We start from the raw sequence: 50,005 nt of genomic DNA on the forward strand, positions 1-50,005 counted from the left end.
GAAGGGTCCTGGGAGAGTAGGACGTTGCCAAGCAAAGAACCACTGCCGATGATATTCGGTGGTGGTTTTTATTTGTTCAGGCACTAATTTGTGGAAGTTCGTTGAAACAAAATTATAGAAGTTTTTAGAGTAAACACCATTTTAAAGAGCATGGTGTTTTTGTTATATTCGATGCTTGTCCGCACAAGAGATACAGTTGTATGCATGAGACAGTACACCTGATATAACCAGGGACTTTTCCTTGACAGTCTAAATATCGCTTTGCTAAGATGGCAATAATAAATTTTTCAGAAAACGTATTTTCGGCATAAATACTGCCTGAGATCTTCGGGTTTTGGACCGTAAAGCTGAGCAAACATAAGGAGGAACACCTGCGTGTGGGAAGATAAGTTTGGTAAGGAAGGTTTAACCTTTGACGATGTATTGCTGGTGCCACGGAAATCCGAGACACTGCCAAAAGAAGTGGATGTATCTGTTCGTTTGAGCGACAGCGTAAAGCTGAATATTCCTTTGATCAGTGCGGGTATGGATACTGTTACTGAAGCAACATTGGCTATTGCCATTGCCCGTGAAGGTGGTATTGGTATCATCCACAAAAATATGTCTGTTGAGCAGCAGGCAGAAGAAGTGGACCGGGTTAAACGCTCGGAGAGTGGTGTTATTACCAATCCGTTCTCACTGACTGCTGAACACCTGGTATCCGATGCAGAAGAAGTTATGGCAAAATACCGGATCTCCGGTGTACCGATTGTTGAAGGTGATCAGAAGCTCGTTGGTATTTTGACAAACCGAGATTTGCGTTTTATCCATGACTACGGTATTAAAATCAGTGAAGTCATGACTCGCGAAAATCTGGTTACTGCTCCTGTAGGTACAACCCTGCAAGAAGCAGAAGGGATTCTCCAAAAGCACAAAATTGAGAAACTTCCATTAGTGGATGAGTCCAATACGCTGAAAGGCCTCATCACGATTAAAGATATTGAAAAAGCCATTCAATTCCCTAATGCAGCCAAAGATGCTCAGGGGCGCCTGCTGGTTGGTGCAGCAATTGGTATCTCCAAAGATACATTTGAACGTGCGGATGCACTCGTACAAGCTGGTGTAGACCTGATCACCGTTGACTCGGCTCATGGACACCACATCAACATCATTGAAGCGGTTCGTCAACTTCGGGAGCGTTTCCCGAATTTGACTATCATTGCAGGTAACGTTGCTACGGGTGATGCTACTCGCGATCTGATCGAGGCCGGCGCATCTGTTGTCAAAGTCGGTATTGGTCCAGGTTCCATTTGTACAACGCGCGTTATTGCGGGTATAGGTGTACCTCAAGTCACTGCTGTTTACGATTGTGCGACGGTAGCACGTGAATACGGAGTTCCGATCATCGCCGATGGCGGGATCAAATACTCAGGTGAAATTACTAAGGCACTGGCTGCAGGAGCACATGCAGTTATGCTGGGAAGCCTGTTTGCAGGTACCGCAGAAAGCCCGGGAGAAACTGAAATCTTCCAAGGACGAAGCTATAAAGTGTACCGCGGTATGGGTTCAATGGCTGCGATGAAACAAGGCAGTAAAGATCGTTACTTCCAGGACGATGACAAGAAGCTGGTTCCGGAAGGCATCGAGGGCCGTGTAGCTTACAAAGGTCCATTGTCTGATACCATTCACCAACTGATCGGTGGCCTGCGCTCGGGTATGGGATATTGCGGAACAAGCAACCTTGAGCAGCTTCGCAACGATACAGGCTTTATCCGTATTACAGGTGCGGGACTTCGCGAAAGTCATCCGCATGATGTACAAATTACTAAAGAAGCACCTAACTACTCGTTGTAATCCGAAGAGAGTTAATTATTCCCAGGACAGGCTTGGCGATTTTCGCCGGGTCTGTCTTTTTTTGCGGATACCCCTGTGATAGAATAGAAAAAGCGGTGACGATCCTTTAACGGATTAGGGCGTTGCGGCGGCTTTTTGACGTGAATCTATGAATATTGCTTTATATGGTATGTTGGGAACAAAAGGCTGCCCAGCGGTAAAGAAGCGCGGACGTCCTTTTACATAAGCATTCGCGTAATGCTAACTAAGTGACAATCGATAATGAATTTCTGGAGCAATGATATTGCTCTTTCGATACAGCGCATAAATGACACATCTCACAACATCTTCTACACCCGTTAGGGATCAAGAAAATCGCAGCTCTAGCTGCACTGGGGCATTAAGTTATGCTTCGGAACGAAGGGAGTATTCATCATTGAAAGCCAAACAAATGAATAAAAAGAAACGCCAAATGCTCAAAAAAAGCGTAGCCTCGGTTATGCTGGTAAATATGCTGTGCATGTCTGCAGTAATGCCAGTTATGGCTGCGGCGAATGATTCAGGTCAGGTACTGACAGCTGCGGCAACAACGACGAAGGCAGAGAAAGCAGTGCAAGTCCCTTCTGTCGATTCACTTGGACTTGAAGTTAGATCTGCGGTGCTGATGGAGGCTTCAACAGGCCAGATTTTGCTCAATGTGAATGCAGATAAAGCCATGCCGCCTGCCAGCATGACGAAGATGATGACCGAGTATATTGTCGCTGAGCAGGTGAAACAAGGAAAATTAAGCTGGGATGATGTAGTCACAGTCAAAAGAAATGCTGCAGAGAGCATAGGTTCACGTATTTTCCTGGCAGAAGGCGATCAGCATACAGTTAAAGAACTGTATATTGCGATGGCTGTAGGATCGGCAAACGATGCTACGGTAGCTTTGGCTGAACATGTGGCTGGGTCTGAGGAAGACTTTGTCAAAATGATGAATGAAGAGGCGAAACGGATGGGGATGAAGGATACATACTTCATAAACTCCTCAGGTCTGGATCGTGCTGATATGCCTGCGGACTTCCGTCCAGCCGAAGATAAAGAAACGGTCATGTCAGCATTGGACGCAGCGATTCTGTGCAGATACATCATTCAGGATCACCCGGACTACAAAGATTTTACAACTATACAATCTTACAAATTCCGTCCCAATGATAAAGATCCAATTATCAACTACAACTGGATGTTGGAAGCGAATAAAAATATAACCAATTTCAAAAGCTATGCCTATGAAGGTCTGGACGGGATGAAAACAGGCCATACCACGAATGCAGGAAATAACTTTACTGGTACAGCTGAGCGTGATGGCATGCGTTTGATCAGTGTGGTCATGGGTACCGATTCAGAGCCGGCACGTTTCAGAGAAACGAAGAAAGTTTTGGATTATGGTTATAACAACTTCGAAGTGAAGCAAGCGGTCGCTGGCAAAACCAAAGTGACTGGCTGGGAAACTGTCCCTCTGAAAAAAGGTAAAGAAACGAATGTGCCTGTCGTAACCGATAATGCGGTAAGCTTTGTTGTTCCCAAAGGCACTGAAAACCTGGATGTCACTTTCAAAGCCAACGTTACAGAAGCAGACAAGCTGGTTGCTCCAATTAAAGCAGGAACAAAAGTCGGAACGGTTACTTATACCTATAAGGCCGACGGCATGGAGCCTCAAGAGAAAACAGTAAACCTGATTACCGCAGAAGAGGCTGAAAAAGGCGGCTGGTTCCGTCTGTTCTTCCGTGCTGTCAAGGATTTCTTCGTTGATCTGTTTGATGGCATTAAAAACCTGTTCTAATCGTCTATAGTTTAGTATTTCGGCATAGAAATACAGTGTTTTGCTATTTGTATCGCTTACAACAGACAATATGCAATTAATTCCGACTGAATGCATTGTATATTTACAAATTTTCCGGTAAAATATCAAGTTAGAATTCTACGTATGAATCAGTTGAAAAGTCTAATGTTCTTCTACCCATTACAGCGGATTATTCGCTTTATATAAGGGAAGGAACGGCACATACATTACGGGGGGCATGGAATATGGAAACAGGAACATCACGCGTTAAAAGAGGTATGGCTGAAATGCAAAAAGGCGGCGTCATTATGGACGTCATGAATGCCGAGCAAGCTAAAATCGCTGAAGCAGCAGGTGCAACAGCTGTTATGGCTTTGGAACGTGTTCCTTCTGATATTCGTGCAGCAGGCGGAGTAGCTCGTATGGCTGATCCGACAATTGTTGAAGAAGTGATGAAAGTTGTATCGATTCCGGTAATGGCAAAAGCACGGATTGGTCATTATGTTGAAGCAAAAGTGCTTGAATCACTCGGTGTCGACTATTTGGATGAGAGTGAAGTACTGACTCCAGCGGATGAAGTATTCCATATCGATAAGCACGAATTCACTGTACCATTTGTATGTGGTGCCAAAGACTTGGGAGAAGCATTGCGCCGGATCGGTGAAGGAGCTTCCATGATTCGTACCAAAGGTGAACCGGGAACGGGAAATATCGTAGAAGCAGTACGTCACATGCGTTTTATCAACAGCCAGATTCGTAAAGTAACCAACATGTCTAAGGACGAGCTGTATGCAGAAGCTAAAAACCTTGGCGTTGCTTATGAGCTGCTCCTTGATGTACATGAAAATGGAAAACTGCCTGTCGTGAACTTTGCAGCTGGCGGAGTAGCCACTCCTGCAGATGCGGCCCTGATGATGCACTTGGGTGCAGATGGCGTATTTGTAGGCTCAGGGATCTTTAAATCGGACAGCCCTGAGAAATTTGCACGTGCTATCGTGGAAGCGACGACGCATTACACAGATTACAAACTGATTGCTGAAGTGTCCAAAAACATTGGAACACCGATGAAAGGTATCGAAATCTCCAAACTTACGGCTTCTGAACGTATGCAGGATCGTGGCTGGTAAGAGAAGGGGAATTGCAGATGAAGATTGGTGTTTTAGCACTTCAGGGTGCAGTTACCGAACATATTCGCAGTGTTGAACGGGCAGGAGCAGAGGGACTGGCTGTAAAACAGGTAGCACAGTTGGATGAGCTGGACGGCCTGATCCTTCCTGGCGGTGAGAGCACCACGATCGGCAAATTGATGCGTAAATATGGGTTCATGGAAGCCATTCGGGACTTCGCTGCAAAGGGGAAACCGGTGTTTGGTACCTGTGCGGGCCTGATTGTAATGGCAGAACGTATTACGGGACAGGAAGAGGCCCATTTGGAATTGATGGATATGACGGTATCCAGAAATGCATTTGGCCGCCAGAGAGAAAGTTTTGAAACGGATCTGCCTGTCAAAGGGATTGAGGAAACAGTAAGAGCGGTGTTTATCCGTGCGCCTTTGATCGAGAGTGTCGGGGAAAAGGTTGAAGTACTTTCCACTTACAAAGGTGAAATTGTTACTGCGCGTCAAGGACACTTGCTAGCCTGCTCTTATCATCCTGAATTGACCGATGATTATCGCCTGCATGCTTATTTCGTTGACATGGCCCAAACGTATAAGCAGTCGGCCCAGAACCAATAGTGTATGATATACAACCTATGATATCCCGGTGAAATTGGATCACTTCCTACTGCAGCCTGTAAGGCTGCATGGGGAGCTGTATCTGGTCGGATGCCTGATGTTGCCCGTATCTGCTTCCAAAGCGGGAATCGCAGCGTAGGGTGTCACCGGGGTTCTATAGGTTGTTTTTTTATTTTAGAATTTGATTAAGATTAAGTTATACGGGACTCCACAAAGACTGTGTGTAGGTTTAGGCTTATTTGTATGGTTTTTGTGTGGTTATTTAGGAGGAATATGTCATGCTAGATGTGAAGATATTGCGGAATGAATATGCACGTGTGGAAGAAGCGTTAACGAATCGGGGTAAGTCACTCGACCTCATTGCTGGATTTTCCGAGATGGATGCGAAGCGTCGGGAATTGCTGCAAGAGAGTGAAACGCTGAAGAATCGCCGGAATACGGTATCGGGTGAAGTGGCCAAGCTTAAAAAGAATCGTGAGAATGCAGACGAATTGATTGTTGAGATGCGTGAAGTATCCGATCGGATCAAAGCAATGGACGAAGAAGTCCGTGATTTGGAAGCAAAGATTAACGATTTAACTATGGCAATCCCTAACATCCCGAATGAGAGTGTACCTGTTGGTGCGTCTGAGGACGATAATGTGGAGATTCGCCGCTGGTCAGAACCCAAGTCATTTGCTTTTACTCCAAAAGCACACTGGGAAATCGCGCAGGATCTCGATATCCTTGATTTTGAAGCTGCTGCCAAAGTAACGGGTTCCCGTTTTACGTTCTATAAAGGGCTTGGTGCACGTCTGGAGCGTGCCCTGATTAACTTCATGATGGATCTGCACAGTGATCAGCATGGATACGAGGAGATTTTGCCTCCATACATCGTTAACCGTGACAGTCTTTTCGGAACAGGTCAATTGCCGAAGTTCGAAGAGGATCTATTCAAGCTGAAGGACACTGAATATTACCTGATTCCTACGGCAGAAGTTCCGGTAACGAACTACCATCGCGAAGAGATTCTGAATGCAGAAGATCTGCCTAAGCACTTTGTGGCATACAGCTCATGTTTCCGCTCCGAGGCCGGTTCGGCTGGACGTGATACACGCGGATTGATCCGTCAGCACCAATTCAACAAGGTTGAGCTGCTCAAACTGTCTTCCCCCGAGACTTCTTACGAGGAATTGGAGAAAATGACGCAAAATGCAGAGCGTGTGCTTCAGCTGCTGGAACTGCCGTACCGCGTTCTTACGCTGTGCACAGCAGATATGGGCTTTACTTCTGCCAAAACCTACGATCTTGAGGTATGGTTGCCAGAGAGCAATACATATCGTGAAATCTCTTCCTGCTCGAACTGTGAGGATTTCCAGGCACGCCGTGCCAACATTCGTTTCCGCAGAGAGCCAAAAGCTAAACCTGAGTTTGTTCATACGCTGAACGGATCTGGATTGGCAGTTGGACGCACAGTAGCTGCCATTTTGGAGAATTATCAACAGGAAGACGGAACGGTAGTTATTCCGGAAGCGCTGCGTCCATACATGGGCGGAATCAGTGTAATTGCACGTCGTTCTTAACATAAGAAGAGTACGGTTCTATCCTTAGAATAAAACAAATCAGCCCGTCATTCATTTGATGACGGGTTATTTTGTAGAAAGGCTTGCTTTTTACTCTGAGAATGTGGTATAATCTATTTCGTGGCAAGTTTATAAAACTTCATTTTCTGGAGAGGTACCGAAGCGGTCATAACGGGGCGGTCTTGAAAACCGTTAGGGTGCAAGCCCACGTGGGTTCGAATCCCACCCTCTCCGCCATACTACACTTATAACAAGGATTCGAGCGTTAAGCTCGGGTCCTTTTTTGCGTCTGCATTTTCTGACCTGCAGCGAGAGTACATACGATGAGAATGGATCAGTTATGATATCTATACTCAGCTATTTGAGCTCCTTCGAATGTATAAAAACATCTTTTTCGCCGCATTTTATAGGAGTGGAGGTGGTTAGATGAACCGCGAGTTAAACATAGATCAGACAGAGCTTGTAGGCGCGTGGCAGGAACGTTTGCCTGAAGTCCTGAATGTCGGGGATCAGGCTCAGGTGATGGCAGATGAAGCTGATCAGAAGGCAATTCGGATTCATATCGCGACTGCAGGGCACCAAATGTACTCATTCGATTTCAAATGTGCGTATGTGGACTCCCGTGAGGTCAGTGTACAGCTGATTGATGTGGAACGGGATGGACAAACGACAGATGAGCGTACAGAACCCATTCAGGAACTGGCTCAAGATTATACACGGCATATTCATGAATGTGCCCAGTCGTTGCAGTCCAAGACAAGACCATAGACCGAATTGAAGGAGTGAATCGGAGTGAGCAAAGGCAAAGCCGGGATTGACAAAAACTTGCAGAATGTTGTCGCTGATCTGGAACAGCCGGCCGTAAATAGCCATCATGCGCAGCAGATTCAGCAGGATACAAATGATCGTCGTCATCAGGATTCGCTGAATCATGACAAAACGGAAGATATGGATCCATCCCATTCCTAATACATGAAGAGGGGGTAACTGCATGAGCAAACCCAAAGCGATACCAGTACCTGAAGTTCAAGCTGCTGAACAACATCGGCGCCCGGAAAAGCATTCATCTGGACAGGAACCGTTGTCCGGATCCAAAAAAGTCAAAAATCAGAATCATGTGGATCATAACAACCCTCAAGGATAAGAGAATGAACAAGGTGTCACTTAAAGTTTGAGAAACATATACTTCTTCTTCTATACAAAACCCCCCTGTTACCTAACAGGGGGTTTTTGCGTATTCATACATAGGTAGAGACCAGTGGTTGAGGATATGTAAAGCTAACATAGGTCTTTGTAGCCATTTTAGAGTGGAAAGATCACAAATTTCCCAAATCGTGTTTCCGTTTCAGAATAAATGGTATATCATTGATGTTGAATTACTTTTTTGGGGTTATCACGAGAGGAGAGAAACAAATGACTAAACGTATGGGGGCGCTGCTTCTTACGTTGCTGTTAACCGTATCCTTGGCATTGACAGCATGTAGCAGCAAACAAGAACCAAAAGAGGCACTGAAGACGGCCGCAGCCAATGCTTCTAAACTGACTTCGTATGAGATGAGTTCCAATTTTACAATTAATGAATTGAGCTATAAACCTGCAGACGAGTCACAACAAGATCCAACAATGACACAGTTTATGAGCATGCTGAAGGATGCCCAATTTAACGTAACGGGCGTTTACCAAAGCGAGCCAATGCAAACAGAAATGACAGTTAGCCTTGAGCTCAAGGGTGATATGGGTATGACATTCACCATTCCTATGGTGATGACAGCAGAGAAGCTTTATGTGAAAGTACCGAGCATTCCGTTCTTCCCAATTCCGGAGACAGTGGTTGGCAAATTCCTGGAGCTTGATCTGAAAGAACTGGCTGAGCAAGAGGGTACCGAATGGAATCCTGACGCTATGGACGCAGCCAAAACACAAAAGCTGAGTAACGAAGTTATGGACGCTGTTCTGAGTGAATATGACCAGGATAAATTCTTCAAAAACGTAGATGTTAAGGATGCACAGCTTCCAGAAGGTGTAGATGCCAAACAGGTCGTGCAGTTCTCCGTTAACAATGACAACGTAAAAGAAGCAATTACTGTACTGGTGACTAAAGCAATGCCTAAAGTGCTGGATATCTTGTCCAAGGAAGAATATCGCGATATGCTGCAAATGGATCAAGCTGATATTGATCAAGCCAAAGAGGATCTGAATATCACTGAAGCAGATCAGGCTGAAATGTCGAAGGATCTGGATCAGTTGAAAGACATTTTGACAATCAACATGTTCAACATCGATTTCGCATTGGATAAGCAAGACTTCCCAGTGTATCAAAAGATTGCTGCTGATCTGCTGATCAAACCAGTGGATACCAAAGATGAAGTGAAGTTGGCCTTCACCGGTTCCAACACTTACACGAAAATCAATGAGAAGGCAGCTTTCAAAATCAATATCCCTACAGGTGAAAACGTGATAACTATGGAAAAGTTCGAGGAACTGATGAACACTTCCTACGGATACTAAGTTCACCGTTAACAATGAGTAAGAAAAAAGCCGCTTCGACATTAAGTCGGGCGGCTTTTTGTTGTTTTAACGTGTAAAGCTGTCATTGCAGTAATTCAGATAAGTCCTCAGCAAGGACAGCATAAATCCGGTGATCCTGATAGCTTCCGTTAATTTTCAAATATTTACGAGCGATTCCTTCCGCTTGAAAGCCGTTCTTCTCCAGCACACGCATGGAACCGGTGTTGGAGGGCAGGATGGCTGCCTGAACACGGTTCAGCTTCAGGGCACGGAAGGCATAGCCTACAGCCAGTTTAACAGCGGCAGTCATCCGTCCACCGCCTTGATAGTCAGGATGGATAAAGTAGCCCATATCGGCATAATTGGCAACACCGTATGAAACGTTGTTTAGACTAACTTGTCCAATCAGAATGTCATCCGTAATGGTGTAAATTCCAAATTGATAACCGCTTCCTTCTTCTGCCGCTTTTAATCTATCTTCAATCCGTCTTCTTTGAGCATTCAGCGTATAGTACTCATCATCCCGAAGAGGCTCTACAGCTTGATAGGGAATGCGGGTGACCAGAATCAAGTCAAGGTAGGCTTGTGTATCATCGATCGTGAGCAGCCGAAGGCTAATCCCGTTCGGGGTATCATATAGTGTCAAGGCCATCGTTATGCACGTCCTTTCAAGAGTGGGAATATAGATATTACTTTTTGCGTAAACGACGGAAAAATTGAGTCAGCATAGTGGAGCATTCAGGCTGGAGGACATCAGGGATCACTTCGGTACGATGGTTGAACCGGGGTTCCTGCAGCAGATTCATTAGGGTCCCGGCACATCCTGCCTTGGGATCGGCGGTGCCATATATGACGCGGGGCACTCGGGACTGCACGATTGCTCCTGCGCACATCGGACATGGCTCCAGTGTGACATACAGACTGCAGTCAAGCAGACGCCATGCTCCAATCGTTTCGCTCGCCTGGCGAATTGCGACCATCTCCGCATGAGCTGTGGAATCGAGAGTGGTTTCACGCAAATTATATCCTCGCCCGATGATCTGATTGTTTTGCACAATTACAGCTCCAATAGGTACCTCTCCGAGCGCCTCAGCCTTATAAGCCTCAGCAATCGCTTCCCGCATCCAAAATTCGTGCTGTGATTCCTCCGAAAGATGAGAGAGATCAAGCGTAGTTGAGTGTTCGTTCATTACAGTGAAGCTCCTTCCAAAGCATTTATTCAGCGAACAGATATTCGTTTGTTAACATGATGTGCGTAAGTCTGTGGATAACTGCCGAGTTGCTCACATAGTTATGAACATACTATCCACAAGCCTGTGGATTTGTGTATAATTTTAGTGATTAATCTCATTGTAGGCACGGAAAAGACAAAAAACAATGAAATTCGCGCTTTTCAGCCAAGCGGTAACTTTTGGACTAGGGGCATTTATCCTTTTCAAAACCCCACACAACCGTTATGATGGAGATAGGTTTTGCCATATATCGCCAGAGGGTACAAGCCGAGAGGTGAACAAAAAAAGTTGTCTATTAAAACGAAATTATCCATGATTATGTCGTGCTCGGTGCTTGTTATTCTGGTTCTGAATATCGCGCTGAGTTATTATACTACAGAGGAAAATCTTAGACAGGACAGCGAAACTAAAATGGTCCTCACGGCCAAACAGATTGCAATTTCTGTCGAACAAAATCAAAATAGTTTGGATTATGTAAAACGCCAGATTGGAAATAATCTATGGCTTGCTTCAGTCATGGCTGCAGAAGAATTGGACCCGGATATTAATAATATCACAAATGAAGAACTCGTACGCTTGAGCAAAAAAGTTGGGGTATCGCATATCTCTCTCATGGAGCAAACAGAGGATGATATCGTTGTAACCCGTTCTTCAGATCCACGGGAAGTCGGTTTATCCACAAAGAAGATGACGTATTGGTATCAGGCATTTAAGCAATTGTTCGAAAAACATCAAGTTACCATCACCGAGGGACAGAAATTGGACCATTTTTGGTCCGATGGCTTCGAGTACTCTACATCCAGTCCATCGGATATTGATATCTGGGGTTATTATCATGATGGGAAGAGGAACTACATAATCAATCCCTTCTATAATAATGCTGAAGTTGATGGCTATGTAAAGATCTCTGGTCCGGATGAGATTTTGACCAAGATTCGTGAAGTGAATCCTTCCATTTTGGAGATAACAGGTATCAATCCATTGACCTTTGGCAGTCCAAACATGAGCGACGATGGAAGGGATAGCAATTACAGCAAGTTGAATAATAGACCGATTCGTTTTGGTACTTACCAGTATGGTACAGCAGCTGAAGACCACCGTGCGGTGGTGAGGGCCATCCGTACCGGGCAGAACGTTTCTTTTGTCAGTGAGACGCATGATCAGAAGGTGTTAAAAAGTTTTATACCTATTTTTACTCCAAATGAAGCGTCCTATGTGATCAGTATTGTCATGGACTATAAACAAATATCCTCCATGGTATCCGAACAATTGGTCAGCCATGCATCCATATCACTGGTACTGCTGGAAATCGTCATCTTTGGCAGCTATTTGCTAGCAGGATACATCACACGTCCGATTCAGTCCATTCTGGGCAAGGTCAATGATGTGGCCGATGGACACTTCGACTTCCGTCTGAAAGTGAGAAGGAAGGATGAACTGGGTCAACTGGCCAATCGGATTAATGCCATGATTCGCAATCTGGGTCACTATACCAACCGGCTGAAACAGATGTATGAAGAGAACAGGGCTGTCAAAGAACATCTGGAATCCATCATTAATCAGACCGCAGATGCCATTCATATTACGGATCTTGATGGAAAGGTGCTGCGGGTAAACCGGGCGTTCGAGCAGTTATATGGCTGGCGGAGCCGTGAAGTTGAAAACCGCAAGCTGAAGATTATCCCGCCTGAAGCAGAAGAGGAAATGAAGGAACAGCATGCTCAGTTAGTCGAAGGGCTGTCCATCACCTCTAATGAAACCGTTTGGATGAAAAAAGATGGCACACGGGTTGAGGTTAGTGTCAGCACCGCACCCGTACGAGACGAATTGGGCGAAATTACAGCACTGATCAGCGTATCCAGGGACATCACAAGCCGCAACCGTATGGAAGAGCTGCTTCGCCGCTCAGAGAAGCTGACAACCGTAGGCCAACTGGCTGCAGGTGTTGCGCATGAGATCCGTAATCCGCTTACGACGCTGCGCGGCTTCCTACAGCTTCAGCAAGAGACGAACAAGCTTAATCATCGTCATCTCGATTTGATGTTGTCTGAGCTTGATCGCATCAATCTGATTGTAGGAGAGTTCCTGATTCTGGCCAAGCCGCAGGCTGTTCACTTCCAGGAACGGGATATTCGCTTCATTCTTGGCGATGTCATCTCCCTGCTGGATAGTCAGGCGCATCTGCATGGGGTGGAATTTGTATTAAGTGCGTCACCTGATTCAGCTATGGTACACTGTGAAGAGAATCAGCTGAAGCAGGTGTTTATCAATCTGCTCAAGAACGGTATGGAAGCCATGCCGGATGGAGGCAGCATTCGGATTCGGCTTCATCATGACAAGGAGCTGAACCGGGTACGGATTGAAATTAAGGATGAGGGCATTGGGATTCCGGAAGAGATGATGCCGAAGCTTGGCGAGCCGTTCTTTACCAACAAGGAGTCTGGGACAGGGCTTGGTTTAATGGTCAGTCAGCGCATCATTCAATCACATAAGGGCATGATGGATATTAAAAGCGTCATGAACAAGGGCACGACCGTTATCATTGACCTTCCTGCTTCCAAACAGCTTTCGGAGAGCGTGGAGGGAGAGAATCAGGCGGATCATGCTCCTAAAGACGAAGAGAACTAGATGAGGTGAGATTACCTTTTGCGTATTAATAAATTTATTAGTGAAACAGGTTATTGTTCCCGGCGTGAAGCGGACAAATTGGTGGAGAGCGGGAAAGTGACCATTAATGGTGCAACCGCTGAACTGGGCAGTCAGGCAGAAGAAGGCGATGATGTACGCATCAGTGGTCAGCCCATTAAGGAAAAAAGAAAACATGTATACATTGCACTGAATAAACCTGTCGGCATAACGAGCACAACCGAACGGCATATTCAGGGGAATATTGTTGACTTTGTAGGCCACAAGGAGCGCATTTTTCCGATCGGTCGACTGGATAAGGATTCGGAAGGACTTATTCTGATGACTAACGATGGGGATATCGTTAATCGGATCCTCAGAGCAGAGGGACGGCACGAGAAGGAATACATTGTTACAGTAGACCGTCCGGTCACGCCGAGTTTTCTGAAGGGTATGAGTACAGGTGTCAAAATTCTTGGTGAAATGACGCTGCCCTGCACCGTTACAAGGATCTCCGAGCGGGTATTCCGCATTATACTGACCGAAGGGAAAAACCGGCAGATTCGCAGGATGTGTAGTGCATTTGGTTATGAGGTGCGCAAACTGAAGCGTGTTCGTATCATGAATATTCATCTTGGTGAGCAGGCTTCAGGCAAATGGAGAGAACTGACAGCAGCAGAAAAATCGGAATTGGGTAGTCTGCTGGACTACACTTTGGAGTAAGATTTCATTTTCTTACAAAGCTCTACCTCCCTTGCTGAAGGGCAGGGAGAGCTTTTTTTATTTTAACAAACGGAGCATACAAAAAAAGTCGCTCTCCTCTAACCTAGAGAAGAACGACCTATGGAACCGTATAAGCTTCTAGTTTGCTTGATCGACTGCTTTGACAGCCTTATTGTTACTTTGGTACTTCCGGATGATCGAAACCTCTACACGGCGGTTCTGTGCCCGTCCGACATTGGTTTGGTTGCTGGCGATCGGGTGGTACTCTCCATAACCGCTAGGTGTGAATTTCGCAGGATCGAGTGCATCGTTCAATAACAGGATTTTAAGGAAGTTCAGCGCGCGATCTGCACTCAGATCCCAGTTATCCTTATATTGGCTGTTCGAAATGGGAATATTATCAGTGTGGCCAGATACAACCACCTCATATTCCGGGAATTCCTGCAGCATGTTGGATATGGCTTTCGCCAGTGAGCGTGATTCAGGCTTCACATCTGCCCGGCCTGAAGAGAACAGAGCATTATCACTGATGGTGATCTTCAGTTCAGACTGATTCAGCTTGGTGTTGAGTTGGTCGGAAAGCCCGTTTTTGCCAATATATTGATCCAGTTGTTTCTTGAGTTTTTCGAGATCTTCCTGCTCTTTTTGAGCCATCTGTGCATCGGTTATCTGAGACTTGTTTTTGGTGATCTCTTCAGGCACCTGTTTGTTTTTGCCCAGGTCTGTAGTGGCTTCCGTAGGGTTCATGGATGTATGATCCAGTACACCTGCGCCACCGTTCAGCGCACTGCTCAGTGCCGAAGCCATCTGCTCAAACTTGGCTGCATCGAGTGAACTCATGGAGAACAGGGTGATAAACAGGGCAAGCAGCAGTGTCATCAAGTCAGAATACGGGAGCAGCCAGCTCTCGTCTATATGTTCTTCATGCGGCTCATGTTTTTTAGCCTTTTTCACCTGATGATCCCTCCTTCTCTTCCAGCTGTCTACGTTCGGAAGGTGTCAGGAATACAGATAATTTTTGGTTGATGGCAATGGTGGATACACCGGATTGAATGGATAACAATCCTTCAACCATCATCAGCTTGATCTCCATCTCTTTCTTGGACATCCGCTTCAACTTGTTGGACATGGGATGCCACAACACGTAACCACTAAAAATACCAAGGAGTGTAGCGATAAACGCAGCCGCAATAGCGTGAGACAGTTTTTCCATATCACTAAGGTCAGCCAGGGCTGCAATCAGACCTACAACGGCCCCGAGAACCCCGAGTGTTGGTGCGTACATCCCCGCTTGTGCGAAGATTAATGCTCCACCACGGTGACGTTCCTCAGTGGCATGGATATCTTCCATCAAAACATCACTAACAAATTCCTGGTCGTTGCCGTCAATAATCATGCGCATACCGCTGCGAAGGAATTGATCATCAATCTCTTCGACTTTTGATTCAAGTGCCAGCAAACCTTCACGACGGGTAGTGGAAGCCCAATCCATAAATGTGCCGATCAGGGAAACACGGTCAATCAGTTGCTGTTTTTTGAACAATACCCCGAAAAGCTTGGGGATTTTCTTAACTTCAGACATTGGAAATGCCATGAAGATTGTTGCTGCTGTACCAACAAAGATAATAACGTAGGCTGCAGGGTTGTTAACCAGATTGATCAGGGGAGCACCCTTCAGGAACATCCCGAGTACAAGTGAAACCAGCCCCAAAACTAGTCCGATAATCGTTGAAATTTCCATCATACACCTCATCCATGAGATAAAATTGAATCCTTTCAAGCGGCTGTATTCGGGCTTCCGGACGAATGTTTGGCCGCAATCCGTTTAACCTTTGGCATTTTATAGAAATGCTGTAACAGTTAAAACGGTCATGTATAGTATTTATCGACCAGTAGGCCTTTTTTTTTAAGGGTTATTTTCAGGTATAATAAGAACAAATCAGCTCTTTAGGGGCCAAACAGGAGTGAAAAAGCCAATGGGCGTAAAGCATGGACGGGATTATGAAGGAATATTGACAGATTTGACACAGGCGATTGGCCGCATACCGGACCGGTATGTATTCTTTGAAATGGATGCGGAAGAGTGGGGCCGCCTGGGTGAAAATGAGCAGCTGGAGGTGGATGAGGCTCTGGCAGAGGATTTGTTCTATGCTCTGGGCACTCAGTCTGTCATTCCTGTAGGGAGTGGTGTGGTTATTCATGACAAGGAACAGCACCGCATTCATATTTTGATTGGAGAAGAAGAACTGACATTTGTACCGCTAATCTAGTGGGAAATCAAGGGCTGTTTTAGCGTGGAAACGGAGAGGGGAAACTCCTGGAAGCCTTACGGGTATTGGCTCTAACCCGGTTCGCAGTATTGGATTTTGAGTTGTGTACGTGGTAAGATGATAGTCATGAAACGGGCGGGCCGCAGAGCGGTTAACCTATGACGGTTGGGGTTACTGTGGTAGCACCAAGGTTTCGATGACATGAGGAACGGGGACAGATACTACCCTAGTGTCATCTTATGGGGAGGAAGATAACGTATGGTTTTTACGCAAGAGGAAGTCGAAGCTCATCTGGGAAGGCTGGAAGGCTGGGAACTGGAAGAGGGACGGTGGATTATCCGCAAGTTCGTATTTTCCAACTACATGAAGGGGATTGCATTCGTGGATGAGGTCGCCGCGATCTCGGAAGCATTCAATCATCATCCTTTTATTACAATTGATTATACAACGGTTACCCTTCGTCTCACGTCGTGGGATGAGGGTGGAATTACATCTGTAGATATTAAGGAAGCAGAGCAGTTTAACGAAACGTTTGAGAAAATGAGGACGACGTAACCGGAAGTCGGTTAATGTTGTGCTGCCAGAAATGAGTGAAGCGTACATGTCAGACTCGAATCAGAATAAGCCTCTTATCGCGGTTGTCGGCAGTCTCAATATGGACCTCGTGGTGAAAACCGATACGATTCCAGAGGAGGGAGAAACCGTAAGCGGGGAAGAACTTCACTACCTGGCAGGGGGTAAGGGAGCCAACCAGGCTGTGGCTGCTGCACGTCTGGGGGGACAGACGACCATGATTGGGGCGGTGGGCTCGGATGTTTTTGGTGAACGCCTGCTGCACAGTCTGACCGAGAGTGGGGCAGATGCCTCGCAGGTTCGCGTATTGGAAGATACGGTTACCGGTACAGCCTCCATCTGGCTCTCCCAGGGAGATAATCGGATTATCGTTATTCCTGGTGCGAATGGGCAGGTGGTGCCGGAGATGCTGGAAGAGGCGGATACGGTAAAAAGCCTGACTGCAGCCGCAGCGGTGCTGCTGCAGCTTGAGACCCCGCTGCCAGCGGTTACCCGCGCCGCCGAACTGGCGGCAGAAGGCAGCGCACTGGTGGTGCTCAACCCGGCTCCAGCAGTGCCGGGTCTGCCCCAGGAGCTCCTGCGGTGCGTCGACGTGGTCACGCCGAACCGCAGCGAGCTCGCCGTGCTCACCGGCCGGGATGATCTCCGGCCGGAAGACGTGGATGCGGCGGTCGCAGAGCTCGCCGCATCGCTCGGGGCCGCTGTCGTCACGACGCTCGGCCCCGAGGGGGCTGTGTACGCGGCGGCGCCAGGCGGCCGCGTACAGGCAGGGCGTGCCGGCGCGTGCCGTGCACCCGGCTACGCCGTAAGCGCCGTCGATACGACCGGCGCTGGCGATTGCTTCAACGGCGCGCTGGCGGTCGCCCTCGCGCGCGGAGAAACACTGGACGCGGCAGTAGGCTACGCCATGGGAGCGGCCGCGTTATCCGTGACGAAGCTCGGCGCCCAGTCCGGGATGCCGTCTGCACATGAAGTCGAGGCCTTTTTGGCAGAACACGCTGCCAAAGGCTGAACCCTATGACAAAGAGGCCCTTACTTTCCCGAAAGGGAAGGCAGGGGCCTCTTTGCTGTTTATCCAAATTATCATTATTTCTTCTCAGCCAGCCACATCGCAATATTGGCAATTTCCTCGTCCTTCAGTTTGTCCTTGAAGGATGGCATGCCGCCTTTACCTTTGATAATGGTAGAGTAGATCTTCTCCACATCATCCTTGCTGCCGATGTTTGCGAGAGCAGGTCCTACGCCACCTTGAAGCTGATCTCCGTGACACGTGATACAATTGGCTTTGACCAGTGCTTCGGCCTGTCCGGCATCCATTGCCACTTCGGGCATGGTTGGTTTCGCTTCTTCAGCCACTTCCTCTTTCCCTGGAAGCGTAAACATTAATACAATAGCCAATGCGCATGCTGCAAAAAATACCCCGCTCATGATCCATTTGTGCATCCGTTATGTCCCCTCCAGAATGAAAGATCATCTAAACTGAAACTGTCCATATCATTATAACGGAACCTGTTATGACATCATAGCATTTTGTGGTAATTTTTTGAACTAATCACATAACCGGATATAAAATCCGTCCATGGCGGGCCAAAATGCTAACGAGGTCCTTCATAAACCATGCAGTAAAAAGGCATTAAACCGCTCGGTGTCTGTCGTTCGTATGTGTCCTGAGTGACAAATCCCGCCTTGAGGTAAACCCGAATGGCCCGCGTATTCCAGGTGAGCACTTCAAGATCAATCTCATGGGTAGGGTTTCGCCGAATGGCTTCCTTCACGATAGCAGAGACGAAGGCAGTACCATGGCCTTGTCCACACTGTTCGGGATGCATGCCAAGCCCAATCCGCGTTACGCCTTCGAGCGGAAAGAATTGAGCGAATCCACAGAGCTGATCCTGCTCTCCGAGTACAACTGCATATTGCTCTTTTCGAAGCTGCTCATCGCCGAATTCAACCTCAAGCGCCTTCATCTGTTCCCAGGGCAGCCAGCTATAGATGTTATAAGGCGGATCATACTGCCAGCTGCAGATCAATTCTGCATGCTCTTCTTGCATCGGCACAACGTGAAACGTTACAGAAGCTTCATCCATACCACTGCACGCTCCTCTCATGGTGTGCAGGTCACCTGAATTCATTTCATAAAGGTTTTGCTGCATATGTCATTCCATATTTAATCCTGATGATTTCACTCTACAAAAGAGGAGGGCATTTGGCAAGTTTCCGTTCATTGAAAAAAATTGAAACAAAAGTTCCGGTAATTCCGTTTATATTATAGTAGGATGGGTAAAAACATCATAAGGGCATGGACGAACAAGCACAAAAAAACCGCCGGATACATTCCTGCGGAGAATGTACCGGGCGGTTGATTTATGCTTCGTTACAGTATGATGTTGCTCAGCTTGTCCCTAGTCGAGGGCCAGTGACTCATATGCGTCCGTGCTCATAATCCGTTTAGCGCCAACATAGCGGTTAGCCCAGTAGTTCTCACTCAAAGAACTGATGGTAACCCCTTTGGAAGACGAGGAGTGTGCAAACTTCCCTTCCCCCACGAAAATGCCTACGTGTGAAACCCCTTTACCCGATGTATTGAAGAATACCAGGTCGCCTGGTCTCATGTCCATGCGGGATACCGAGTCACCCATGTCGAATTGGGAGCTGGATTGGCGAGCCAAATCAATGCCCAGCTTTTCGAATACATACCGTGTGAATCCAGAGCAGTCAAAGCCGTTAAGCGTTGTTCCGCCGCTTTTGTATGTAGTTCCCATTGCTGAATCAATTACTTTATCCATTTTTGAATCTGCGAACGCGCTGCCTGCTCCAAGCGATAGTGCGAATGTTAAGCTAAGTACAGCTGCGGTTAATTTCTTTTTGAACAAGAGATATACCCCTTCCAACGCCTGCGAGGTTAGCTTAAGGATTCGGTTGAAGGTCCCCTATGATCCCTCTGTAGCAAGATCAATTCACCCATAACTGGTTCCCCCGCTTCCCAGGTGCCAGGAATTTGGCTATGCTAGTTGTGCACCTGCGAAATCAAGAAATGACGATTTAATTTTAAGTAGTTACAATTCATAAGGTAAAGATTACAAAGTTGTTACTAAAAACTCACTGCGATTATTGTAACAGAGGAGCAAGGCTTTGGCAACGTTTAACAGCAAAATTAGCAAAAAAAACCTCGACCTTTGACGGGGAAAGGTCGAGGTTTGCTTTTGTGAAGCGTTATCATTGACACGAGTTTACATGAAGATGGTAACAATTTTCAAATGGTTCATTACACTTTTTAACCTTTGGAAGACTTGGACTGCCACAGACGGAAATGAGCACATATTTTCCACAGGTCCAATAAACATCTGGCAAGCGGGTACGTCTGCTGCAGAATAAGCCCGATTAGTCCGGTTAAAAACCAGGAAGCGGATGTAAAGGTACCGAAGATGAGCAAATGGAGTCCTCCCAAAAGCACTGCAATGCCAATGACAGAAATGATATGACGCAGGGCAAGCAGCAGAGCCTGAAATGTACCTCGTGTCCCGCCCTGTCCATCAGGTGCGGAGACACCAAACTGCATATAAAGCAACGCATGATGTATGAACCACCCATAAATGATCCAACCCGCTACGTATGGAATGCCTGGCAGCAGCAGCTGCAGGGAGTGGAACCCATCCAGGAAGATGCCATACAGCTTGGGGACAAGCCAGTATGCAGGCAGCAGCAATAATAACGTTTTAATGAAGTGCAGCAGCATCATGGGTTTCCATAATACCTTGATCCCTCGTACAAATGGAATACGTTCCTCTGTGTGATTGAAGTGCTGCAACGAATAGATCAGCCCTGCCTGGATAAGGGGGGTGAGCAGCATGCGAAGCAGCAGCATGGCTCCCATTATCCAGAGATAGCGATGTACCTCGGGATGTGTAGACAGACTGAGCTGGCTTTCCATTTTGAATAGAATCGTACTGAGCTCTCCAGCGTCAGGGTCCGGATAACGCAGCAGCAAGGGAACGACAGCCGAATGTACCATCCTATAGATGAAATAACCCCATACCAGTTGATAGAGAAACAAGAGTGCCGCAATGAACATATGCTGACGGACGAGAAACCAACCCTCACGTATTTTTGCTTTCACTGTCTCCACCTCACCATGACAGACCTCCGAATATGGCTTCAATAATTTTGGTTGCACTCATGCTCCAGCGGAATTTGGTTGGTTCATCCAGCCCTGCCTTCAGAAAGTTGTTCATATGACGATTCTCCAACACAACGGTATATAAAGGGTCGATCATTGCCCAGGATACAGGTGAACTATAAGTTAACCGGTAGGTAATTCTCCCATTACTGCCATCCCACTCCTTGGCGACAATGTGTCCATCTTCAAAGACAATACGAACGGGGACCTTCTCGTAGTCGCTGCCTTTCTTCAATAATGTAACCGATGACTCGTACAACGTCTGACCGTCTTTCTCCACAGGCTTGATCTCGATGTTCTCCACAGTGAAGTCAGCCATGCCATCCCCATATACGTATTGATCAAAATACTCAGTCCAGGACGTACGGGTCACTTGTTCCACGACCTTTTGAAAATCGGCTGACGTGGGATGTTTGAACCGGTACTTTTTCACATAAGTCGATAGAATGCGTTCCATCGTTTTTGTCCCCACTTGTTGTTCGATGCCTAACAGGACGAGCTTGCCCCTAGTGTAGGCATTGGCTGCGTAATGATTCTGGGAATCAAACTTCCAGGATTCCTGTGTAAGTGAGGCGGGAGAAGTGATTAAACCAGATTGAACCGGAAGGTTCGGAATAAGTCCGTATTCCTGCTCCATCAGTTTGTCTTCTGCATAGGAGGTGAACCCTTCGTCCAACCAGGCTTCTTCAAATTCATTGCTGGCAACCATGCCGTAAAAGTACTGATGGCCAATCTCATGTACAACAGTGCGTTCCAGATCGTAGCCTGGTGTCGCTTCGTCGGCCCCGAAGGCCGTAACTAAGGTAGGGTACTCCATACCGCCTGCACCATTACTCGTTTTTGGGGGAACAACAATGGATAGCGTTGAGTACGGATACGGACCAAACCACTTGCTGTAATTGGAGAGTGCTGCCTTGGCCGCATAGAAGTAACGTTCCTTCAGATCCTGGTGTGCAGGGTCCAGATAAAGCTTGATTCGAACACCGGGAACGTTGGGAGCAGAGAAGGGCTCTTCAGCATAGACAAAATCGGGTGAGGCTGCCCAGGCAAAGTCGTGCACATCGTCAGCATAGAATTGATAGATCTTCTCGCCGTTCTTAACAACGGCTTGCTTCGTTGGAAATCCGGTCGCGGCCACTTTGTATGTTTCCGGTACCCGAATACGTACACTATAGATGCCAAAATCGGCATAAAACTCGGAGTTGCCATGATACTGGTGCAAATTCCAGCCCTCTACTGTACGTCCTCGCGTGCCTGCGGGCTCGTATACACTAAGTTTGGGAAACCACTGTCCTGCCATAACAAAATCTTCGGCTGTTCCCATGCGGGCAAAAATTTTGGGCAGCTTGACCTCAAATCGGGTGTGAAGTGTAATGCTCTCTCCGCCCTTGACAGGTTTGGGCAGCCTGACTTTAATGAGCGTTTTGTCTTTCATGTTTCCGTCATCCGGCTGTACATACTGCATTCGATGGAGGAGAGAGAGCCCGTCCTCCGTTTTCATCTCTGTAATGTTCATGGAGCCGTAGCCGTCCGTTGGCATCACATCACCGCGAAGTTTTCCGCCAGATTCTTTCATAAATGTCGTGTCGGAAGAAGAAAATGCGTTGGGGTACAGGTGAAAATAAAGTTCGCTGACTGTTTTCTTCCCCGGATGAGTCCAGGTAAGTGTCTGCGTTCCCTCCAGTACATTACCGTCCACCAGCTTCACATCCATGTGATATTCCACCACGCGGTTGCTGAATACCTCAGCAGTTGGTGTCTGTACGCTTTCTGGAGGTGCCGGAGTTTGGACTTTTCCTGGAGGCTTGCCCAATTCCGGGGCGAGCGTTGGCAAGTCGGATGTCGTAGAGCGAGTGTAGCCCAGAGCGATCCATATGCCTCCGGTAAACACACACAGGGCGAGGAATGCAGTGAGCCAGCTCTTGGCGCGTAGTGGAATCATCGTTAAATACCTCCCGTTGACAAGCATCTACAGCATGTATATGTTTGCAATGGGACGATTATTAGTTAAAATATTTGTATCAACCCTTGGAGGCTATAAATATGGATCAAAACGAGCAAAACGGCAAAAAACAGATTGCCTTGAATATCGTAAGTGCCAAAAGCAAACACAAAGGTTTCGGTGCAGGCTCCATTGATCTGAACAATCTGTCGCCGGTCATTATTGATAATGGCGAAGCGAAGATTGATATTGGTGCCATGCACGCCAAGAGCAAGGTGGAACGCGGTATCAAGTTTTCCACGAACCGGGAAGATGTACCTAACGGACGCCAGGTATGGCTCGTATGGGTAGCTGTGGATCGTACGGAGCAGGGTCAATTGTATGGCGGTGCAACGGCATGCGAGATGTGGATTGATACAGAGGCAAAACGCGGATGGAAACTGCTGGCTGACCATGTGAACCGGATGGATTATGCGATGAAGCGTCGTTTCATGCTGGATGAACTTGGTCCAGAAGACCGTGCTGCCCTCAAAAAGTTGCTGGTTACACACAACGAAGAGTGGTGGAATGCTTCTCCGGATGAATTGAAAGAAGCGCTCGCCTGATTACTGTGTTCATGCTGTTTCACCCAAAAAGAACATGAAAAGCCCCATAACCGAAAATATCGGTTTGGGGCTTTTGTTTTATAGGTGGGGAAAGAACTGAATGAGTCGTACACAACGGAATGTACGAGTGAGTTAGAGGTGACCCAACCCAATATTATAGTGACGCAACTAAGTCATTACGTATTTGCGTCATTCTACCCACCAGCGTTTGAAGTCCTTCCACCACGAATGCTTCTCTTCCTGTACTCCTTGTTGATTCTCTGCTTGACGGCTGCCATCGTCCTTCTCGGAATCTGTCCCATCTGTTGTGCCGCGGCAGGTTTCTGTTGGCTCTGTGCCATCAATGAATACTTCAAGCCGCTTCTCTTCACAGCCGTTGCCTGCCAATTTGCCGGATTCCGGGTCGATATACACGCTGACCACATGATCAGGGACAGGGAAAATCTTCGGCGGCACACTCGCAAGAGCCTGCTCTGTAAATTGGGCAAACATCGGTGCTGCACGGCGGCCATCCGAAGTGGAAATGGCTTTGCCCTGATCATAACCAACCCATACGGCAGTGGAGAGCTCGGGAGTGAAGCCGACCATCCAGGCATCGGTATTGGTCGTGCCTGTTTTGCCGGCAACCGGACGCTTAATGGTTGTAGCTACCCGATTCCCTGTACCACCATTCTCGAAAACACTTTCCATTAAACGTGTTAAAACATAAGCGGCAGCAGGTTCTACTACTTTTTCAGCCTTGGTTTGTGGTGCTTCGTAAATTACACGTCCTGCCGCATCTGTCACTTGCAGGATGGCAACAGGAGGTGTTCGTTGTCCGCCTGCAGCGATAACAGAAAAGGCTGAGGCCATTTCCAATGGACTCACGGGTGAGGTGCCCAGAGCGAGAGAGGGGACAGCACTCAGTTTGCTGGTAATGCCCAGGTTTTTAGCCATGTCCACGACCTGCTCAGGTCCGATCTGCATGATCGTGTTCACCGCATAGATGTTGTCCGAGGCGGCAATTGCCTGCCTTAAATCAATTTCCCCCAGATATTTGTCACCAAAATTGCCAGGTTTGTAGGTTTTACGGTCATTGTCATAGTGGAACAAAGTTGGTTCGCTATTGAAGATGGATGCACTGGTCAGCTGTTTGGATTCCAGCGCAGCCAGATACATAATTGGTTTAAATGCCGACCCTGGCTGACGTGTTGTCGCCAGTACATGGTTGATCTGATTGGTGCGATAATTTTTGCCGCCTACCATTGCCTTGATATATCCAGTGCGAGGGTCTATGGACACAATGGCCGTCTCCAGCTCGCCTTTAGGGTCCATGCCTTTGGCTACGGCGTCTTCAGCAGCCTTTTGCACACGCAGATCCAGTGTGGTGTATATATTTAGTCCCCCGTGGTCCAGCATCGCTTCGCTAATGCCCAGCTCCTTAACTGCCAGGCTGCGGATGTAGTCCCGGAAATAGGGAGCACTTTCTACCGTTTTTCGTTCACTTTCTGGCTTGAAGGAGAGCATTTGCTCATAGGCCTTGTCTGCTTCGGCTTTTGTTATTTTACCGATATCGACCATAGCGGCAAGTACAATCTTTTGCCGATCCTTCGCATTCTTCATATGGTTATATGGAGAGTAGTAGGTTGGACCCTTCGGAATGCCTGCAAGCATGGCGCTTTCCGCCAAATCCAGTTGTTTGGCTGATTTGCCAAAATACATGCGAGAAGCAGCTTCAATCCCGTAAGCACCATGACCATAATAAATTTCATTGAGGTACATTTGAAGAATTTCTTCCTTGCTGTATTTCATTTCAAGCTGTGCGGTGTACATCGCCTCTTTTGCCTTCCGAGTCCATGTCTTCTCATGGGAGAGATACAGATTACGCGCAAGCTGCTGTGTGAGGGTGCTGGCTCCTTGAGACATCTCCATATGTTCCAGGTTAACGAGCACAGCTCGTCCCATTCCTTGAATGTCGAAGCCATAATGGTTATAAAATTTGCGATCCTCGACAGCCAGTGTAGCGTTAATCAGGTCTGGTGAGATATCTGTCAGCAGCACGGGTACGGAATCTTTGCCGCCTGCAGAAAAGGTAGCAATGACCTCACCCTGGCTATCGAGCAGTCTTGAGTTGCGATCCGAATCGGCCAGGGGCAGGCTGGTAGCATATAGATAGACCAATCCTGCAACAGTGGCGATCATCACAAGAACAGCGAGCAGGGAGAGGCTTTTAATCCATTTGAATAAACGGAACCCGCGTTTGCGGGTCTTCTGGCGAGTTTGAGTCATGGAACGGGCCCCTTTCTCTCTTTTCTTTCCAGTATGGGATTTCATTGACAGGGATATTCAGTCTTCTGCTGAACAGTTTAAAATGTAGCATTGATGCAGTAAAAACCGTTTTGCAGTATAAACATCTATCGCGTATAATGCAAAAGGTAATGAAAAGGTACAGTTCGGCACAACATACAATAAGGCACGGAAGAACGAACAGCATCAATCGTCATTGATTTGTTGATTCAATCAAACGCTTCGCACGTTCTGGTCAAGTTTAATCTATATAATGAAGTGAAACGCGGATCTTTCCGCAGCCAGCAACCATAACGCTAAATGGCGCTGGACGCTGGAGTGCTTGGGTGAACCGGCGGGCACAAGTGCTATGCTGGGTACGGCTGATCATTAACTTTACGGAAAGAAGGTAGAGATCATGGAATTATGGTTCACGGAGAAACAGACCCCGGCATTCGGGATCACCGCGAAGATTAAGCAGACATATGTAAGCGAAAAGACGGACTTTCAAGATTTGGCCATGGTAGAAACCGAGGAATTCGGGAACATGTTGCTGCTCGACGGCATGGTAATGACTACGGTGAAAGACGAATTCGTTTATCATGAGATGGCTGCTCACCCTGCGCTGAACACTCACCCGAATCCGAAAAAAGTTTTGGTTGTAGGTGGCGGCGATGGCGGGGTCATTCGTGAAGTCATTAAGCATGCTGCAGTAGAAAAAGCAGTTCTGGTCGAAATCGACGGTAAAGTCATTGAATATTCCAAAAAATATTTGCCTGAAATTGCCGGCAAACTGGACGAGCCCAATGTTGAAGTGCTCGTCAATGACGGCTATATGCATATTATTGAACATAAAAATGAATACGATGTAATCATCGTGGATTCCACGGAGCCTGTAGGCCCGGCTGCTCCACTGTTTGAGCGTGGTTTTTACCAGGGTATCCATGAAGCGCTGAAAGAAGACGGCATCTTCGTTGCTCAAACTGATAACCCTTGGTTCAAGGCGGATTTGATTCAAAAGGTAAACAAGGATGTTAAAGAGATCTTCCCCATCGTACACGTATACGGCTGTAACATTCCAACTTACCCAAGTGGTCTGTGGACATTTACAATGGGCAGCAAAAAATATGATCCACTTGAAGTGGACGAGACCCAAATTCCAGAGATGGATACCAAATATTACTCACCACGTTTGCACAAGGCAGCCTTTGTACTTCCTAAATTCGTGGAAGACTTAACGAAATAAAGGGGAAATCATTCATGAAATTGGATCAAGCTTATTCTGGTAACGTATTTATTTGCAGTTCTGAGGATTATGAGAATTCCAAAGCGGTCATCTATGGGATGCCGATGGACTACACTGTCAGCTTCCGTCCGGGTTCTCGGTTCGGTCCTTCCCATATCCGTCAGGCATCGGTTGGACTAGAAGAGTACAGCCCATACCTCGATAAAAGCATTGTCGATATGACATACTTTGATGCAGGAGACTTGCTTCTGCCTTTCGGTAACGCAGGACGCAGCCTTGAAGTGATCAGTGAATATATCGGCAGCCTGCTGGCTGACGACAAATTCCCGATAGGTCTCGGTGGAGAGCATCTGGTTACTTGGCCGGTCATCCAACAAATGTACAAAAAATATCCGGACCTTATCCTGATTCATATTGATGCCCACGCGGACCTTCGTGAACATTATGAAGGCGAGCCATTGTCCCACTCGACGCCAGTGCGCAAAGCAGCCGAGCTGATGGGCGGCAAAAATATTTATCAGTTCGGAATCCGTTCCGGCTCCCGTGAGGAGTTCCAATATGGACGGGAGAACATTAACTTCTATCCATTTGAAGTGGCAGCTCCGATGAAAGAAGCCCTTCCAAAAATGGGCAACCGTCCGGTGTACGTAACCATCGACATCGACGTGCTTGATCCGTCCGCAGCACCGGGAACAGGTACAGCAGAAGCGGGTGGCATTACATCCAAAGAACTGCTGGAAGCCGTTCACATGATTGCAGCTTCTGATGTAAATGTAGTCGGCTGCGACCTGGTTGAAGTAGCGCCGATCTATGATCCAACACAACAAACACAGATTGTCGCTGCGAAGATGATCCGTGAAATGCTGCTTGGATTCGTGAAGTAACAGCCAAGTTGAAGTTGACTTCATTGGAACATCAGCCAGGGTGTTCTGGTTCAGCCATATACGGCAAAAAGAGCCTTTGTCATTGGTAGCAACAAAGACTCTAGGTTTAGAAGGCTGTGGATCGCCACGGCGCCCTTTAAACTTCATAGCTTAGTTCAAGCGAACCCCACCGTCATGCTCCTACCTATGAGGTGGGTTTTTGCTTGTTACGCAACTTTTTACGCAACCAGCGGTATAGCCTTTGTACACTCAGTGCTAGACTGAGAATGGCAGCAATCTACCGGATTACATCAAGCAACGCCACAAGTTTGACCTTCGACGTCACTCCCTTTTGGGAAGCTGCGCCGTGTCATGAAAACATCCACCATGATTTAAAGTCCATAAGAGCAATTATGGTACATTTGTTCCCATGACAATACCATTTGTTGTAGATTTGATGCAATTATGAGGGATAATTCTGTATAATATGGGAATAGAGGAAGGTGGATATTTATGAATGCGATTCGGGCTCATTTGAGTATGGTTCCCAAGTGGTTTAGTGTGGTACTTATGATATTTATAATCAATCTAATATTAATGATGACAGTATTCTTTAATTTATCTTTCATATTGGTTAATCTAGCGATCCTTTTCGCTGCATATAGTATTCGGGAATTTAAGTATAACAAACTGCATTTCGGATTTTGCCTGTTTTTAAGTATCAGTTTTGTTATTATTGCTATTGAGACATTTCCGGTTTAACTTAGATCACACAACGTTTAGTGAAGGACCACCCATACCTACTGATACCAATCGTAGGTACAGGTGGTTTTTTTATTGCAATAATGTCACTCGGGATAAACAGATTGTTACGTTAGAACTCGCATAATCGGGTAAAAACATAGAAGGAGGTGTCGCGATGACAACCAAGAGTACAACGACATGGAAACGGATTGGCGCACTGGCTTTATCGTTAACAATGGCTTGGGGACTGGGATCGGTACATATGCAGTCAGGTGCAAGTGCTGCATCTTCCCCGACATGCGGAAGTGGAGATCACGGATTGTCTGCTACATTGAACAAGGGCAGCGGTGTGGAAGATCAGCAACTGCAGTTTACTGACATTGATTTCCTTAACAACACAACTGGCCGGGCAGCCGGAGAGGGTTTCCTCATCGGCACCTCGAATGCAGGGTGTACATGGCAGTCCATCTATACCGGGCAATGGCAGTTCACACAGCTTGATTTTCCTAATAATGTGAACGGATTTGCTCTTGCGCAAATGAAAGATTCAGCCAAGACATACTTTATTCGCACAACCGATGGTGGATCACACTGGAAGCGGCTTGATACTCCTGGCATTCAGTTCAAGCGAATTGATTTTAAAAACAAAAATGAAGGCTACGGCTACACCTACAATGGAGCGTATCGGACACAGGACGGCGGATTGACCTGGACTAAAATCAACACTCCGGCGAATACGCGATCAGCAGCTTTCGCAACAGATAAACAAGGGTATGCCGTTGTAGTCGTGCCTGGCTCAGGCTATCACTTGCTCTGGACTTCGGATGGAGGCAAGAACTGGACAACCTCTCTCCGAATCGTTTCTGCTGCATGGAACGGGGCAGACCTATATGCAAACGGGAAACAGGTATGGGCTGTCTTATATGGTGATGCAGGTATGTCGCAACAATCCTATTCTCTCTATGCAAGCGGGAATGAAGGCAGAAACTGGCGGCAGGTGTTTGCCCAGTCGACAGCAGGTGGAGGCCCTGCACCTGGTGGAAATAGCTTGGGTAAAGGTAAAGGACCGGCTGATCCCGGTGGACATCCTGGGAATATGGCATTGATCGGAAACCAGACTGCATACCTTTCAGGCGGGTCTCCCGCAGCAGGCAAAGTGGGTATTGGGCGCTCTTACGACGCTGGTTCCACGTGGAAAAATGCAGACTTGGATGGAACGGGCTACAGTTCCCGAATCTCGTTTCCCTCCGTCAAAACCGGATGGCTTGTCGTTACAAGCAATGATTCCCCTGCGATTTATGAAACAACCAACGGAGGAAGCACGTGGAAACAAAAATTCTTATTGCCCGGAGAGTAGGGTGAAACGACACTTTATTTGAAATAACAATATGATAAATTCAGGCACAAAGAGGACCAATATTGGGTATTTATTGTCTATTGGCCTATGCAGCTAGAAACAAGCCCTTTCCTAGAACTATTTGTCAGGAAGGGCTTGTTTTCGTCTGAATAAAAACGGTTGAAACCTGTTCAAAAACAAGTTAATGTAAGCGATAACAACAGTTTTTGGGAGGTTGAAATGATGGTAGATGTTATTTTAAAAGCCAATTCAGAACAAGGATTAATAAACCGCAATATTTACGGACACTTCTCCGAGCACTTGGGGCGTTGCATTTACGAAGGGTTATGGGTGGGAAAGGACTCACCCATTCCAAATACGGAAGGGATCCGGAATGATGTCTTGACGGCGCTGCAAAAGCTTAATATTCCTGTGCTGCGCTGGCCTGGGGGATGTTTTGCCGATGAGTATCACTGGAAAGATGGCGTGGGCCCGCTGAGTGAACGTGCACGCATGATTAACACAAACTGGGGTGGTGTAGAAGAGAACAACCATTTTGGTACGCATGAATTTCTGAGATTATGTGAGCTGCTGGGAACCGAGCCTTACATCAGTGGCAATGTGGGCAGCGGTACGGTGCATGAAATGCAGCAGTGGGTTGAATACATTACGTTTGACGGAGAATCACCCATGGCAAATTGGCGGAAGGAAAATGGCAGGGAGCAGCCCTGGAAGCTGACTTATTTCGGTGTAGGAAATGAGAACTGGGGATGCGGCGGCAACATGCGTGCAGAATACTATGCGGATGAGTATCGCCGATATGCTACATACGTACGCAATTACTCCGATAATCAGATTTACAAAATCGCCTGTGGCCCCAACGAGGATAATTATCATTGGACCGAAGTATTGATGCGTGAAGCAGGGCAGCATATGAATGGATTGAGTCTTCATTATTATACATTGCCAACGGGTGTATGGCAGGACAAAGGGGAGTCTACAGGATTTGACGATCAAGCCTGGTTTCAGACCCTGAAGCGTACATTGCATATGGAAGAACTGATCGTGAAGCATTCCGAAATTATGGATAAATATGATCCGGATTGCAAAGTGGGACTCATTATTGATGAGTGGGGAACTTGGTATAACGTAGAACCGGGAACAAATCCAGGATTCCTGTACCAGCAAAATACGATGAGGGATGCGCTTGTGGCGGGCATTAACCTGAATCTGTTCAATCGCTACAATAAACGGGTGCAAATGGCCAACCTGGCACAGATCGTTAACGTTCTGCAGGCATTGGTGCTGACAGAAGGTGAGCGTATGCTTCTCACGCCAACGTACCATGTGTTTGATATGTATCAGGTTCATATGGACGCACAGCGATTGGAACTAAACTATGAGAGTCCTGGATACACTCTCGGGGAAGACACCATTCCCCAGCTTAGTTTGTCCGCTTCCCGCAGTAAGGATGGAGTTATCCATGTAACCGCATGCAATTTGAGTCACACGGATGAACTGGAAGTGGTATGCCAACTTGAAGCTGTGGAGTCATCTTCGGTGTCGGGACGAATTTTGCATCATGCCGATTTTGGTGCATTCAATACGTTTGAAGATCCGAGCCGGGTGGAGCCTGTTGAATGGAAGGGTGTTACCCTTGCTAATCAGGAGCTGCGCTTCGTTCTGCCGCCTGCATCCGTAGGGGTTATTGCCGTCCAAGGGTAATGCGATGAGTACATCCGGTTCAAGTCGTTTTGTGACAAGGCAAGAGCATTGCAAGGGATGTAGTGATCAGCATGCTGTAAACATCAGTGAATCCAAAATGGCTCGACTGGTGGAAATGGCCTCACGTTCACGTCCTGTGGTACCGGATGAGGAGTACGCGCAGCGGCTATCCTCGTGTGCAGACTGCCCGGCACTGCAATACGGCACCACGTGTCGCTACTGTGGCTGTTTGGTCCAAGTACGTGCCAAGCTGGTGGAATCTACTTGCCCGTTTCCGTATGAATCTCGATGGACCTGATCTTTCCGTATGATCTTATTATAATGTAGCGAAGCAGGGCTGCACTTTGAGGGTGCAGCTCTGCTTTTTTTGTGATGCAGAGCAAAAACTCTGAATTTGGATTTGAATTGAGCGAGTGAACTGGATATAGTTATACAGTAGAGTGTAGGATAGAGAGCTATCCGGTAATATTAGCGCGTATAGCGGTACTTGAATTCGGGAAGGGCTGTTCTCACCGGTCCTGCCCGATTTTGCGCCGCCTCGAATATATTGGAGGTTAACATTCATGTCGAACATGCGACCGGTTCAGATCCGGCTGCACAGCCGTTATGAAGGCGAAGATGTGCTGCAGGAAATGAAGGGTGAAGCCGTGTTAAAAGGATCTGTGCTCTACGTTCGTTACGAAGAGCCGCAGGCTGGACCGGAAGGCGGTATTACCCGAACAACATTGAAGCTTGGCGGACAAGCGCTCAAGATTATACGCCATGGTGAGGTGGAATCGGAGCAAACGTTTGAAATGAATCGCAAGCTCCCAGGTTTTTACCGATCACCTTACATGTCATTCACCCTGTCCACGCATACACATAAGCTGGACCTTTCCATACAGGGATTAAGCGCACGCGCAGCGTGGAGCTATGACTTTTACCGCTTTGAGGAAGAAGCCGGACATTTCGAGATTAGTTTGCACATACAGGAGGAACCAATTTCATGACACGTAATCCATTGGATACTATTAACGAACGGGTAAGTACCGCGATTGGCAATGCTGTTGTAGCTGCCGGTATCGTTTCACAAGAGGAACAACTGCCAGCTATTACACTTGAAGTGCCACGCGACAAATCGCACGGGGATCTGGCAACCAATGCAGCGATGCAGCTGACCAAGATTGCCAAACGCAATCCTCGTCAGATCGCAGAAGAGATTATTGCAAACCTGAACCTTGCAGAAGCCGGAATCGAGAAGGCAGAGATTGCCGGACCAGGGTTCATTAACTTCAAATTGGACAAGAGTTATCTCTATCCGGTGCTTGGACTTGTTCACGAACAGGGTGAGAACTACGGACGAATCAATGTCGGCGAAGGACGAAAGGTCGAGATGGAATTCGTCAGTGCGAACCCGACAGGCAGTCTTCACCTGGGACATGCCCGCGGAGCAGCTGTGGGTGATGCACTTTGTAACATCCTCGATTACGCCGGCTATGATGTAACGCGTGAATACTACATTAACGATGCTGGTAATCAGGTGTTTAATCTGGCACGTTCGATTGAAGCACGTTATTTGCAAGAACTGGGTCAGGATGCCGAGATGCCGGAAGATGGATACCATGGCGAAGATATCAAAGGGTTTGCGAAGCAGCTTGTTGCCGAAAAGGGAGACAGCTTGCTGTCGATGCATCCAGGTGACCGCGCCGCTTATTTCCGTGACTTTGGTCTGGAGAAAGAGCTGGACAAGATCAAACGCGATCTGAATCGCTTCCGTGTTGAATTCGACATCTGGTTCAGCGAGACGTCGTTGTATGACAATGGAGAAGTCCTTCGCGTTCTGGACGAATTGCGTGATCGTGACGAGATTTATGAGAAAGATGGCGCTACCTGGCTGAAAACCATGCAATATGGTGATGACAAGGAACGTGTATTGATCAAAAACGATGGTACGTACACCTATCTGACACCGGATATTGCGTATCACCGTGACAAGTATTCCCGTGGATATGACACAATGATTAACATTTGGGGAGCCGATCACCACGGATATATTCCGCGGATGAAAGCGGCAATGCAAGCACTGGGCAACGATCCATCCAAGCTGGTGGTACTGATTGCACAGATGGTGAGCTTGTTCCAGAACGGGGAAAAAGTGAAGATGTCGAAGCGTACCGGTAAGGCGGTAACGATGGAGGATCTGATGGATGAAGTAGGCATTGATGCGATCCGGTACTTCTTCACCATGCGCAGTATGGATTCCCATTTGGACTTTGATATGGACCTCGCAATTTCGACGTCTAATGAAAATCCGGTGTTTTATGTACAATATGCACATGCCCGTGTATGCAGTGTATACCGTCAAGCCGAAGAGCAGGGCATCGAGCTGCTGCCACTGGCGCAGATTGATCTGTCCAAGCTGACAACGGAACATGAATTCGATCTTCTTCGCAAAATGGGCGAGCTGCCTGAAGAGATTGCCGCAGCTGCTACCGGATATGCGCCTCACCGCATTATCCGTTATGTATATGAGTTGGCATCGCTGTTCCACAGCTATTACCGTGCTGAACGCGTCATTACAGAAGACGCGGGTCAGACCCAAGCGCGTCTGGCGCTGATTGGTGCAGTGCGCACCGTCATCGCGACAGCGCTCCGTCTGGTGGGCGTATCCGCACCGGACAAAATGTAACCCCGAGACCAAGCGGCGCACCTGCCGCTCGGCGAGTGGCAAAAAGTCTCCATGCATCACGCCTGCAATTGCAGCGTGGACATGGAGACTTTTTGCTGTGCCCGGTGGTCAATCCCGCCATTTCAGTGGCGGACCACCCGGGCACCAGGGCAGGCCAGCCTGCCATTGGCTGCAGCTGCCCGTTACCCGCCGCCCTCCTGCATCAGCCGGAGGGCGTCAATCTCTCCACCGCGTATTTTGCTCTTTGCGGTGGTGGACTTGCGTGCGCGCAGTGGTACGGTTGCACGCTTGACAAGCATCTTGATCTCGCCAGGCGAGAGACCCGGATGCTTCGCGAGCAGCAGCGCAATGGCGCCGCTCACATGGGACGTTGCCATGGATGTACCACTCATCTCATGGTGCTTGCCCTGCACCCAGGAAGAGACGATTTTGTCGCCGGGTGCATAGACATCGACGTATGCACCGCGATTACTAAAGGAAGCAATTCGCCGATTCTTGTCGGTGGCCCCTACGGAAATGGTCTGCGGATAACGTGCAGGATAATCAATGCTTCGCCGTTTGCCGTCGTTTCCTGACGAGGCCACAATGACAATACCGGCTTGATATGCCCGATTAACCACATCAAGGAGAGCCTTGCTGCGGGTCTTCATGCCGAAACTCATATTGATAATATCGACCCGGTTACGCACACACCAGTCGATCCCCAGTACAATATCGGATACGTAGGCTGAACCGTTATGGTCAAACGCCTTGACCGGATAGATCAGAGAGCGCGGAGCTACGCCAATCATGCCTTCCATGCTATTGGCTGCAGCGATCGTTCCCGCAATGTGGGTACCGTGGCCGTTGTCATCATGGGGAAGCATACTCCGGTTTAACAGATTGATCCCACGTGCCAGGGAGTATCGAAGGTCGGGATGTTGATAGTCGGCCCCTGTGTCAATCACACCAATTTTGACCCGGTGTCCTGTAGAGACGGACCACACTTTGGGGGCACGAATCTGTTTAACTCCCCATGGAACTCCTTGTACTGTGGCCGGTTTATTGTGAAGTGCCGTTGCATGAAGCGAGATCTGCACATCTTCCTCCACTGTAATCTCGTCGCTGTATTGTTTCAATTCCTCCGGACAATGTACTGGAGCAATAATGGAACGAGCCAGCCGTGAAGAGCGCACCATTCCAAGGTGGGTATACTCATTCCGCATCCGCGAGAGCTCAAGCAGACAGGCTTCATATTGTCCTGGTTTGGCGAACCGGATCAGGTACCGCCCTGCCTGTTCCGGTTCAGGACGCTGCATTCCTTCAACTAATTGATGCAAAAAACCAGTATAGTCCATTATGGGCTGCCCCCTTCGGGATGAACATGCTGAGGTATTCTATGAATGCATTCATCCCGCCGCATGGGGAACTTGCCCTTTTTTTACAAAAAGACGTTCTCTCCGTGTCAAAACGGGCGCAGGGACATATGATGAATGGAGGGCGAGAGGGCTCTTGCGGGGACCCTGGTAAGGAGCAATCCTTCAAGGGTATACAGTCAGAAGGCGGAGGGGACTCCGTCTTTTTCAATGTTCACTCACTTTTACAGAAAGGGGATCGTTGCCAATAGGAAGTGTAGTGTTCCGAATTTGTATCTCATGCCTACATAAAAACTTGCTTTTTACCGCTAAATAGGTTTTACTTAGGTTTGTTAATGGATATGTTATACGTAACGGTCCAGCTCGTAGGGATATAAAGTGAATTATGTGTGAGAGGAAGTGTCTGTCAGTGAGTACCTCGCTCAATTTGAAAATTGATAAAGAAAAGGTAAGAGAGATTCCTTTGGTTGACCTCGCCTTTATGGTGCTGAAAGCGGCCAATACGCCGTACTACTACCGTGATTTGATGAATGAGGTAGCAAAACAGCGCGGAATGACTGATGAAGAAATCAACGAGTTTATCGCCCAGCTATATACCGAGATCAATATCGATGGCCGTTTTGCCTGTGTCGGTACAAGTCTTTGGGGATTGAAACGCTGGTATCCAGTTGGTGGAACAGAAGATTCCATGACAGGTGCGAAGCGTCCGCGTATCATCAACGATGAAGATGATGATCTGGAAGATGAGGACTTTGGCGAAGAGGAAGACAGCTACAACAGCGACGAAGACTTCGACAATGCAGATGATGATCAAGATGACGATGACGACGACGACGATGACGACGACGATGATGACATCTTTGATGAAGATGACAGCGATGAAGAAGTTCTGGTTGAAGATGACGATTTGGAAGAAGAAGACCTCGATGAAGACGATGAAGATGAGTCCGAAGACGAGGATGAATTTGACGACGATTCCGATAAGTAACCGTCATTTTTGATGTCGATAATTTACCCGTTTCCCCCAGATAGTCAGCCTTGACAGCGCACGGGGGAACGGGTAAACTATTGCATGGGCTTATGAATGAGCGAGAATATATTTATGTTTTTTATAAAAAAGTGCCCCGTCCTGCGGGAGTACTTTTTTTTGTATTTTTAGAGGCAGAATATTGCAAAATGATTGATTTCCGCACGCTCCCGGCCAAACATCCGTGGCCCATTTTTTGTATATAAAAAAACGTCAGCAAGAGATGGCTTGATACTATTTTTGGGGACAGGCATGGATGAATGGCTTTCGGAAAATTTGCACCATTCTTAGCTGTAGAGCAAGTTTGTACACATGGTCTTCGCGCAAAAGAGCAGTTCGCAGATGCAGGGAATTTCTGCCATTGCTCTTTTTAACGATGATTACCTGGGAAACGGGTTACGATAACACCATATATCGCCTGAATTTCTGTATTTATATTAGGAGGGTAATAACAGTGACAAAGTATATTTTCGTGACGGGCGGAGTTGTGTCTTCCCTGGGTAAAGGGATCACCGCTGCCTCGTTGGGCAGACTGCTGAAGAACAGAGGTCTCAAGGTAACCATTCAAAAATTTGATCCATACATCAACATCGACCCGGGAACAATGAGTCCTTATCAACATGGTGAGGTTTTTGTAACCGATGATGGCGCGGAAACGGATTTGGACCTTGGTCACTACGAACGTTTTATCGATATCAACCTCTCCAAAAACAGCAACGTCACGACCGGTAAAGTGTATTCCTCCGTTATCAGCAAAGAGCGGCGCGGAGAGTATCTGGGCGGTACGGTACAAGTTATCCCGCACATTACGAACGAAATCAAGGAGCGCGTTTTCCGAGCTGGACGTGAAGCGGGTTCGGACGTTGTTATTACGGAGATTGGCGGAACAGTAGGCGATATCGAGAGCTTGCCTTTCCTGGAAGCTATTCGTCAAATCAAGAGTGATGTGGGCCGTGACAACGTAATGTACATCCATGTAACGCTGATCCCTTACATCAAGGCAGCTGGTGAAGTGAAAACAAAACCAACCCAGCACAGCGTGAAGGAATTGCGCAGCATCGGAATTCAGCCGAACGTTATTGTATGCCGTACAGAGTACGAGCTATCCAAAGACATGAAAGCCAAAATCGCTCTCTTCTGTGACATCGATGAGAACGCCGTAGTTGAATGTCGCGATGCGGATACATTGTATGAAGTACCTTTGAACCTGCGTGAAGAAGGTTTGGATGAAATCGTGGTAAATCACCTGAAACTGACCACTCCTGCACCGGACATGAGCGAGTGGGAAGGGCTGGTTGACCGCATCAGCAAATTGGAGCGTACGGTTGAGATTGCAATCGTAGGTAAATATGTAGCATTGCACGATGCTTATCTAAGTGTTGTTGAATCCCTGTCGCATGCAGGATTTGCATCCAATGCAGATGTGAAGATCCGTTGGATCCATTCTGAAGATATCACGGATGAGAATGTAGGCGATCTGCTGCACGGCGTTGGCGGTATCCTTGTTCCTGGTGGTTTCGGAGATCGTGGTATTGAAGGAAAAGTGTCGGCGATTCGTTATGCCCGTGAGAAGAACATTCCGTTCTTCGGTATTTGCCTGGGTATGCAGGTATCCGTAATCGAGTATGCACGTTCCATTGTGGGTCTGAATGGTGCGAACAGCTCCGAGATTAATCCGGCTACCGAATTCCCGGTAATCGATCTGCTTCCAGAACAAAAAGATATTGAGAATCTGGGCGGTACGATGCGTCTGGGTCTCTATCCTTGTAAGCTGCAGGAAGGTTCTTTGGCAATGGCTTGTTATGATGACGAGCTGGTGTATGAGAGACACCGTCACCGGTATGAGTTCAACAATGAGTACCGTGAAGCGATTGAAAAAGCAGGTCTGGTCATCTCCGGTACATCTCCGGATGGTCGTCTGGTTGAGATCGTGGAACTTCCGGGACATCCTTGGTTCCTGGCTGTACAATTCCATCCGGAATTTACTTCCCGTCCGAACCGTCCACAGCCATTGTTCCGTGAATTCGTAAAAGCTTCTTTGGAGAATGCGGAAAAATAATATAGAATTAACCCGATGATAAAGAGGGGTGTTTGCCGATAGCCTGGGATTACAGGCTGGTGCGGTGAGCATCCCTTTTTTGATTTTATAATAGGTTTCCCTCAAGCGGAGAGGAGATAAAATGTTTAGCTGTAATTTGTGTGTGGGGCAGGATTTTAATGGGAAGGGTAGAATACTTATCATGACGACTATGGGATAGTTATCCAGATTCGGAGACATACATGCTTTCCTAAATCCAGGAGGTTACAGAGTGGAAAATAAAAAAAGTGTTAATCGTTGATGACCAGAACGGGATTCGAATCCTCTTAATGGAAGTGTTCAGCAGTGAAGGATATAACACGTTCCAGGCGCCCAATGGCAAGATCGCACTGGAGATTGTGAACAACGATAAGCCTGATCTGGTGTTGCTTGATATGAAGATTCCTGGCATGGATGGCCTTGAAATTTTGAAACATATTAAGGAGATTGATCCCGATATCAAAGTCATCATGATGACAGCATATGGTGAGCTGGACATGATCAAGGAAGCGACTGATCTCGGTGCGCTAATGCATTTCACGAAACCTTTTGATATCGATGAAATGCGTGTGGCGGTCAACATGCAGCTTCGTAATGACACGGCCAATAGGTGCAGCTGAATCCTGTGAATGCAGGATTTTTTTGTCTGTATGAAACGGGTGTGTACTTCTTGGGGGTTATGGGTATTTCGGCCAATTAACGAGGGAATATTGAAAATGGGAGCGGCTTCATGCGCTATCTATGAAAACTGTGCTGCAAAGCACAGCATTTTTGCAAATGCTTGTTTAGTATTTGACATGGGATGTGGTATAATAAGCCCGTATGTGATTTCGGCTAAAAACCATAGACACAACCCAAACCCCTAGGAGGATTGAAACCATGCCATTAGTATCTATGACAGACATGTTGAACAAAGCGCTTGAAGGAAAATATGCAGTAGGTCAATACAACATCAATAACCTTGAGTGGACTCAAGCCATTCTGGGTGCTGCTGAAGAAGAAAAATCCCCAGTAATCCTGGGTGTATCCGAAGGTGCAGCACGTCACATGGGCGGCTTCTACACGGTAGTTAAAATGGTAGAAGGACTCATTCACGACATGAAAATTACCGTTCCGGTTGCTATTCACCTGGACCACGGTTCCAGCTTCGACAAGTGTAAAGAAGCGATCGATGCCGGATTTACATCCGTTATGATCGACGGTTCCCACCACCCAATCGACGAAAACATCGAAATGACTAAAAAAGTCGTTGAATATGCACACGCTAAAGGCGTTTCTGTTGAAGCCGAAGTAGGTACAGTTGGCGGACAAGAAGACGACGTAATCGGCGGCATCATGTACGCTGACCTCGAAGAGTGTGTTCGCATCGTGAAAGAAACAGGTATCGACACATTGGCACCAGCTCTTGGTTCCGTTCATGGTCCTTACCACGGCGAGCCTAACCTGGGCTTCAAAGAAATGGAAGAAGTTCGTGACGCGGTACAAGTTCCACTCGTATTGCACGGTGGTACAGGCATTCCTAAACACGACATCGACAAAGCCATTTCCCTGGGTACTTCCAAAATCAACGTAAACACAGAGAACCAAATTGCTTTCTCCAAAGTGGTTCGCGAAGTGCTTGCAGCTAAACCAGATGCTTACGATCCACGTACGTTCATCGTACCAGGCCGTGATGCAATCAAAGAAACCGTTAAAGGTAAAATCCGCGAGTTTGGTTCCAACAACAAAGCGTAATTTATCTTTACCAGTTCCATACTGTGAAGTGGAAAGAACACCGCCTAGCCGGTGTCTTTCCATTTTCACACCTTATTTCACGTAGGAAGCCATCAGCAGGTAATGCCGTTATTCGGCTGCAAAACACGTAGGGGGACATTAAGCTTTATGGAAAAATTGATGATTAGTGGCGGACGTCCGTTACAGGGGACTGTAACCATAAGCGGCGCCAAGAACAGCGCCATTGCGCTTATTCCTGCAGCATTGCTTGCCGAATCAGAGGTCGTGCTGGACAACCTGCCGCTTTTGAGTGATGTGGCGGTTTATGCGGAAATTTTGGAGGAACTCGGAGCTCGTGTAGTTTGGGAAGGCAGTCAGATGAGGATTGATCCTTCAGATATCAAATCCATACCCATGCCCAATGGACCAGTGAAGAAGCTGCGTGCTTCGTATTATATGATGGGAGCATTGCTTGGGCGGTTCAAAGAAGCAACAATTGGTTTACCTGGGGGCTGTAACTTTGAGCCTCGTCCGATTGATCAACACATCAAAGGTTTTGAAGCGCTTGGCGCAACAGTAACAAATGAACACGGCTCCATTCATTTGCATGCCAAAGAGCTGCGCGGAGCAAAGATTTACCTGGATGTAAGCAGTGTAGGTGCAACCATTAACATTATGCTGGCGGCAACTCGTGCCAAAGGCTCTACAATTATCGAAAACGCGGCTAAAGAGCCTGAGATTATAGATGTAGCAACACTTTTGAATTCAATGGGTGCCAGCATTAAAGGTGCAGGTACTGAAACCATCCGCATTGAAGGTGTGTCGGAGCTCAAGGGCTGCCGTCATTCCATCATTCCGGACCGCATACAGGCGGGTACGTATATGATTGCTGCAGCAGCAACGCGTGGTAATGTTCTGATTGACAACGTCATTCCGAAACACCTGGAGGCTTTGACGGCCAAACTGCTGGAGATGGGCGTGGGCATTGAAGAACTGGACGAAAGTATTCGTGTCATTGGACAACCTTTATACAGCCATGTGGATGTTAAAGCGCTCGTGTATCCTGGCTTTCCAACCGATTTGCAGTCTCCAATGACAAGTGTACTAACTCAAGCAACAGGTGTAAGTGTTCTGAGTGATTTTGTTTACAGTAACCGATTTAAGCACGTTCCAGAGCTGGTGCGTATGGGTGCCAAAATTCGCGTAGAAGGTCGTTCAGCCATTATCGAGGGCGGGGCACTGAATGCGGCCAAGGTAAAAGCATCTGATCTTCGTGCCGGTGCAGCGCTGGTCATCGCCGGTCTTACAGTTAGTGAAGGTGTGACTGAAGTGACAGGCGTCGAATTTATCGATCGTGGCTATGACCATCTTGTTACGAATCTGCGAATGCTTGGTGCAGATGTATGGCGTGAGACCGATTAATGAATTAGGCATATTCAGGATTGGTGACTTGCCGTTATTATTTTGACAGAACTGCATATCTTTACAACAATTGGGTAAACCTATTCTAATAGAGTTCTCAGCCTCTCCGGGATAAGATGAAATAGTTCTTTTTCCTTACCCGGAGGGTCTTTTTTTGGATCAAATATCATATGGCTGTAAGAACTGACATCATTCCTTTTCCCCAAACCCCGGTTTGTCTGTGCTCCTTGCCTGGTACCCGGATCGAAAGCCTCGTGAATTATGTATTCACTCACAAGCGGATAGCACTGTATGTTGGTCATCCCGCCCGGTAACTTACACTCAACGACAAGTATTTGCATTATAACGGTTACATTCCGTACAATGGACAGAAGAGAATGCAGCAGAGCAGAATTATGCTGTTCTCCATAGCCGGATCATCAAGCGAAACTATCCATTTCACGGACTTATTAATTGAATAGGTGGTTATTATATGGATCTACAAATTTCCGATTTGGAAGAAATGAAACTAACGGACCTCTACAAACTGGCCAAAAAATATCAGATTCCCTACTACGGCACACTGAAGAAGAAAGAATTGATCTTTGCCATACTTCGGGCTCAGGCTGAACAGAGTGGTTTGATGTTTATGCAGGGTGTGCTCGAAATTTTGCCCGAGGGTTACGGATTTCTTCGCCCGATTAACTACCTCCCTAGCACCGAGGACATTTATATTTCTGCCTCACAGATTCGTAAGTTTGACCTCAGGACAGGTGACCTGGTATCAGGCAAATGTAGAACACCGAAGGAAAACGAAAGATATTTCGGTTTATTGCAAGTCAATGCCGTGAATGGTGAGAACCCATCAGCGGCTGCGGAAAGACTTCATTTCCCGGCATTAACCCCATTGTATCCGCAGAAAAAACTGGTTCTCGAAACATCCCCCAACCATTTGTCCACACGCATTATGGATGTGCTGGCCCCTGTAGGATTGGGACAGCGCGGATTGATCGTAGCACCTCCCAAAGCAGGTAAGACGCTTCTCCTCAAAGAAATTGCCAACAGCATTTCAACCAACAACCCAGAAATTGAATTGTTTGTCCTGTTGATTGATGAACGTCCGGAGGAAGTGACGGATATGTCTCGTTCGGTTAAAGGGGAAGTTGTGGCTTCTACATTCGATGAGTTGCCTGAAAATCATATCAAGGTTGCGGAATTGGTGTTAGAGCGTGCTCTTCGTCTGGTTGAGGCCAAAAAGGATGTAGTTATTCTGCTGGACAGCATTACACGTCTTGCTCGCGCATACAACCTGGTTATCCCGCCATCCGGCCGAACACTTAGTGGTGGTATTGATCCTGCAGCATTCCACCGTCCAAAACGTTTCTTTGGATCTGCACGGAATGTGGAGGAAGGAGGAAGCCTGACTATTCTGGCGACAGCGTTAATCGATACGGGGTCACGTATGGATGATATTATCTATGAAGAGTTTAAGGGTACGGGCAATATGGAGCTTCATCTGGACCGCAAACTGGCAGAACGCCGTATTTTCCCGGCCATCGATATTCGTCGTTCCGGTACACGTCGGGAAGAAGTGCTGCTAAGCAAGGAAGAGCTGGATACGATCTGGGCCATTCGCAAAAATATGAATGACTCACATGACTTTGTGGAAGGCTTCCTGAAAAAACTGCGCAACAGCAAAACGAATGCAGAATTTTTGGCAGCATTTGATGCAGCGGGCAACAGCCCGACGAGTAATTCGGGGACCACGACAACTCGTCGTTCGCCAAGACAGACGGCCACCTCGGCAACAACAACATAAAATAGCATTATTTGATCAACTCTAATTTGGCAGTCATACTGCTGAATTCACCATAATACTCGTCGTTCGGTTTAACCCATTAGATGTGAGGAGAACATCATGTATTTAGTATACGCAGATGAAAAAGGCAATGTATTTGATCATCCATCGCTGTATGGGCTTGCCCGTAGTGGAGATATGATCGTTGAAATTATGGAGGATGAACTTATTCCTCTACCAGAAGGTGCAACACTTGTTGGATTACCAAGCACTCGTCCCATCGGGATGGATCCGGATACCGGCGAAATGATGCCTCTCCCGAGTGACACACAGGCCGTAGGAGCTTTGCTTCCGCAAGGCTTCACTCGGCTGTGTTTGCCGGGTTATGTGAAAACAGACAAAGAGTACAAGCTCCCATTGTTCGGGTATTCGGCTGTCGTGTGGAAAGATGACGCATTCTACGTCACTGCCCGTATGTCCGATCATCCGGATCAATGGAATCCGTTGAACTGTGATCGCGATGATGTGCGTGCCGGAGTTAAGCGTCTGACGGAACAGTATCCTGAAAACCGCCTGTACACTCATTTGTCCAACTGTGCGCTTGGGTATGAGTGTCTGACATCATCCAATACGTTCCTGAATCGTTGGGAAGGCGGAGTCCCTGTATCGTATTCCTGTAATGCAGGCTGCTTTGGGTGCATTTCCGAACAGCCGGATGACAGTGGCTTTGTTTCCCCGCAGACTCGGATGAACTTCCGGCCACGTGTGGACGAGATTGTTGAGGTTATGCTGGAGCATCTGAAAACGCCGGAGTCCATTATCAGCTTTGGACAGGGGTGTGAAGGTGAGCCTTCAACTCAAGCCAAATTGATAATTGAAGCGATTCGTGAAGTGCGTTCGATCACGGACATGGGGTATATCAACATTAATACCAACGCTGGTTTGAATGATCACATCCGGGGTATCGTGGATGCTGGTCTCGACTTGATGCGTGTAAGCACCATCAGTGCACTCGATGACCACTATAATGCATACTACAAACCGCGCGGATATACGCTTGCCAATGTGGAGAAGTCGATGAAGTATGCGGCTCAACAGGGTGTGTATACATCCATTAACTATTTGATCTTCCCGGGTGTTACGGATCGTGAGGAAGAGATTGAAGCGATGATCGAGTTTGCCCGCAGAACAGACCTGCGTTTGATTCAAATGCGTAATCTGAATATCGACCCGGAGAGCTACCTGGAATTGATTCCTCCAGCTCAAGGCGATATTTTGGGAATGAAGCAGATGATTGAAATCTTTGAAGAAGAGCTGCCTGATGTTGTTATTGGCTCGTATACCCACGTTCCGCCAGCCGGAATGGCACGTCCCAAACGCCTAATCACCTCTTGATAATAATGGATTGCAACCGGCATTAGGCCGTGTTATAATCTCTGAAGTTGTGCCATTTACTCTGGGTCCGCTTGAGGCTCAGGGCGGAAAGAGGTGAAAGGTAATGAAAGCAGCAATTCATCCTAAATACACGATTGGTCAAGTAACCTGCGCTTGCGGGAATACTTTTGAAACTGGTTCGGTTAAAGACGGACTTCGTGTAGAGATTTGCTCCGCGTGCCACCCGTTCTTCACCGGTAAACAGAAGTTTATCGATGCTGGCGGCCGTGTCGATCGTTTCAAGAAAAAATACGGAATCTAATTCAGCAATTCCCCGGGAATTGTCTGCTAATTGCATCCAAGCCACCCCTGCCTTTGGCAGGGGTTTTTATATAGGGATAAAGGTTCCAGCTCGCAGCTGGTTGCAATTTGGATAACCTTACGTTATACTATTTCTTACCGTGCTAGATGGGGAGGTAGCGGTGCCCTGTAACTCGCAATCCGCTATAGCGAGGTTGAATTCCTGCTAGAGGTATTGTCGATGTGAGGTTTGGTCCCTGAACGTGGTGTTGACGGTTGGGTCCTCCGCAATGAGTACTCATGAACCTGGTCAGGTCCGGAAGGAAGCAGCCATAAGTGAGATCACTCTTGTGCCGGAGGGTTGCCTAGCCTGAGCCGTTGTTCAGGGGTGCCACTTGGATCGCAATTATCGATAGCAGGTGCACGGCTTACCATTTGAATGTAGAGACCTTTGCAGTTGTATGTATGCAGAGGTCTTTTTGATATGTACAAAAAAACCGCGCATGATGGGTCAGATAAAGTTTGGAATCACCCCGGAATATAGTATAATGGGGGAACGACAAAGGACTCGAATGCGAAGTGGAAGGAAGGTAACGCATCATGGAGCATATCGCGTTATACCGGGCTTGGCGTCCCCAGTCGTTTCAAGATATGGTGGGACAACAGCATATTATTCAGACCTTGCAGAACGCGATTCGTGAACAGCGGACTTCCCACGCCTACTTGTTTAACGGGCCCAGAGGAACAGGGAAGACAAGTGCCGCCAAGATTTTGGCCAAAGCTGTAAACTGCGAACGCGGGCCTGCGCCTGAGCCTTGTAACGAATGTGAAGCTTGCCGTAGGATTACGACTGGTGCTGTAATGGATGTGCAGGAGATTGATGCTGCATCCAACCGGGGTGTTGAAGAGATCCGTGATCTTCGCGAAAAGGTTAAATATGCCCCGACCGAAGTGCGGCAAAAAGTCTATATTATTGATGAAGTACACATGTTAACAACAGAAGCGTTCAACGCTTTGCTCAAAACATTGGAGGAACCGCCTCCGCATGTAATGTTTATTTTGGCAACGACCGAACCACATCGCCTTCCGGCTACCATTATTTCCAGATGCCAGCGATTTGATTTTCGCCGGGTTTCTCTGGAAGAGCAGACGGCCCGCCTCACGCTGATCTGTGAGCAGGAGGGCATGGAGGCTGATCAGGATGCGCTCCAATACATTGCTCGTCTGTCTGACGGAGGGATGCGGGATGCGCTCAGTGTGCTGGACCAGATCTCTTCCTTCACAGATGGAAGGGTAACGTACCAACAGGTCATGGATATGACCGGAGGAATCCCTTCAGAGCAATTTGCGAAGCTCGCTGCTTCGCTGCTCAAGGGTGATGTCGGACATATTTTGCAGATGATCGAAGGATTTATGCATGAAGGCAAGAGCGCAGATAAATGCATGGAAAATTTGCTGTATTACTTCCGCGATTTGCTTATGATCAAGATGGTGCCGGATGCAGATAAGCTGACCGATCGGGTGCTTAATCCGGAGTCGTTCCGCGATATGGCAGAATCATTCACGAAGGAGCAGCTGTTCCAGATGATTGATACGCTTAATCGATACCAGAGTGAAATGAAATATGCAGTACAGCCGCAAACGCTATTTGAGGTCGCTCTCCTCAAGCTGTGCAGCATACCTGCGCAGGGAGAGGCATCAGGTCAGACTTCTGCCTCGGTAGGTTCAGCTGCGACTTCACAGGCTGACAGCGGGGAGATTAACCGTTTGAAACAACAGCTTGTTGAGTTGGAGAAGAAACTGGATCGTGCTCTGAAGAGTGGTTTGTCTGGAGGAGAGGCTGCACCAAGTGGCCCATCTCGGCCGGCAACGCGAGCTCCGGTATCGCGAGGGAATTCTCCGGCAAAGTTGCCTGCACAGCTGGATCAATACGTTGCGCGCAAAGGATCTCCTGAATTCATGGAGGTCAGCAAAAAATGGAGCCAGATCTTGCAGCGTGTAAAAGAAGAGAAGGTTACAGTCCATGCTTGGTTTATGGATGGTGAGCCGGTTTCTGTGCTGGAAGACAGCGTATTGGTGGCATTTAAGAATAATATTCACCGTGAAACGACAGAGAAGCAGGCCAATCGTGAAGTGATTGAGCGTGTATTGTCCGAACAACTCGGACGTTCAGCGCGTCTGGTGACAATGATGCTCAAGGATTGGACAGGAGCAATGGAAGGAGCTACTGAAGCGCCAAAGGAGGACTTTAAGCTTGAACCTGAGCATGAAGACGGCGGTTCAGGCAGTAAGCAGCCTTGGATTGATGAAGCCATCCAGCTCTTCGGTGAAGATCTTGTAGTGATCAAGGAATAGATATATCAAGCGCATAGCGTTATAACTATTACAAAGGAGATGAATAATCATGAACAACATGAACCAAATGATGAAACAAGTGAAGAAAATGCAGGAGCAAATGCTGAAGGCACAAGAGGAATTGGCGGACAAAACAGTCCAAGGTACTTCTGGTGGCGGTGTAGTAACGGCTGAGGTTAACGGACATAAAAAATTGCTGTCCATCACGATCAAACCTGAGGCAGTAGATCCGGAAGATGTAGAAATGCTTCAGGATCTCGTTATGACGGCAGTGAATGATGCAATGAGCAAAGCTGATGAAATTGCTAACCAGGACATGGGCAAATTCACAGGTGGCATGAAAATTCCGGGATTGTTTTAATTAAAATTGATCCTGTCAAAGGAGACGCAATCGATTGTATTATCCCGAACCGATAGCAAAGCTGATTGATGCTTTTACCCGATTGCCGGGTATTGGCCCCAAGACAGCTGCGCGACTAGCCTTTCATGTGCTTAACATGAAGGAAGATGACGTTATTGATTTTGCCAAAGCGCTCGTCAGTGTGAAGCGTAACCTTCATTACTGCTCGGTGTGCTGTAATATTACGGATACTGATCCGTGCCGTATTTGTCAGGATAAGTCCAGGGATGCTTCGGTTATCTGTGTAGTTCAGGACTCCAAGGATCTTGTCGCGATGGAGCGTACCAAGGAATTTGACGGGTACTATCATGTATTGCAAGGTGCCATTTCTCCGATGGAGGGAATCGGCCCAGACGATATCCGCTTGAAAGAGCTTTTGACCAGGCTGAGTGATGAACGGGTACAGGAATTGATCCTTGCAACGAATCCAAATATCGAGGGTGAGGCTACGGCGATGTATATATCGCGCCTGGTTCGTCCATTTGAAATTACGGTAACCCGGATAGCCCATGGACTGCCTGTAGGGGGAGACCTGGAGTATGCGGATGAAGTGACACTGTCGAAGGCACTGGAAGGCCGCAGAGAGATCCGATAAGGGTGCGTAGCGGGATTTAGGTGACCATACAGGTTTAATAGGAAGTTGTTTGATGGAGAGTGGAATACGTTTAGTAGGAGAGCCGAGAGGCTCTCTTTTTTAATTGGGTGTGAAATAGATTTGCTTCGGATTTTATATGGCTCATAGTTCTAAGTTTGTCCTTTCCTTGATAAGTATGAGAATATATCGTGCTGAATCAAAGGGGGAAGAGCTTATGTTTTTCTGGAAAAGTGCAAGAAACTCGGTGGAGAGACGTACTCAATTACAGAAGGAGATGGAAGAAGAGCAGATCTATCTGGAGATTGAAAAGGCCAAAGCGGAATGGGAGCGCGCAGTGAGGCAGTTTGAAGAGGCCCAGGGGAAAGATGAGATTGATTATGCGATATTTGTTCTGGAAGCGGCTGAGCGTAAGTACCAGATCCATCTGAAACGGGCCAAACGGGCAGGGATGAAAAAGTCGCCTGTAATGGACCGAGGCATGAGTGTGTGACGAGAGGAATACGAGAAGGGGGTATGAACTATGAAAAGTGTGATCTTAGGGAGTGTGCTTGTAGCTTCGTTGCTGGCGCTGGTAGTTATCTTGTTTCGGAAACGAATCGGGCTGTCATGGCTCACGTCATTCGGGATACATCTCGCTCTGGCTGCGATTGGCATCTATGTTGTTAATTACTCGGGTTGGATCACTGGTGCATATATACCGCTGAACCCTGCTACAATCGGTACTGTGAGTATTTTGGGTTTACCGGGAGTAGGGCTGCTGCTGGGCTTGAAAATTTCTTTGTTCGGGTAGTTGACTCTGGAATTGAATCTATGGTACATTATATCTCGTTGCTTTGCTTGCTTGGTCAAGAGCGTTTGAAGACAAAACGAAGTTTAATAAGAACTTCAAAAAAGAACTTCAAAAAAAAGCTTGACGAAAACAAACGAAGTATGATATATTATAAAAGTCGCCGCTGAGAGAAAATGGTGACGACAAAGAACGAAGTTTGATCTTTGAAAACTGAACAACGAGTGAGTAATCATCCTGCTTGCAGGATGAACGTGAAGGTTTTTGGTACATGTCATCTGGCTGTATGAAAACTGGAACACAATTGAGATTTTAATCTCGTCAGATTCAAAATGAGCTAATCGCTCTTTTCAATACTTTATTGGAGAGTTTGATCCTGGCTCAGGA

The 50,005-nt window shown here is 47.4% G+C and carries 46 protein-coding genes, 1 tRNA gene, 1 other RNA gene and 1 riboswitch; of the genes, 37 read left to right on the plus strand and 11 right to left on the minus strand.

What is annotated here, in order from left to right; translation table 11 throughout:
- Window positions 1-375 precede the first annotated feature (375 nt).
- From guaB to AAIH57_RS28730, 10 genes are all read left to right on the plus strand, one after another.
- Complete coding sequence (gene guaB / locus AAIH57_RS28685; RefSeq protein ID WP_175394132.1) at window positions 376-1,833, plus strand: IMP dehydrogenase; 1,458 nt, start codon at window positions 376-378, stop codon at window positions 1,831-1,833.
- Window positions 1,834-2,248: 415 nt separating this feature from the next.
- Window positions 2,249-3,637: a D-alanyl-D-alanine carboxypeptidase family protein gene (locus AAIH57_RS28690; RefSeq protein WP_376768938.1), complete on the plus strand. Its 1,389-nt coding sequence runs from the start codon at window positions 2,249-2,251 to the stop codon at window positions 3,635-3,637.
- 245 nt (window positions 3,638-3,882) lie between these two features.
- Window positions 3,883-4,764 (plus strand): pyridoxal 5'-phosphate synthase lyase subunit PdxS, encoded by an 882-nt coding sequence (gene pdxS, locus AAIH57_RS28695; RefSeq protein ID WP_175394133.1) that lies wholly within the window; start codon window positions 3,883-3,885, stop codon window positions 4,762-4,764.
- 17 nt (window positions 4,765-4,781) lie between these two features.
- Complete coding sequence (pdxT, locus tag AAIH57_RS28700) at window positions 4,782-5,372, plus strand: pyridoxal 5'-phosphate synthase glutaminase subunit PdxT (RefSeq protein ID WP_430023825.1); 591 nt, start codon at window positions 4,782-4,784, stop codon at window positions 5,370-5,372.
- A gap of 278 nt (window positions 5,373-5,650) precedes the next feature.
- The gene (gene serS / locus AAIH57_RS28705; RefSeq protein WP_175394135.1) at window positions 5,651-6,934 is read left to right on the plus strand and encodes a serine--tRNA ligase; all 1,284 of its coding nucleotides are present in this window, start codon (window positions 5,651-5,653) and stop codon (window positions 6,932-6,934) included.
- Window positions 6,935-7,082: 148 nt separating this feature from the next.
- Window positions 7,083-7,171: transfer RNA gene (locus AAIH57_RS28710), tRNA-Ser, on the plus strand.
- A gap of 189 nt (window positions 7,172-7,360) precedes the next feature.
- Window positions 7,361-7,702, plus strand: a complete 342-nt coding sequence (locus AAIH57_RS28715; protein ID WP_175394136.1) for a hypothetical protein — start codon at window positions 7,361-7,363, stop codon at window positions 7,700-7,702.
- 24 nt (window positions 7,703-7,726) lie between these two features.
- Window positions 7,727-7,903 carry a hypothetical protein gene (locus AAIH57_RS28720; protein ID WP_175394137.1) on the plus strand — a complete coding sequence of 59 codons (177 nt, stop codon included), beginning with the start codon at window positions 7,727-7,729 and terminating at the stop codon, window positions 7,901-7,903.
- Between the two features lie 22 nt (window positions 7,904-7,925).
- Complete coding sequence (locus AAIH57_RS28725; RefSeq protein WP_095293452.1) at window positions 7,926-8,078, plus strand: small acid-soluble spore protein P; 153 nt, start codon at window positions 7,926-7,928, stop codon at window positions 8,076-8,078.
- A 269-nt stretch (window positions 8,079-8,347) separates the two neighbouring features.
- A complete protein-coding gene (locus AAIH57_RS28730; protein ID WP_430023826.1) occupies window positions 8,348-9,442 on the plus strand; it encodes a hypothetical protein in 1,095 nt (364 codons plus the stop codon).
- Between the two features lie 82 nt (window positions 9,443-9,524).
- On the opposite strand, the gene AAIH57_RS28735 is transcribed toward AAIH57_RS28730, so the two are convergent.
- Together AAIH57_RS28735 and tadA are read right to left on the minus strand one after the other, a co-directional pair.
- Window positions 9,525-10,094, minus strand: coding sequence for a GNAT family N-acetyltransferase (locus AAIH57_RS28735; protein ID WP_430023827.1), 570 nt, complete (start codon window positions 10,092-10,094; stop codon window positions 9,525-9,527).
- 37 nt (window positions 10,095-10,131) lie between these two features.
- Window positions 10,132-10,632 (minus strand): tRNA adenosine(34) deaminase TadA, encoded by a 501-nt coding sequence (tadA, locus tag AAIH57_RS28740; RefSeq protein WP_413037776.1) that lies wholly within the window; start codon window positions 10,630-10,632, stop codon window positions 10,132-10,134.
- 330 nt (window positions 10,633-10,962) lie between these two features.
- Between tadA and AAIH57_RS28745 the strand changes: the two genes are divergently transcribed.
- Together AAIH57_RS28745 and rluF are read left to right on the plus strand one after the other, a co-directional pair.
- Window positions 10,963-13,302 (plus strand): ATP-binding protein, encoded by a 2,340-nt coding sequence (locus AAIH57_RS28745; protein ID WP_430023828.1) that lies wholly within the window; start codon window positions 10,963-10,965, stop codon window positions 13,300-13,302.
- An 18-nt stretch (window positions 13,303-13,320) separates the two neighbouring features.
- Complete coding sequence (gene rluF / locus AAIH57_RS28750; protein WP_430023829.1) at window positions 13,321-14,022, plus strand: 23S rRNA pseudouridine(2604) synthase RluF; 702 nt, start codon at window positions 13,321-13,323, stop codon at window positions 14,020-14,022.
- A 138-nt stretch (window positions 14,023-14,160) separates the two neighbouring features.
- On the opposite strand, the gene motB is transcribed toward rluF, so the two are convergent.
- Complete coding sequence (gene motB / locus AAIH57_RS28755) at window positions 14,161-14,976, minus strand: flagellar motor protein MotB (RefSeq protein WP_430023830.1); 816 nt, start codon at window positions 14,974-14,976, stop codon at window positions 14,161-14,163.
- Window positions 14,963-15,763 (minus strand): flagellar motor stator protein MotA, encoded by an 801-nt coding sequence (motA, locus tag AAIH57_RS28760; RefSeq protein WP_095362317.1) that lies wholly within the window; start codon window positions 15,761-15,763, stop codon window positions 14,963-14,965. The genes motB and motA overlap by 14 nt, the downstream gene beginning before the upstream one ends.
- Window positions 15,764-15,998: 235 nt before the next feature.
- On the opposite strand from motA, the gene AAIH57_RS28765 reads away from it, so the two are divergent.
- From AAIH57_RS28765 to rbsK, 3 genes are all read left to right on the plus strand, one after another.
- Window positions 15,999-16,292, plus strand: coding sequence for a hypothetical protein (locus AAIH57_RS28765; RefSeq protein ID WP_430023842.1), 294 nt, complete (start codon window positions 15,999-16,001; stop codon window positions 16,290-16,292).
- 258 nt (window positions 16,293-16,550) lie between these two features.
- Window positions 16,551-16,847 carry a 4a-hydroxytetrahydrobiopterin dehydratase gene (locus AAIH57_RS28770; protein WP_175394144.1) on the plus strand — a complete coding sequence of 99 codons (297 nt, stop codon included), beginning with the start codon at window positions 16,551-16,553 and terminating at the stop codon, window positions 16,845-16,847.
- 46 nt (window positions 16,848-16,893) lie between these two features.
- Window positions 16,894-17,877, plus strand: coding sequence for a ribokinase (gene rbsK, locus AAIH57_RS28775; protein ID WP_430023831.1), 984 nt, complete (start codon window positions 16,894-16,896; stop codon window positions 17,875-17,877).
- Window positions 17,878-17,951: 74 nt separating this feature from the next.
- Here the strand turns inward: rbsK and AAIH57_RS28780 are convergent, their stop codons facing one another.
- The 5 genes from AAIH57_RS28780 to AAIH57_RS28800 form a co-directional block, all read right to left on the minus strand.
- Window positions 17,952-18,308: a c-type cytochrome gene (locus AAIH57_RS28780; RefSeq protein ID WP_095293462.1), complete on the minus strand. Its 357-nt coding sequence runs from the start codon at window positions 18,306-18,308 to the stop codon at window positions 17,952-17,954.
- Between the two features lie 152 nt (window positions 18,309-18,460).
- A complete protein-coding gene (locus AAIH57_RS28785; protein WP_430023832.1) occupies window positions 18,461-18,952 on the minus strand; it encodes a GNAT family N-acetyltransferase in 492 nt (163 codons plus the stop codon).
- Window positions 18,953-19,267: 315 nt separating this feature from the next.
- Window positions 19,268-19,738 carry a C40 family peptidase gene (locus AAIH57_RS28790; protein ID WP_175394147.1) on the minus strand — a complete coding sequence of 157 codons (471 nt, stop codon included), beginning with the start codon at window positions 19,736-19,738 and terminating at the stop codon, window positions 19,268-19,270.
- 3 nt (window positions 19,739-19,741) lie between these two features.
- Window positions 19,742-19,879: riboswitch (cyclic di-AMP (ydaO/yuaA leader) on the minus strand.
- Window positions 19,880-20,139: 260 nt separating this feature from the next.
- Entirely contained in the window at window positions 20,140-20,982 is an 843-nt protein-coding gene (locus AAIH57_RS28795; RefSeq protein ID WP_430023833.1) for a hypothetical protein, read from the minus strand.
- A gap of 10 nt (window positions 20,983-20,992) precedes the next feature.
- Entirely contained in the window at window positions 20,993-22,984 is a 1,992-nt protein-coding gene (locus tag AAIH57_RS28800) for a M1 family metallopeptidase (protein WP_430023834.1), read from the minus strand.
- 101 nt (window positions 22,985-23,085) lie between these two features.
- Between AAIH57_RS28800 and AAIH57_RS28805 the strand changes: the two genes are divergently transcribed.
- A complete protein-coding gene (locus AAIH57_RS28805; RefSeq protein ID WP_175394150.1) occupies window positions 23,086-23,589 on the plus strand; it encodes a YwhD family protein in 504 nt (167 codons plus the stop codon).
- A 189-nt stretch (window positions 23,590-23,778) separates the two neighbouring features.
- Here AAIH57_RS28805 and AAIH57_RS28810 read toward each other — a convergent pair whose 3' ends face one another.
- Window positions 23,779-25,857, minus strand: coding sequence for a transglycosylase domain-containing protein (locus AAIH57_RS28810; protein ID WP_430023835.1), 2,079 nt, complete (start codon window positions 25,855-25,857; stop codon window positions 23,779-23,781).
- A 415-nt stretch (window positions 25,858-26,272) separates the two neighbouring features.
- On the opposite strand from AAIH57_RS28810, the gene speE reads away from it, so the two are divergent.
- The 7 genes from speE to argS all read left to right on the plus strand — a co-directional run bounded on the left by speE (window position 26,273) and on the right by argS (window position 34,436).
- On the plus strand, window positions 26,273-27,100 hold the full coding sequence (gene speE, locus AAIH57_RS28815; RefSeq protein WP_175394152.1) for a polyamine aminopropyltransferase: 828 nt from the start codon (window positions 26,273-26,275) through the stop codon (window positions 27,098-27,100).
- Window positions 27,101-27,114: 14 nt separating this feature from the next.
- Window positions 27,115-27,984, plus strand: a complete 870-nt coding sequence (gene speB, locus AAIH57_RS28820) for an agmatinase (protein WP_175394153.1) — start codon at window positions 27,115-27,117, stop codon at window positions 27,982-27,984.
- 898 nt (window positions 27,985-28,882) lie between these two features.
- Window positions 28,883-30,064 (plus strand): WD40/YVTN/BNR-like repeat-containing protein, encoded by a 1,182-nt coding sequence (locus AAIH57_RS28825; protein ID WP_430023836.1) that lies wholly within the window; start codon window positions 28,883-28,885, stop codon window positions 30,062-30,064.
- Between the two features lie 222 nt (window positions 30,065-30,286).
- On the plus strand, window positions 30,287-31,768 hold the full coding sequence (locus tag AAIH57_RS28830) for an alpha-N-arabinofuranosidase (protein WP_430023843.1): 1,482 nt from the start codon (window positions 30,287-30,289) through the stop codon (window positions 31,766-31,768).
- A 115-nt stretch (window positions 31,769-31,883) separates the two neighbouring features.
- A complete protein-coding gene (locus AAIH57_RS28835) occupies window positions 31,884-32,066 on the plus strand; it encodes a DUF6171 family protein (protein WP_246310734.1) in 183 nt (60 codons plus the stop codon).
- Window positions 32,067-32,331: 265 nt separating this feature from the next.
- Window positions 32,332-32,757 (plus strand): DUF1934 domain-containing protein, encoded by a 426-nt coding sequence (locus tag AAIH57_RS28840; protein WP_430023837.1) that lies wholly within the window; start codon window positions 32,332-32,334, stop codon window positions 32,755-32,757.
- Entirely contained in the window at window positions 32,754-34,436 is a 1,683-nt protein-coding gene (gene argS, locus AAIH57_RS28845) for an arginine--tRNA ligase (RefSeq protein ID WP_175394157.1), read from the plus strand. The genes AAIH57_RS28840 and argS overlap by 4 nt, the downstream gene beginning before the upstream one ends.
- A 182-nt stretch (window positions 34,437-34,618) precedes the next feature.
- Here the strand turns inward: argS and AAIH57_RS28850 are convergent, their stop codons facing one another.
- On the minus strand, window positions 34,619-35,773 hold the full coding sequence (locus tag AAIH57_RS28850) for a S8 family peptidase (RefSeq protein WP_175394158.1): 1,155 nt from the start codon (window positions 35,771-35,773) through the stop codon (window positions 34,619-34,621).
- Window positions 35,774-36,200: 427 nt separating this feature from the next.
- Between AAIH57_RS28850 and rpoE the strand changes: the two genes are divergently transcribed.
- The 14 genes from rpoE (at window position 36,201) to AAIH57_RS28920 (ending at window position 49,621) form a co-directional block, all read left to right on the plus strand.
- Window positions 36,201-36,779, plus strand: a complete 579-nt coding sequence (rpoE, locus tag AAIH57_RS28855) for a DNA-directed RNA polymerase subunit delta (RefSeq protein ID WP_430023838.1) — start codon at window positions 36,201-36,203, stop codon at window positions 36,777-36,779.
- A gap of 493 nt (window positions 36,780-37,272) precedes the next feature.
- Window positions 37,273-38,877, plus strand: coding sequence for a CTP synthase (locus tag AAIH57_RS28860; protein ID WP_175394160.1), 1,605 nt, complete (start codon window positions 37,273-37,275; stop codon window positions 38,875-38,877).
- 308 nt (window positions 38,878-39,185) lie between these two features.
- Window positions 39,186-39,515, plus strand: coding sequence for a response regulator (locus AAIH57_RS28865; RefSeq protein ID WP_217506293.1), 330 nt, complete (start codon window positions 39,186-39,188; stop codon window positions 39,513-39,515).
- Between the two features lie 259 nt (window positions 39,516-39,774).
- Entirely contained in the window at window positions 39,775-40,629 is an 855-nt protein-coding gene (gene fba, locus AAIH57_RS28870; protein ID WP_175394162.1) for a class II fructose-1,6-bisphosphate aldolase, read from the plus strand.
- 147 nt (window positions 40,630-40,776) lie between these two features.
- Entirely contained in the window at window positions 40,777-42,030 is a 1,254-nt protein-coding gene (locus AAIH57_RS28875; protein ID WP_430023839.1) for a UDP-N-acetylglucosamine 1-carboxyvinyltransferase, read from the plus strand.
- A 472-nt stretch (window positions 42,031-42,502) separates the two neighbouring features.
- Entirely contained in the window at window positions 42,503-43,828 is a 1,326-nt protein-coding gene (gene rho / locus AAIH57_RS28880) for a transcription termination factor Rho (RefSeq protein ID WP_175394164.1), read from the plus strand.
- Window positions 43,829-43,927: 99 nt separating this feature from the next.
- Window positions 43,928-45,202: a radical SAM protein gene (locus tag AAIH57_RS28885; protein ID WP_175394165.1), complete on the plus strand. Its 1,275-nt coding sequence runs from the start codon at window positions 43,928-43,930 to the stop codon at window positions 45,200-45,202.
- 103 nt (window positions 45,203-45,305) lie between these two features.
- Entirely contained in the window at window positions 45,306-45,503 is a 198-nt protein-coding gene (rpmE, locus tag AAIH57_RS28890; protein WP_175394166.1) for a 50S ribosomal protein L31, read from the plus strand.
- A 137-nt stretch (window positions 45,504-45,640) separates the two neighbouring features.
- Window positions 45,641-45,908, plus strand: an RNA gene (gene ffs / locus AAIH57_RS28895) — signal recognition particle sRNA large type.
- Between the two features lie 173 nt (window positions 45,909-46,081).
- A complete protein-coding gene (gene dnaX / locus AAIH57_RS28900) occupies window positions 46,082-47,836 on the plus strand; it encodes a DNA polymerase III subunit gamma/tau (RefSeq protein ID WP_430023840.1) in 1,755 nt (584 codons plus the stop codon).
- A 49-nt stretch (window positions 47,837-47,885) separates the two neighbouring features.
- Window positions 47,886-48,197: a YbaB/EbfC family nucleoid-associated protein gene (locus AAIH57_RS28905; RefSeq protein ID WP_095293487.1), complete on the plus strand. Its 312-nt coding sequence runs from the start codon at window positions 47,886-47,888 to the stop codon at window positions 48,195-48,197.
- 34 nt (window positions 48,198-48,231) lie between these two features.
- On the plus strand, window positions 48,232-48,831 hold the full coding sequence (gene recR / locus AAIH57_RS28910; RefSeq protein WP_175394168.1) for a recombination mediator RecR: 600 nt from the start codon (window positions 48,232-48,234) through the stop codon (window positions 48,829-48,831).
- Between the two features lie 214 nt (window positions 48,832-49,045).
- On the plus strand, window positions 49,046-49,321 hold the full coding sequence (locus AAIH57_RS28915) for a DUF2508 family protein (RefSeq protein WP_430023841.1): 276 nt from the start codon (window positions 49,046-49,048) through the stop codon (window positions 49,319-49,321).
- 30 nt (window positions 49,322-49,351) lie between these two features.
- Entirely contained in the window at window positions 49,352-49,621 is a 270-nt protein-coding gene (locus AAIH57_RS28920) for a pro-sigmaK processing inhibitor BofA family protein (RefSeq protein ID WP_175394170.1), read from the plus strand.
- The last annotated feature ends 384 nt before the right edge of the window (window positions 49,622-50,005 follow it).

The sequence above is a fragment of the Paenibacillus sp. MABNR03 genome, assembly GCF_050455445.1.
In the GTDB taxonomy this organism is placed as follows: domain Bacteria; phylum Bacillota; class Bacilli; order Paenibacillales; family Paenibacillaceae; genus Paenibacillus; species Paenibacillus xylanilyticus.

Excerpts from the sequence above, each read along its gene's own strand:
- pdxS (WP_175394133.1), top strand. The coding sequence starts at position 3,883 with ATGGAAACAGGAACATCACGCGTTAAAAGAGGTATGGCTGAAATGCAA.
- pdxT (WP_430023825.1), top strand. The coding sequence starts at position 4,782 with ATGAAGATTGGTGTTTTAGCACTTCAGGGTGCAGTTACCGAACATATT.
- serS (WP_175394135.1), top strand. The coding sequence starts at position 5,651 with ATGCTAGATGTGAAGATATTGCGGAATGAATATGCACGTGTGGAAGAA.
- AAIH57_RS28715 (WP_175394136.1), top strand. The coding sequence starts at position 7,361 with ATGAACCGCGAGTTAAACATAGATCAGACAGAGCTTGTAGGCGCGTGG.
- AAIH57_RS28725 (WP_095293452.1), top strand. The coding sequence starts at position 7,926 with ATGAGCAAACCCAAAGCGATACCAGTACCTGAAGTTCAAGCTGCTGAA.
- AAIH57_RS28730 (WP_430023826.1), top strand. The coding sequence starts at position 8,348 with ATGACTAAACGTATGGGGGCGCTGCTTCTTACGTTGCTGTTAACCGTA.
- AAIH57_RS28735 (WP_430023827.1), bottom strand. The coding sequence starts at position 10,094 with ATGGCCTTGACACTATATGATACCCCGAACGGGATTAGCCTTCGGCTG.
- tadA (WP_413037776.1), bottom strand. The coding sequence starts at position 10,632 with ATGAACGAACACTCAACTACGCTTGATCTCTCTCATCTTTCGGAGGAA.
- motA (WP_095362317.1), bottom strand. The coding sequence starts at position 15,763 with ATGGAAATTTCAACGATTATCGGACTAGTTTTGGGGCTGGTTTCACTT.
- AAIH57_RS28765 (WP_430023842.1), top strand. The coding sequence starts at position 15,999 with ATGGGCGTAAAGCATGGACGGGATTATGAAGGAATATTGACAGATTTG.
- AAIH57_RS28770 (WP_175394144.1), top strand. The coding sequence starts at position 16,551 with ATGGTTTTTACGCAAGAGGAAGTCGAAGCTCATCTGGGAAGGCTGGAA.
- rbsK (WP_430023831.1), top strand. The coding sequence starts at position 16,894 with ATGTCAGACTCGAATCAGAATAAGCCTCTTATCGCGGTTGTCGGCAGT.
- AAIH57_RS28780 (WP_095293462.1), bottom strand. The coding sequence starts at position 18,308 with ATGCACAAATGGATCATGAGCGGGGTATTTTTTGCAGCATGCGCATTG.
- AAIH57_RS28785 (WP_430023832.1), bottom strand. The coding sequence starts at position 18,952 with ATGGATGAAGCTTCTGTAACGTTTCACGTTGTGCCGATGCAAGAAGAG.
- AAIH57_RS28800 (WP_430023834.1), bottom strand. The coding sequence starts at position 22,984 with ATGATTCCACTACGCGCCAAGAGCTGGCTCACTGCATTCCTCGCCCTG.
- AAIH57_RS28805 (WP_175394150.1), top strand. The coding sequence starts at position 23,086 with ATGGATCAAAACGAGCAAAACGGCAAAAAACAGATTGCCTTGAATATC.
- AAIH57_RS28810 (WP_430023835.1), bottom strand. The coding sequence starts at position 25,857 with ATGACTCAAACTCGCCAGAAGACCCGCAAACGCGGGTTCCGTTTATTC.
- speE (WP_175394152.1), top strand. The coding sequence starts at position 26,273 with ATGGAATTATGGTTCACGGAGAAACAGACCCCGGCATTCGGGATCACC.
- speB (WP_175394153.1), top strand. The coding sequence starts at position 27,115 with ATGAAATTGGATCAAGCTTATTCTGGTAACGTATTTATTTGCAGTTCT.
- AAIH57_RS28825 (WP_430023836.1), top strand. The coding sequence starts at position 28,883 with ATGACAACCAAGAGTACAACGACATGGAAACGGATTGGCGCACTGGCT.
- AAIH57_RS28830 (WP_430023843.1), top strand. The coding sequence starts at position 30,287 with ATGGTAGATGTTATTTTAAAAGCCAATTCAGAACAAGGATTAATAAAC.
- AAIH57_RS28835 (WP_246310734.1), top strand. The coding sequence starts at position 31,884 with ATGGCCTCACGTTCACGTCCTGTGGTACCGGATGAGGAGTACGCGCAG.
- AAIH57_RS28840 (WP_430023837.1), top strand. The coding sequence starts at position 32,332 with ATGTCGAACATGCGACCGGTTCAGATCCGGCTGCACAGCCGTTATGAA.
- argS (WP_175394157.1), top strand. The coding sequence starts at position 32,754 with ATGACACGTAATCCATTGGATACTATTAACGAACGGGTAAGTACCGCG.
- AAIH57_RS28850 (WP_175394158.1), bottom strand. The coding sequence starts at position 35,773 with ATGGACTATACTGGTTTTTTGCATCAATTAGTTGAAGGAATGCAGCGT.
- AAIH57_RS28865 (WP_217506293.1), top strand. The coding sequence starts at position 39,186 with ATGGAAGTGTTCAGCAGTGAAGGATATAACACGTTCCAGGCGCCCAAT.
- fba (WP_175394162.1), top strand. The coding sequence starts at position 39,775 with ATGCCATTAGTATCTATGACAGACATGTTGAACAAAGCGCTTGAAGGA.
- AAIH57_RS28875 (WP_430023839.1), top strand. The coding sequence starts at position 40,777 with ATGGAAAAATTGATGATTAGTGGCGGACGTCCGTTACAGGGGACTGTA.
- rho (WP_175394164.1), top strand. The coding sequence starts at position 42,503 with ATGGATCTACAAATTTCCGATTTGGAAGAAATGAAACTAACGGACCTC.
- AAIH57_RS28885 (WP_175394165.1), top strand. The coding sequence starts at position 43,928 with ATGTATTTAGTATACGCAGATGAAAAAGGCAATGTATTTGATCATCCA.
- rpmE (WP_175394166.1), top strand. The coding sequence starts at position 45,306 with ATGAAAGCAGCAATTCATCCTAAATACACGATTGGTCAAGTAACCTGC.
- dnaX (WP_430023840.1), top strand. The coding sequence starts at position 46,082 with ATGGAGCATATCGCGTTATACCGGGCTTGGCGTCCCCAGTCGTTTCAA.
- AAIH57_RS28905 (WP_095293487.1), top strand. The coding sequence starts at position 47,886 with ATGAACAACATGAACCAAATGATGAAACAAGTGAAGAAAATGCAGGAG.
- AAIH57_RS28915 (WP_430023841.1), top strand. The coding sequence starts at position 49,046 with ATGTTTTTCTGGAAAAGTGCAAGAAACTCGGTGGAGAGACGTACTCAA.
- AAIH57_RS28920 (WP_175394170.1), top strand. The coding sequence starts at position 49,352 with ATGAAAAGTGTGATCTTAGGGAGTGTGCTTGTAGCTTCGTTGCTGGCG.